The 56,256-nt window shown below is 61.1% G+C and carries 54 protein-coding genes, 1 pseudogene and 1 riboswitch (1 of these 56 only partly in view); of the genes and pseudogenes, 34 read left to right on the top strand and 21 right to left on the bottom strand.

Annotation, left to right across the window (positions count from 1 at the left end):
- The 3 genes from RQH62_RS19915 to RQH62_RS19905 form a co-directional block, all read right to left on the bottom strand.
- Window positions 1-999: the 5' portion of a DNA glycosylase AlkZ-like family protein gene (locus tag RQH62_RS19915; RefSeq protein ID WP_311270392.1), read on the bottom strand. 186 nt of this gene lie to the left of the window's left edge; only the first 999 of its 1,185 coding nucleotides appear in the window; its start codon is at window positions 997-999; the stop codon falls past the left edge of the window.
- 49 nt (window positions 1,000-1,048) lie between these two features.
- Window positions 1,049-1,276, bottom strand: coding sequence for a hypothetical protein (locus tag RQH62_RS19910; protein ID WP_311270391.1), 228 nt, complete (start codon window positions 1,274-1,276; stop codon window positions 1,049-1,051).
- Between the two features lie 140 nt (window positions 1,277-1,416).
- Window positions 1,417-1,578, bottom strand: coding sequence for a hypothetical protein (locus tag RQH62_RS19905; RefSeq protein ID WP_311270390.1), 162 nt, complete (start codon window positions 1,576-1,578; stop codon window positions 1,417-1,419).
- 142 nt (window positions 1,579-1,720) lie between these two features.
- Between RQH62_RS19905 and RQH62_RS19900 the strand changes: the two genes are divergently transcribed.
- From RQH62_RS19900 to RQH62_RS19885, 4 genes are all read left to right on the top strand, one after another.
- On the top strand, window positions 1,721-2,143 hold the full coding sequence (locus tag RQH62_RS19900) for a DUF2231 domain-containing protein (RefSeq protein WP_311270427.1): 423 nt from the start codon (window positions 1,721-1,723) through the stop codon (window positions 2,141-2,143).
- Window positions 2,140-3,471 (top strand): sorbosone dehydrogenase family protein, encoded by a 1,332-nt coding sequence (locus tag RQH62_RS19895; protein ID WP_311270389.1) that lies wholly within the window; start codon window positions 2,140-2,142, stop codon window positions 3,469-3,471. The genes RQH62_RS19900 and RQH62_RS19895 overlap by 4 nt, the downstream gene beginning before the upstream one ends.
- The gene (locus tag RQH62_RS19890) at window positions 3,468-4,106 is read left to right on the top strand and encodes a TIGR02281 family clan AA aspartic protease (RefSeq protein ID WP_311270388.1); all 639 of its coding nucleotides are present in this window, start codon (window positions 3,468-3,470) and stop codon (window positions 4,104-4,106) included. Before RQH62_RS19895 ends, RQH62_RS19890 begins: the two co-directional genes overlap by 4 nt.
- 64 nt (window positions 4,107-4,170) lie before the next feature.
- Window positions 4,171-5,595 carry a L,D-transpeptidase family protein gene (locus RQH62_RS19885; protein ID WP_405053573.1) on the top strand — a complete coding sequence of 475 codons (1,425 nt, stop codon included), beginning with the start codon at window positions 4,171-4,173 and terminating at the stop codon, window positions 5,593-5,595.
- Window positions 5,596-5,603: 8 nt separating this feature from the next.
- Here RQH62_RS19885 and RQH62_RS19880 read toward each other — a convergent pair whose 3' ends face one another.
- Window positions 5,604-6,146, bottom strand: coding sequence for a DUF882 domain-containing protein (locus RQH62_RS19880; RefSeq protein ID WP_311270387.1), 543 nt, complete (start codon window positions 6,144-6,146; stop codon window positions 5,604-5,606).
- Window positions 6,147-6,409: 263 nt separating this feature from the next.
- Between RQH62_RS19880 and RQH62_RS19875 the strand changes: the two are divergent.
- A pseudogene (locus tag RQH62_RS19875) lies at window positions 6,410-6,517 on the top strand (peptidoglycan-binding domain-containing protein); the annotation flags it as partial.
- Window positions 6,518-6,553: 36 nt separating this feature from the next.
- Window positions 6,554-7,270: a L,D-transpeptidase gene (locus tag RQH62_RS19870; protein WP_311270425.1), complete on the top strand. Its 717-nt coding sequence runs from the start codon at window positions 6,554-6,556 to the stop codon at window positions 7,268-7,270.
- A 7-nt stretch (window positions 7,271-7,277) separates the two neighbouring features.
- On the opposite strand, the gene RQH62_RS19865 is transcribed toward RQH62_RS19870, so the two are convergent.
- Window positions 7,278-8,123, bottom strand: coding sequence for a formate/nitrite transporter family protein (locus RQH62_RS19865; protein WP_311270386.1), 846 nt, complete (start codon window positions 8,121-8,123; stop codon window positions 7,278-7,280).
- A gap of 93 nt (window positions 8,124-8,216) precedes the next feature.
- Window positions 8,217-8,873, bottom strand: coding sequence for a sigma-70 family RNA polymerase sigma factor (locus RQH62_RS19860; RefSeq protein ID WP_311270385.1), 657 nt, complete (start codon window positions 8,871-8,873; stop codon window positions 8,217-8,219).
- Window positions 8,874-9,055: 182 nt separating this feature from the next.
- Between RQH62_RS19860 and RQH62_RS19855 the strand changes: the two genes are divergently transcribed.
- From RQH62_RS19855 to RQH62_RS19820, 8 genes are all read left to right on the top strand, one after another.
- On the top strand, window positions 9,056-10,027 hold the full coding sequence (locus RQH62_RS19855; RefSeq protein WP_311270384.1) for a c-type cytochrome: 972 nt from the start codon (window positions 9,056-9,058) through the stop codon (window positions 10,025-10,027).
- Window positions 10,024-12,546: a cytochrome c oxidase subunit I gene (ctaD, locus tag RQH62_RS19850; protein ID WP_311270383.1), complete on the top strand. Its 2,523-nt coding sequence runs from the start codon at window positions 10,024-10,026 to the stop codon at window positions 12,544-12,546. Before RQH62_RS19855 ends, ctaD begins: the two co-directional genes overlap by 4 nt.
- Entirely contained in the window at window positions 12,543-12,923 is a 381-nt protein-coding gene (locus RQH62_RS19845) for a hypothetical protein (protein ID WP_311270382.1), read from the top strand. The genes ctaD and RQH62_RS19845 overlap by 4 nt, the downstream gene beginning before the upstream one ends.
- Window positions 12,920-13,510: a cytochrome c oxidase assembly protein gene (locus RQH62_RS19840; RefSeq protein ID WP_311270381.1), complete on the top strand. Its 591-nt coding sequence runs from the start codon at window positions 12,920-12,922 to the stop codon at window positions 13,508-13,510. Before RQH62_RS19845 ends, RQH62_RS19840 begins: the two co-directional genes overlap by 4 nt.
- Window positions 13,507-14,541, top strand: coding sequence for a c-type cytochrome (locus RQH62_RS19835; RefSeq protein ID WP_311270380.1), 1,035 nt, complete (start codon window positions 13,507-13,509; stop codon window positions 14,539-14,541). Before RQH62_RS19840 ends, RQH62_RS19835 begins: the two co-directional genes overlap by 4 nt.
- A 26-nt stretch (window positions 14,542-14,567) precedes the next feature.
- Window positions 14,568-15,935 (top strand): amidohydrolase family protein, encoded by a 1,368-nt coding sequence (locus RQH62_RS19830; RefSeq protein WP_311270379.1) that lies wholly within the window; start codon window positions 14,568-14,570, stop codon window positions 15,933-15,935.
- A gap of 120 nt (window positions 15,936-16,055) precedes the next feature.
- Window positions 16,056-16,502, top strand: a complete 447-nt coding sequence (locus tag RQH62_RS19825) for a hypothetical protein (protein WP_311270378.1) — start codon at window positions 16,056-16,058, stop codon at window positions 16,500-16,502.
- Window positions 16,499-17,434 (top strand): cation transporter, encoded by a 936-nt coding sequence (locus RQH62_RS19820; RefSeq protein WP_311270377.1) that lies wholly within the window; start codon window positions 16,499-16,501, stop codon window positions 17,432-17,434. Before RQH62_RS19825 ends, RQH62_RS19820 begins: the two co-directional genes overlap by 4 nt.
- On the opposite strand, the gene RQH62_RS19815 is transcribed toward RQH62_RS19820, so the two are convergent.
- Window positions 17,431-18,378: a cation diffusion facilitator family transporter gene (locus RQH62_RS19815; protein WP_311270376.1), complete on the bottom strand. Its 948-nt coding sequence runs from the start codon at window positions 18,376-18,378 to the stop codon at window positions 17,431-17,433. The genes RQH62_RS19820 and RQH62_RS19815 overlap by 4 nt on opposite strands.
- Before the next feature lie 5 nt (window positions 18,379-18,383).
- On the bottom strand, window positions 18,384-18,992 hold the full coding sequence (locus RQH62_RS19810) for an NAD(P)H-dependent oxidoreductase (protein WP_311270375.1): 609 nt from the start codon (window positions 18,990-18,992) through the stop codon (window positions 18,384-18,386).
- A gap of 107 nt (window positions 18,993-19,099) precedes the next feature.
- Here RQH62_RS19810 and RQH62_RS19805 point away from each other — a divergent pair, with 107 nt between their 5' ends.
- Entirely contained in the window at window positions 19,100-19,951 is an 852-nt protein-coding gene (locus RQH62_RS19805; RefSeq protein ID WP_311270374.1) for an SDR family oxidoreductase, read from the top strand.
- 5 nt (window positions 19,952-19,956) lie between these two features.
- Here RQH62_RS19805 and RQH62_RS19800 read toward each other — a convergent pair whose 3' ends face one another.
- A complete protein-coding gene (locus RQH62_RS19800; protein ID WP_405053572.1) occupies window positions 19,957-20,166 on the bottom strand; it encodes a hypothetical protein in 210 nt (69 codons plus the stop codon).
- A 149-nt stretch (window positions 20,167-20,315) separates the two neighbouring features.
- Window positions 20,316-22,397: a catalase gene (locus RQH62_RS19795; RefSeq protein ID WP_311270373.1), complete on the bottom strand. Its 2,082-nt coding sequence runs from the start codon at window positions 22,395-22,397 to the stop codon at window positions 20,316-20,318.
- A 334-nt stretch (window positions 22,398-22,731) separates the two neighbouring features.
- Between RQH62_RS19795 and RQH62_RS19790 the strand changes: the two genes are divergently transcribed.
- Window positions 22,732-24,663: an AsmA family protein gene (locus RQH62_RS19790; RefSeq protein WP_311270372.1), complete on the top strand. Its 1,932-nt coding sequence runs from the start codon at window positions 22,732-22,734 to the stop codon at window positions 24,661-24,663.
- A gap of 12 nt (window positions 24,664-24,675) precedes the next feature.
- On the opposite strand, the gene amyA is transcribed toward RQH62_RS19790, so the two are convergent.
- Window positions 24,676-26,166: an alpha-amylase gene (gene amyA / locus RQH62_RS19785; RefSeq protein WP_311270371.1), complete on the bottom strand. Its 1,491-nt coding sequence runs from the start codon at window positions 26,164-26,166 to the stop codon at window positions 24,676-24,678.
- Between the two features lie 230 nt (window positions 26,167-26,396).
- Between amyA and RQH62_RS19780 the strand changes: the two genes are divergently transcribed.
- From RQH62_RS19780 to RQH62_RS19760, 5 genes are all read left to right on the top strand, one after another.
- Window positions 26,397-26,690 (top strand): hypothetical protein, encoded by a 294-nt coding sequence (locus RQH62_RS19780; RefSeq protein ID WP_311270370.1) that lies wholly within the window; start codon window positions 26,397-26,399, stop codon window positions 26,688-26,690.
- Between the two features lie 143 nt (window positions 26,691-26,833).
- Window positions 26,834-27,547, top strand: a complete 714-nt coding sequence (locus tag RQH62_RS19775) for a Crp/Fnr family transcriptional regulator (protein WP_311270369.1) — start codon at window positions 26,834-26,836, stop codon at window positions 27,545-27,547.
- Window positions 27,548-27,600: 53 nt separating this feature from the next.
- Window positions 27,601-27,780, top strand: a complete 180-nt coding sequence (locus tag RQH62_RS19770; protein WP_311270368.1) for a hypothetical protein — start codon at window positions 27,601-27,603, stop codon at window positions 27,778-27,780.
- A 488-nt stretch (window positions 27,781-28,268) separates the two neighbouring features.
- Window positions 28,269-28,817, top strand: a complete 549-nt coding sequence (locus RQH62_RS19765; protein ID WP_311270367.1) for a hypothetical protein — start codon at window positions 28,269-28,271, stop codon at window positions 28,815-28,817.
- Complete coding sequence (locus RQH62_RS19760) at window positions 28,814-29,968, top strand: hypothetical protein (RefSeq protein ID WP_311270366.1); 1,155 nt, start codon at window positions 28,814-28,816, stop codon at window positions 29,966-29,968. Before RQH62_RS19765 ends, RQH62_RS19760 begins: the two co-directional genes overlap by 4 nt.
- Window positions 29,969-29,971: 3 nt before the next feature.
- Here RQH62_RS19760 and RQH62_RS19755 read toward each other — a convergent pair whose 3' ends face one another.
- Window positions 29,972-30,997: a metal-dependent hydrolase gene (locus tag RQH62_RS19755; protein WP_311270365.1), complete on the bottom strand. Its 1,026-nt coding sequence runs from the start codon at window positions 30,995-30,997 to the stop codon at window positions 29,972-29,974.
- A gap of 244 nt (window positions 30,998-31,241) precedes the next feature.
- Window positions 31,242-32,639, bottom strand: a complete 1,398-nt coding sequence (locus RQH62_RS19750) for a voltage-gated chloride channel family protein (RefSeq protein ID WP_311270364.1) — start codon at window positions 32,637-32,639, stop codon at window positions 31,242-31,244.
- A 23-nt stretch (window positions 32,640-32,662) separates the two neighbouring features.
- A riboswitch (Fluoride riboswitch) is annotated at window positions 32,663-32,742 on the bottom strand.
- Window positions 32,743-32,892: 150 nt separating this feature from the next.
- Here RQH62_RS19750 and RQH62_RS19745 point away from each other — a divergent pair.
- From RQH62_RS19745 to RQH62_RS19725, 5 genes are all read left to right on the top strand, one after another.
- The gene (locus RQH62_RS19745; protein ID WP_311270363.1) at window positions 32,893-33,693 is read left to right on the top strand and encodes a S1/P1 nuclease; all 801 of its coding nucleotides are present in this window, start codon (window positions 32,893-32,895) and stop codon (window positions 33,691-33,693) included.
- 1 nt (window position 33,694) lies between these two features.
- Window positions 33,695-33,895: a DUF5818 domain-containing protein gene (locus RQH62_RS19740; RefSeq protein ID WP_311270362.1), complete on the top strand. Its 201-nt coding sequence runs from the start codon at window positions 33,695-33,697 to the stop codon at window positions 33,893-33,895.
- A 378-nt stretch (window positions 33,896-34,273) separates the two neighbouring features.
- A complete protein-coding gene (locus RQH62_RS19735) occupies window positions 34,274-34,930 on the top strand; it encodes a DsbA family oxidoreductase (protein WP_311270361.1) in 657 nt (218 codons plus the stop codon).
- Window positions 34,931-35,107: 177 nt separating this feature from the next.
- Entirely contained in the window at window positions 35,108-36,721 is a 1,614-nt protein-coding gene (locus RQH62_RS19730) for an FAD-dependent oxidoreductase (RefSeq protein ID WP_311270360.1), read from the top strand.
- Between the two features lie 17 nt (window positions 36,722-36,738).
- Window positions 36,739-37,014: a hypothetical protein gene (locus RQH62_RS19725; protein ID WP_311270359.1), complete on the top strand. Its 276-nt coding sequence runs from the start codon at window positions 36,739-36,741 to the stop codon at window positions 37,012-37,014.
- Between the two features lie 124 nt (window positions 37,015-37,138).
- Here the strand turns inward: RQH62_RS19725 and RQH62_RS19720 are convergent, their stop codons facing one another.
- The 5 genes from RQH62_RS19720 to RQH62_RS19700 all read right to left on the bottom strand — a co-directional run bounded on the left by RQH62_RS19720 (window position 37,139) and on the right by RQH62_RS19700 (window position 43,546).
- Window positions 37,139-38,113: a hypothetical protein gene (locus RQH62_RS19720; RefSeq protein WP_311270358.1), complete on the bottom strand. Its 975-nt coding sequence runs from the start codon at window positions 38,111-38,113 to the stop codon at window positions 37,139-37,141.
- 48 nt (window positions 38,114-38,161) lie between these two features.
- Window positions 38,162-38,677, bottom strand: coding sequence for a hypothetical protein (locus RQH62_RS19715; protein WP_311270357.1), 516 nt, complete (start codon window positions 38,675-38,677; stop codon window positions 38,162-38,164).
- Between the two features lie 572 nt (window positions 38,678-39,249).
- The gene (locus RQH62_RS19710) at window positions 39,250-39,948 is read right to left on the bottom strand and encodes a helix-turn-helix domain-containing protein (RefSeq protein WP_311270424.1); all 699 of its coding nucleotides are present in this window, start codon (window positions 39,946-39,948) and stop codon (window positions 39,250-39,252) included.
- Between the two features lie 86 nt (window positions 39,949-40,034).
- A complete protein-coding gene (locus tag RQH62_RS19705; RefSeq protein WP_311270356.1) occupies window positions 40,035-40,709 on the bottom strand; it encodes an RraA family protein in 675 nt (224 codons plus the stop codon).
- Between the two features lie 17 nt (window positions 40,710-40,726).
- Window positions 40,727-43,546, bottom strand: a complete 2,820-nt coding sequence (locus tag RQH62_RS19700; protein WP_311270355.1) for a TonB-dependent receptor domain-containing protein — start codon at window positions 43,544-43,546, stop codon at window positions 40,727-40,729.
- Between the two features lie 186 nt (window positions 43,547-43,732).
- Between RQH62_RS19700 and RQH62_RS19695 the strand changes: the two genes are divergently transcribed.
- Window positions 43,733-43,972: a hypothetical protein gene (locus RQH62_RS19695; protein ID WP_311270354.1), complete on the top strand. Its 240-nt coding sequence runs from the start codon at window positions 43,733-43,735 to the stop codon at window positions 43,970-43,972.
- A 46-nt stretch (window positions 43,973-44,018) separates the two neighbouring features.
- Window positions 44,019-45,080, top strand: coding sequence for an MBL fold metallo-hydrolase (locus tag RQH62_RS19690; RefSeq protein ID WP_311270353.1), 1,062 nt, complete (start codon window positions 44,019-44,021; stop codon window positions 45,078-45,080).
- 69 nt (window positions 45,081-45,149) lie between these two features.
- Here RQH62_RS19690 and RQH62_RS19685 read toward each other — a convergent pair whose 3' ends face one another.
- From RQH62_RS19685 to RQH62_RS19675, 3 genes are all read right to left on the bottom strand, one after another.
- Window positions 45,150-46,454 carry an MFS transporter gene (locus RQH62_RS19685; RefSeq protein ID WP_311270352.1) on the bottom strand — a complete coding sequence of 435 codons (1,305 nt, stop codon included), beginning with the start codon at window positions 46,452-46,454 and terminating at the stop codon, window positions 45,150-45,152.
- Window positions 46,455-46,552: 98 nt separating this feature from the next.
- Window positions 46,553-47,536 carry a hydroxyacid dehydrogenase gene (locus RQH62_RS19680; protein ID WP_311270351.1) on the bottom strand — a complete coding sequence of 328 codons (984 nt, stop codon included), beginning with the start codon at window positions 47,534-47,536 and terminating at the stop codon, window positions 46,553-46,555.
- A 300-nt stretch (window positions 47,537-47,836) separates the two neighbouring features.
- On the bottom strand, window positions 47,837-48,748 hold the full coding sequence (locus RQH62_RS19675) for a LysR family transcriptional regulator (RefSeq protein ID WP_311270350.1): 912 nt from the start codon (window positions 48,746-48,748) through the stop codon (window positions 47,837-47,839).
- Between the two features lie 207 nt (window positions 48,749-48,955).
- Between RQH62_RS19675 and RQH62_RS19670 the strand changes: the two genes are divergently transcribed.
- The 6 genes from RQH62_RS19670 (at window position 48,956) to RQH62_RS19645 (ending at window position 56,093) form a co-directional block, all read left to right on the top strand.
- On the top strand, window positions 48,956-50,317 hold the full coding sequence (locus RQH62_RS19670) for an aldehyde dehydrogenase family protein (protein ID WP_311270349.1): 1,362 nt from the start codon (window positions 48,956-48,958) through the stop codon (window positions 50,315-50,317).
- Complete coding sequence (locus RQH62_RS19665) at window positions 50,314-51,855, top strand: ABC transporter substrate-binding protein (RefSeq protein WP_311270348.1); 1,542 nt, start codon at window positions 50,314-50,316, stop codon at window positions 51,853-51,855. The genes RQH62_RS19670 and RQH62_RS19665 overlap by 4 nt, the downstream gene beginning before the upstream one ends.
- 198 nt (window positions 51,856-52,053) lie before the next feature.
- Window positions 52,054-53,136, top strand: coding sequence for an alanine racemase (locus RQH62_RS19660; RefSeq protein WP_311270423.1), 1,083 nt, complete (start codon window positions 52,054-52,056; stop codon window positions 53,134-53,136).
- Window positions 53,136-53,528, top strand: a complete 393-nt coding sequence (locus RQH62_RS19655) for a RidA family protein (RefSeq protein ID WP_311270347.1) — start codon at window positions 53,136-53,138, stop codon at window positions 53,526-53,528. Before RQH62_RS19660 ends, RQH62_RS19655 begins: the two co-directional genes overlap by 1 nt.
- 28 nt (window positions 53,529-53,556) lie before the next feature.
- Window positions 53,557-54,738: a heparan-alpha-glucosaminide N-acetyltransferase domain-containing protein gene (locus RQH62_RS19650; protein WP_311270346.1), complete on the top strand. Its 1,182-nt coding sequence runs from the start codon at window positions 53,557-53,559 to the stop codon at window positions 54,736-54,738.
- 35 nt (window positions 54,739-54,773) lie between these two features.
- Window positions 54,774-56,093, top strand: a complete 1,320-nt coding sequence (locus tag RQH62_RS19645; RefSeq protein ID WP_311270345.1) for an FAD-binding oxidoreductase — start codon at window positions 54,774-54,776, stop codon at window positions 56,091-56,093.
- Window positions 56,094-56,256: the final 163 nt, after the last annotated feature.

Below are 56,256 nucleotides of genomic sequence, written 5' to 3'. Positions count from 1 at the left end.
GCTGTCGCCTAGCAGGAAGGGCAGGACATAATAGCCATATCCCCGCTTTTCGGCAGGGACATAGATTTCGATGCGATAGCGAAACCCGAACAGTCGCTCCGTGCGATCGCGCTCCCAGATCAGCGGGTCGAAAGGCACGAGAAGCGCCTGTGCGTCAATGCGGCGGGGACGCCGCGCATCCCTATGCAGCCAGGCATGACGCCAGCCGGGCACATGGACGGGCACTAATATCCCTTCTTCGGCAAGCGAATGGATCGCGGGCATGGCATCGCGCGGTGACTGGCGGAAATAGTCCCGCAGCTCGCCGCTGGTCGCGATGCCATGCGCCTGCGCTGCACATTGGATCAAGGCGCGATGCGCATCAAAGTCCGATGGTGTCGGCTGGTTCAGAATGGCCGCAGGGATCACCCGCTCTGTCAGGTCATAGACTCGCTCGAAATTGCCGCGCCGGCTGGCCGTAGTGATGTGCCCGGCCCAGAACAGCCATTCGAGCGCACGCTTGGTATCGCTCCACTCCCACCATCCCGTCTGGCCCTTGTGCGATTCGAAATCCGATACCGCCATAGGTCCGTCGATCCTAATTCGATCGAGGAGCGCCATCGCCTCACCACGCCGCTCGGTCGCGTAGACCCGCATGCCTGTCCAGCCGGTCTCCCCGCGATCGGCCTGCGCCATGCGCCAGCGAAGCAGCAGTTGAAATTCGACCGGCAGAAGCGATGCCTCATGCGCCCAATATTCGAAAAGTTTGCGTTCCCGCGGCTTGCCCCAGGCAAGGGCGTCCAATGCCGTGCGATCATAACATCCCAGCCGCGAAAAGGCGGGGAGATAATGGGCCCGGCTGAGAACATTGACGCTATCGATCTGGTGAAGATGAAGCCTGCCCAATAAATGCCGCAGATGATGGCGCCCGGCCGCACTAGAACGCTTCTGCCCAAACCCTTGAGCGCCCAAGGCGATGCGCCGCGCCTGTGGCTGTCCGATATGTTCGATCGCTGTCACGGCTCAAGGGTTAGATACGCACTCGGGTCAACGCAATTGCATGGTCGCTTCAATTAACAGAGCCGGCGGCGGTATTGTCAGCATTGATCGTGTCAGCGCCCGTCTGGCCTGTCTCAAAGAACCCGAAGCCGACGGCAATGAACAACAGGATCGCCACCAGGATCAGGCTGATCATCAATATGTTTCGCGTCATTCGGGTTGGCGAACCGCTGCGCGCTTCTGTCGTAGACATGTGCGTTACAACTTCACCATCTTCCTTTTCCTTATGCATCATCATTCTCCTCTTTAGTCAGAACTGCCGTCAGGATGCTCTGTTCCGCGCAGGAAAAGCGTGCTGATCTGCATCAAACAATGGGAACACAGGCCCGCGCGCATGGTTCTGCCGTACAAGCCGCGACAGCGCCGGCATCAGGAGGATCACACATGTCCGGACATGAAACCGATCAGCGAAACATCAAGACATGGGGCGATCAGGATCTGGTCGAGGCTTTCCTGCTGATAGCTGACACCGATCAGAACGCATCCCTCGATCAGGCCGTTCTTGGCGAGATGAACCGCCGGGCTTCGGGCGGGCACCATGATGCTGCGACCTCGACGGAGCGACCCCGCCTATGGGATTATGGCCGGGACCGCTAGACGCGGCGTCATTGCCGCAACCATTTGAGTAGCCGGCGCATTCTTTCCTTATTCCCATTCGAGCAGGAGACCATCCTTGCCCAATATGCCTATGGGCTTCAGGCCCTTTCTGCATCCCTTGCATGGCCTGCTCCTCGCTTTTCCCGTGGCGCTGTTCACGCTCGCGCTGGTGACCGACATCACCTATCTTCAGACCGCAGAAATCCAGTGGACCAATTTCTCCTCCTGGTTGATCGTGGGCGCCCTGCTGGGTGGCGGTTTGGTGCTGATCTGGAGCATCATTCTCGCGGTTGTCTCCCGGCGTCGGGCGCATCGGCGGCCATCGTTGATCTACGCGGGGTTGATCGCCATCATGTGGATTGCGGGTCTGGTGAACGCGTTCCAGCATAGTCAGGACGCCTGGAGTTCGGTTGGCGTCACCGGTCTCATCCTGTCGATCATCAGCGCGGCCCTTGCCCTGACGGCCAGTTGGGTCGCTCACCGCACCGTTCGGGAGATGGCACGATGAGCATCACTCCTATGCGCAGCCTTTATGCAGCCCTTATCACGCTCGCGCTGGCCGGATGCGGCAGCAGCCAGCCTGGGCTTGACCAGACCGGCGCCAATCCCGACCTTCCGGGAAAGCGTCAAACGCTTGTGCCGCCGATCAGGATCGCGACGCCCGAGGGCTGGGATGGCGAAAGCCCGACCGCGCCACAGGGCTTCACCGTGACCGCACTGGCAACCGGCCTCAAGGTGCCACGCCAGACGCTTGTCTTGCCCAATGGCGACATCCTGGTGGCAGAAGGGTCAGGCGGCAGCGCCCCGCTCATGCGCCCCAAGGATGTGATCGCGGGCTATATCAAGAGCTTAGGCAAGACGCCGGTAAAGGGCGGCAATCGCATCACGCTGCTGCGCGATGCCGATGGCGATGGCAAGGCGGAGGTGCGCACCACCTTCATTGACGGCCTCAATGCGCCCTATGGCCTCGCATTCGTGAACGGCAGCCTCTACGTCGCCAATCAGGATGCCCTGCTGCGTTTCCCCTATCGAGATGGCATAACACGGATCGCCACCCCCGGTCAGGAAGTCACCAAGCTGCCGTCCCGCCTCAACCATCACTGGACCAAGGCGCTGACGGCCAGCGCCGACGGCACGAAACTCTATGTCGGCATTGGCTCGAACAGCAATGTGGGCGAGCGCGGGATGGCGGTCGAAGAGGATCGCGCCGTCATCTGGGAAATCGACCGCGCGACCAGCGCGCATCGCACCTATGCCAGCGGCATCCGCAATCCCACGGCGCTTGCCATCAATCCGCAGTCGCAGGCGCTCTGGTCGGTCGTGAACGAGCGGGATGAGCTGGGGCCGCAGCTTGTGCCGGACTATCTGACATCCGTGCGCCCCGGCGCCTTCTACGGCTGGCCCTACAGCTATTGGGGCAACAATATCGATCCGCGCGTCCATCCCCAAAACCCAAAGATGGTCGAAAAGGCGATCCGCCCAGACTATGCTCTGGGCTCGCATGTTGCTGCGCTCGGCCTCAGCTTCGTAACCGGGACCGGCCTTGGCCCGTCCTTCACGCAGGGCGCTTTCGTCGGGCAACATGGCAGCTGGAACCGACAGGATCTGTCCGGCTATAAGGTCGTATGGGTGCCGTTCGCCAATGGTCTGCCGGCAGGCAAGCCAGTAGATTTCCTGACCGGCTTCATCAAGGACGGGCACGCACGCGGCCGCCCGGTCGGCGTGACCTATGATCCGTCGCGCGGGAGCCTGATCGTCGCCGACGACCTGTCGAACACGGTCTGGCGGGTCGCGCCCGCCCGTCCCGTCCAAGCCCGTTTCGCGCCCGCGCAATGATCGCAGCCCTGCGCTGGCGCGGACCAGTCGAGATCAGCGCCAACCCTGAATGGCAACAACTGGCGATCTACGCCGTGGCCGCTGCTGTCGTCCTCATCATCCTGTTCAACATCCCGTTCGTCGGCCGCATCTTGCGCACGCTGTTCTCGGTCGGGTTGCTGGCGCTCTGCCTCTTCTTTCTGTTTCAGCAGGCGCCGTTCGATCCGACCCTCTCTCGGATCAGGGCACAGCTCGGCCTCGACGACCAGCGCGTGACCGGCAAAGATGTGCGCATCGCCATGAGCCCCGATGGCCATTTCTGGGCACGGGTGTCGATCAATGGGGTCCAGCGCCGCATGCTGATCGACAGCGGCGCGACCATCTCGGCCATATCCGAGGAGACCGCGGCCCAAGCGAATGTGGTCAAGGGGACCAGCTTGATGCCGGTCGTTCTTCAGACCGCCAATGGCGCAGTGCGGGCTGAAACTGGTTCGATCGACCGCCTCACCGTCGGCTCCATACAGGCGCGCAACCTCAAGACCGTCATTTCTCATGCGCTTGGCCCGATCGACATATTGGGCATGAACTTCTTGTCGCAACTCGCCTCCTGGCGGGTCGAAGGCAGAACCTTGATCCTGGTCCCCGCATCCCCCTGATAGCGACGCCAAGCCGGAGCGCAAAGCGCCGTGGCGCGTTGATCCTGTCTGGTGTGAAGGGAATATGATGCTACGCCGATTTCTGATTGCTGGTTCGATCCTTGCCCTGTCCCTGCCACTCGTCGCCTGCGACATCGTCACGACCCAGAACAGAACGGCATCGGCTGGGCAGGCAGAGTGGACGGACGGCAATCTGCGCCAGCTGCGCGAAGCGATCGACCGCCGTAACCAGCATGGCCTCGACCATTTCAAGTTCGAGGCCAAGGGCGACGGACCGGAGGCGCAGACGGAGCTTGCGCTGCGTTATGCCGCTGCTCTGGCCCACGGCGTGAGCGACCCCACGACACTCTATGACGTCTACACGGTCCCGCGCTCGAACCCTGATCTGCGCGCGGGCCTTGCCAGAGCGATGGCGGACGGCAAGCTGTCCGACTGGCTGGAAAGCCTTGCGCCGCAGAGTGAGGAATATCGTGCGCTCTCCAAAGCCTATGTGGCGCTGAGCCGGCAGGCGGACGCGCCCGCTACGGCTATCCCTGCCACGAGCAAAGCCATCGAGCCGGGACAGAGCGATGGCCGCATTCCCGCCATCGCGCGACAACTGGTCGCGTCCGACTATCTCGACAAGGGGCAGGCGGGCGGCGAGCGCTACAGCGAGCCGATGGTGCAGGCGATCAAGCGGATGCAGCAGGATTTCGGTATCAAGCCCGATGGTTCGATCGGCAGTCAGGCATTGGAAATCCTGAACCTGTCCGATGCGGATCGCGCGCGCGCCATCGCCGTCGCCATGGAACGCACACGCTGGCTCGATCGCAATCCGCCCGCCACGCGGATCGACGTAAACCTCGCCGCCGCGCGCCTGAGTTACTGGCGCGAGGGCAAGCTCGCCAATGTCCGCAAGGTCGTGGTCGGTGAGCCCGACACCGAAACCCCGCAGCTAGGATCACCCATTTATCGGCTGGTGGCGAACCCGACCTGGACGGTGCCCCGCTCGATCGAGCGCAAGGAGATCGCCGGAAAAGGCGCGGCCTATATGCGACGCAACAATATGGTCCGCAAGGATGGGTGGATCGTCCAGCAGCCAGGGCCCAAAAACTCCCTTGGCCTCGTCAAGTTCGACATGAAGAACGAGCATCAGATTTATCTGCACGATACCCCAGCGAAGCAGTTGTTTGCAGAAGTACAGCGCCAGCGCAGCCATGGCTGCGTCCGGGTCGAAGATGCAGAGGGCTTTGCCGCAATGCTGGCGCAGGACGCGGGCATTACGGATCAATGGAACAAGGCCCGTGCTACGGGCAAGGAGAGCTTCGTCCCCCTGCCCCGCGAGATACCGGTTCGCCTACTCTACCAGACCGTGCTGTTCGATGATCAGGGCGAACCGGTGGTGCGCGCCGATCCTTATGGCTGGAACGACAGGGTTTCGGTCGCGCTCGGCTTCAAGGCCGGCAGCGGCGCGCGCCTGCGTGGCTCAGGGAGCGATATCGGCCCCTGAGCCGCGAGCTAGCCGTTCCAGCGGCGCACTGCCCCGGTATCGACATGGACGAACCCGTCATCGGGATAATAGCCGACGCCTCCAGCCTTCAGGGACAGTGCCGCTTTCTGAAGGTTGGCAAGGCGGACATTGCGAAGCTGGATGTCCACTGCCTTGCCCCGCATATGCTGGCTCTTCGACGCAACGCCATGGCTGCCGCGATGCAGCCGGGCGTTGGTTTTCGGTGAGCGATAGCCGGAGATCAGCGTGAAATAGGCTCGCTTGTCCGCACCTGTCGCCGCATGCAGTTGCACCAGCGTATCGAACAGATCGGTATCCATGCGGGTCACTTCCCCGGTGCGCCAGTCGCGCAGGAAATGATTGAGTTCCGCAATCCCCGAAGCCCGCAGTCGTCCGCCCGAAAAATAGCAGACGTCTACCTTCTCTCCATTGTGCGCATTGCGAAACAACAGGCGCCGCTCCGGCAGAGCAGCCCATGTGGTGGCAGGAAAAAGCTGCGCTGCACCACAAGCAGCGGCGCCCAGCAGCACCGCCCGTCTATCCATCAACATGGTAGTCGTTCGTCCCGAAATCGTGTCAGGGAGATAAAGCCGCACCCGCGCGTTACTTATCTCACTGAGATATAGGGTGCATTTTCCGAATGAAAAGGTGGGTTCCATGGCACTGTCTGATTTTGGCCACCGCTGGCCTTATGCAGATGACGGCTGGCGCAGAGGTGCCGACCCCGCCACAAGCCCCCTCCTCCGCCTTCCGGGCGACCAACATTGATCCGTCTATATTTCGCGTTCAGGTCCAGTAGGACCGGGCGGGCTTTGGCCCAGGGGTCATCGACGGGCGTAAGGGACGTTTCTTCACAGCGGCGGTGACGGGCTATCAGGCTGCGCAAGGCCTGACACAAACCGGTGAGCTTGATGATGCGACACGGGCCGCTCTCGACAAGGACGATGCCCCTGCCCTCATGACCATGGTGCTGAAGGATGATGCCCTCGCAGCCGATTTCACGCCCGACATTCCTGCAAAGATCGTCGACAAGGCCACTCTGCCCAATCTGGGGTATCGCGATATCGTGGAACGGCTTGCCGAGCGCTTCCATACGACGCCGCAAATTTTGCTCGCGCTCAATCCGGCACTCAAGGCGCCGCAGGCCGGTATGGAACTGCGACTGCCAAGCCTGATCCCGGCCGATAGGGCCTATGACAACAGCCTGTCGCCGCAATGGCGCGACACGCTCGCGACGCTCAACATCAGCGCGCGACAGCCCCAGGCCGCGAAGATCGTCGTCGACAAGTCCGAAAGCCTGCTCAAGGTTTTTGACGCTCAGAACCGCGTTGTTGCGCAATTTCCCGCGACGACCGGAAGCGACCATGATCCCCTGCCGATCGGCCAATGGGCCATTGAGGCGATCGCCTTCCTGCCGACCTTTCATTATAATCCGGACCTGTTCTGGGATGCCGCCGAAAGTGACGGTAAAGCCGTGTTGCAACCCGGCCCCAACAACCCCGTCGGCGTAGTCTGGATCGACCTCGACAAGCCCCATTATGGGATTCATGGCACGCCCGAACCGGCCCGGATCGGACGCTCGCAAAGCCATGGCTGCGTTCGCCTGAGCAACTGGGATGCGGCCCGTCTGGCCCAGATGACCAGCACTTCAACGCAGGTCATTTTTCAGGAATGAGAACTCGTTAGTTTTTCTCGTCCGCTGCCTCGCTATCACCCCGCATCTGGCCATGCGCCCACACTGCGAAGAGACCGGTGCCTCCAATGATGTTCCCGGCAAGCGCTGGGAGAAGAAAGTCGAGCAGCATGTCCGCAACCGTCATGGAACCGTTCAGCCAGAGAAAGGCAGTCTGCGAAAAGCCGGTCACGACATGACTGAAGCCGCCAAGCGCGATGACATAGGTCAATAAAGAGATGACCCAGAATTCACTGCCTTTTGCATTGGGCAGGAGCCAGGCGATGGATGCCATCAAGAAGCCCGCCGGGATACCCAGAGTCAGCGTTTTGAAGCCCTCCTGCGCGGGTACCTTTTGCAGGATATCGATCGCCACGAGCCGCTGCTCATGCGTGATGATGACCTCACCCGCCATCAGCGCGACCACGATCAGCACGCCGATGAGGTTCGCGGTCAATACGACAGACCACAGCCTTGCAAGCCGCGCCAGCCCGGCAATGCTGGGCCGTGCCGCCACGGGGAGCACAGCAGTCACAGTGCTCTCGGTAAAAAGCTGTAGCCGCCCCATGATGACGATCACATAGCCGACGGGATAGCCCAACAGATAGACAAGTTCGGCCCAGCGCTCATCGGGCAGACGCATACGCAAATAGAGTTCCGCGAGCAGCGACATGGTGATGGCCAAACCAGCTGCGAGACCCGAAAGCAGCAGAGCAACGACGGGCCGCGCCAGTTCCTCCTCACCCTGGAGCCGCACGGCCTCATGCACGACCATATGCGAACTGGCCTGCCGCCTTCGCACATCCCGCGCCTCATCGGGCGAAAGGGCATCGTCAGGCTCGCCGGGATCGTCCATCGGCGACTGATCCGGATCGGATGTCATCGACTACAGCCCAGACGAAGCCAGGAAGCGGGGCCGGATTGAACCTTGCTCCGCTTCATCATCCGCTCAGGCGGCCAGTGCCAACAGCCTTGACACACCAGGTCGAGCCGACTGACGGGTCTGAATGCGGTCAAGATAGGCGAAAATGCTGACAACGGCATCTTCTTCATTATCAAATTCGCTGCGCGCCGTTTCCAGCACACCACCATCCATTAGGGCCTCGAGCGCCATCCGTGCCCGCGCGACCCGGCTCTTGACCGTACCCACAGCGACGCCCGTGATCTCGGCTGTTTCCTCGTAGGAAATGCCGCCGGCACCGACGAGGATCAACGCTTCGCGCTGCGGCTCGGGCAATTGCAAAAGCGCGCGCATGAGGTCACGCAGTTCAATACTGGTATCCTGCGAAGCGGGCGCGGCCAGAACACGTTCTGCCACCAGGTCATCCCAGTCGCCGGTGAAGCGGCGGCGACGTGTCAGGCTGAAATAGTGATTGCGCAGGATCGTGAAGGTCCATGCACGGAAATTCGTGCCAGCGACATAGCGTTGCCGAGCGGCCCAAGTCTTCATCATCGTTTCCTGGACAAGATCGTCCGCCAGATCATGGCTGCCGCAGAGGCTGCGGGCGAAAGCGCGCAACTGCGGGACGACCCTGGTCAAATCTGCTTTGAAGGCGGCATCGGAAAGACGGACAGGCTCAGCCTGCGATGCGATGGTGTCCGACATATAATTCCCTTCAAAACTATTCTAGAAGATGAACATTTCGATAGGGTATCGGTTCCGGCACCCATGTCGCCCCCATTTTCGATTGCCCGTTTGTTGCGCCGCAGAAATGTTTGAACCTCCCGACAATTGACGGGTTGGGAGAGAATATAACGCAGGGAAGCGACAGGGGATTATCACATCAAATGGCGCGGATGCTGCTTCTGACCATGCTGGTCGCTGCTCTGACCGGCTGTAATGCACAGCAATCGACGCTGGCAGTATTTGGTGCCGATGCGCGCGCAATCCGGCACATCGCGATCATTCTGACGTCAGGCGCGATCCTCATCCTGGCAATCACCGCCGCCCTCTATGTTCGGGCCGTCCGTGCGTCCGAGCATAGTCTCAGCCATGAACAGGGCATGCGCATGATCCTCTGGGTCGGGGCGATCGGGCCGACGCTCATTCTGACTGCGCTCCTGCTTTACGCTTTGCCTGCCATGCGTCCCCGCCCGGCCGATCCGGGCGATCTGATAATCCGGGTGGAAGGCGAGCAATTCTGGTGGCGGGCTGTCTATCGGCCGTCCGATAATGCACCACCATTGTCTTCGGCCAACGAAATTCGCGTACCCGTCGGCCGGACGGTCGTATTCGAACTGATGGCCAAAGACGTGATCCACAGTTTCTGGATCCCTGGTCTTGCCGGCAAGATGGACATGATCCCTGGCCGCACCAACCGGCTAGTGGTGAAGGCGGAGAAGCCGGGACGCTATCGTGGCGTCTGCGCGGAATTTTGCGGCCTCAGTCATGCGCTGATGGCGTTCGACGTGATCGCGATGGAACCGGCCGCCTTCGATACATGGCTGGCCGATGCCCGCGCCGTCGTCCCGCTGCCTGCCATCGCTACGCCTGGCCGCGTTCTGTTCGACGCGCAGGGATGCGGCGCTTGCCACACGATCCGTGGAACGCCCCATGTCGGCACCATCGGTCCCGACCTCAGCCGCTTTGGCGAGCGGCTGACGCTGGGCGCTGGTATATTGCCGCCAACCATCGACAATATAGCCGCCTTCATCCGCACGCCGCAGCAGGCCAAGCCCGGCGTGCGCATGCCCGCCTATCCGCAGCTCAGCCAAGAGGATGCCAGCGCTATCGCTCATTATCTCAAGGGAATGAAATGAGCCTGCACGATCAGGACGATCCCGCGCTCCGCGCCGCACAGGAAGACCGGCTCCGCGCGGTATGGAAGCCGCCCAGCGGCCTGTTCCTGCGCTGGACCGACTGCAACAACAACCGGGTCGGCGTTTGGTATGTGCTAACGGCCTTCGCCTTCATGCTGTTCGCTGGCGTGCTGGCGCTCATCATGCGCACGCAACTGGCCGTGCCCGACAATGATCTGGTGAGCGCAGGGACGTTCAACCAGCTCTTCACGCTGCACGGCTCGATGATGATGTTCCTCTTCGCCGTGCCGATGTTCGAGGCCGTGTCGATCATCCTCTTGCCGCAGCTGCTGGGCGCGCGCGACCTGCCCTTTCCGCGCCTCTCGGCCTTTGGCTACTGGTCCTTTCTGCTCGGTGGGGTGTTCGTCGGCGGCTCCATCTTCTTCAACGCCGCGCCTGATGGCGGATGGTTCATGTACCCGCCGCTCACCACGCGAACGGACCTGAGTGGCCTTGGCGCAGACATCTGGATGCTGGGCCTGTCCTTCATCGAAGTCTCGTCGGTGGCAGCGGCCGTCGAGCTGATCGTGGGCGTGCTCAAATGCCGGCCGCCGGGCATGCAGCTCAATCTCATGCCGCTCTATGCCTGGTACATCCTGGTCGTGGCAGTGATGATCCTGTTCGCCTTCCCGCCATTGATCGCGGGCGACATATTGTTCGAGATGGAAAGGCTGCTGAACTGGCCCTTCTTCGACGCGAACCGGGGTGGCGATCCTTTGCTGTGGCAGCATCTGTTCTGGATATTCGGCCACCCGGAAGTCTATATCGTCTTCCTGCCATCCATCGCGCTGTTCGCGATGCTGGTGCCGACCTTCTCCAACCGCCATCTGCTGGGCTATCCCTGGATCGTGCTGGCGGCGGTGGGTACGGCCTTCCTGTCCTTTGGCCTGTGGGTCCACCACATGTTCACGACCGGCTTGCCCAAGATCAGCCTCGCCTTCTTTTCCGCTGCATCCGAAGCCGTGGCGATCCCGACGGCGGTGCAGATATTCGCGTTCATCGCGACGCTTTGGGCGGGCCGCGTCACCTGGTCCACGCCTCTGCTCTATGCGACGGGCAGCCTCGCCATCTTCGTCATCGGCGGCCTGACCGGCGTGATGGTCGCCGTCGCGCCCTTCGACTGGCAGGCGCATGACACCTATTTCATCGTCGCCCATCTTCACTACGTGCTGATCGGCGGCACACTGCTGCCTCTGTTCGCGGGGCTCTATTATTACTGGCCGTTGATTACAGGCAAGAAGCTCTCTGACCGGCTCGGCCGCATCGCCTTCTGGATGCTGTTCGTCGGCGCGAACCTCACTTTCTTCCCGATGCATTTTTCGGGGCTCATGGGTATGCCGCGCCGGGTCTTCACCTATCCGGCTGAACTGGGGCTTGACGGGCTCAACATGGCCTCGACTCTTGGAGCGTGGCTGTTCGCGTCGGGCGTGGCGGTGATCTGCGTGGACCTGTGCCTCTCGCCCCGCCGGGCGAAGGCGCAGCGCAATCCCTGGGGCGCCGGAACGCTCGAATGGCTGGCGCATCCTGATGACGAAGATTGGGGCATCCGATCCATTCCACTTATCGAAAGCCGCTACCCGATCTGGGATCAGAAGGATTTCGTGCAGAAGGTCGACGAGGGCCGCTTTTTCCTGCCCGACGCGGAGGAAGGCCGTCGCGAAACGATCGTGACGACCGTGCTCGACGCCCGACCGCTCGCGGTCATCCGCCTCGGCACGCCCAGCGTCACCCCGATCCTGACCGCCCTGTCGCTTGGCGGCGTCTTCATCCTGACCACCTATCATCTCTATTGGGCGGCGCTGGTCTGCGCGGTTGCGACATTGGCCTGCGCCATATGGTGGCTGTGGACCGGCACGGCCGAAATCCCGGAAAAGCCGTGCAAGCCGATCGGCCATGGGATCGAACTGCCGCTCTATATCTCCGGCCCCGCCGCGCCGGGATGGTGGGCGATGTTCATCACCATGATGGCGGATGCGACCGCCTTTTCGGGCCTGGTCTTCGGCTATTATTTCTTCTGGACCCGGCATGCCGATTTCCCACCGATGGCCATGGCGGACGGGCCGGGCATGTACTGGCCGATGGTGGCGCTGGTGCTCGGCGTGACAAGCTGGCTCGCCACCATCGCCGCGCGTGAAGTCCATGCGCGCGGCGACGTCGGGATCGCGCGCCTGTTGCTGATGCTGGGCATAGCGACCAGCCTCGCCGGGATCGCCGCAGGGCTTGCCGGGCCATGGACCCACGGCATGGACCCGGAAAGCCATAGCTACCCGGCGATCGTGTGGACGCTCACCGTCTGGACGGTCGCCCATGCGGGCATCGCCGCGATCATGCAGAGTTATGCGCTGGCCCGCAGCATCGCCCGCCGGATGGACCCGCAGCATGATGCCGACATCCGAAACGTCACCGTCTACATGCATTTTTTCGCCCTTACCGCCATCGTCGCCTATGCGACCATCGGCCTGTTCCCGAGCCTGTCATGACGGATCGCCGCCCCCATTGGTCCGAACGACTGAAGGTCACGCTGTGGACGCTGATCGTGCCGCCGACCATCTGGGCGGGGCATTTCCTCTTCTCCTATCTTTGGGCGGCCATATCCTGCGCGAAGGCGGGCGCCTTTGCGACCTTCCCTACCCTGTTCGTCGTCGGCACCGTCCTTGCCCTGACCCTGATCGCTTTGTCCGGCTGGATCGCCTGGAATCAGGGCCGCATACCCGGCGCCAGCCCGCCGCATGAGGATTCTACCGATATCGACCGGCTGCGCTTCCTTGCGAAATCGACGCTGTTGCTCGCGTGCCTCAGCTTCGTAGGCGTGCTCTTCACGTCCCTGCCCGTCATCTTTCTGCGAGATTGCCTGTGAGGCGGGCGTGTCTCTTCACCGGCCTCGCGCTCTTGCCATTGGGCCTCATCGCCAGCGACATGGGCATGACCGGGCATATGGTTGCCCACATGACCGCCGTGGCTGTCGCCGCGCCGCTGATCGCCTTTGGCATATCTGACACGCGCGCCGACCCGGCGATGCGTTTGCCGCACATCGTGGCTCCCATGGCGATGATGCTGGTCGAACTCGCCACCGTCTGGCTCTGGCACCTGCCCGCCCTGCGCGCCGCCGCTCATGAATCGTGGATGGTCATGGCGATCGAACAGGCCTGCTTCCTCGTAGCTGGCCTGCTGCTCTGGTCATCCGTCCTGCATGCGCCACAGCGGATCGCCGGCATCGGCGCCTTGCTGTTGACCTCCATGCACATGACCCTGCTGGGCGTCCTGATCGGCCTCGCGCCGCGCCCGCTTTACGCGCATCACGGCACCTATTTCGGCCTCGATACGCTGGCCGACCAGCAATTGGGCGGCGTGATCATGCTAGTCATCGGCGGCGCCAGCTACATGATCGGCGGCCTCGTCCTGCTCGCCGGATTGCTCACGGCAAGGGAGGATGCGCCGGCATGACCATCCGCATCACCTGGAAACGCGTGATCCTGACGATCGCCATCCTGTTCGCGGCGGGCATGGTCTTTGCCTGGTCGGGCACGATGCAGATATCGGCGTCCTCGGGCCACTGGAAAGTCACCGACTGGTTCCTGCATTGGGTCATGCGCAATTCGGTGCGGACCTATTCGGCGTTCCAGACCCCCGAAGGCCAGGCGCCCGATCGCGACCTGATCAGCGCCGCCGGCCATTTCCGTCAGGCCTGCCAGGTCTGCCACGGTGCGCCCGGCATGAAGCCATCCCCCGTCATGCAGGCGTCGACGCCCCCTGCCCCGGATCTGTCCGTCACCGCGCAGGAATGGACCGATCGCGAACTGTTCTGGATCATCCGGCACGGCGTCAAATTCACCGCCATGCCGCCCTGGCCCGCCGCGGAGCGCGATGACGAGGTCTGGCGGATGGTCGGTTTCGTGCGCCGCCTGCCCGGCATGACGCCGAAACAATATCGCACGCTGATTCAGGAAACCCTGCCCGTCGATCTGCCGGGCACACGCCCCGGCACGCTGGCCGCCTGCACCTCTTGCCATGGCAGCGACGGGCGCGGTCGTGGCCAGGCCGATATTCCCGTGCTGGGCGGCCAGAAACCGGCCTCTCTTCTTGCGGCTCTGCGCAATTATGCGTCTGGCACTCGCAAGAGCGCGCCGATGCAGGTGGCCGCTGCGACACTGACCGAGGGAGAGATGGAGCGGCTGGCAGCGCATTTCGCCGCCATGCCGGGGCTTGCACAGCGGCCAATCCCGACCTTGCCTATCATAGCGAAAGGCGATCCGGCGCGGCAGCTTCCCGCCTGCGGCAATTGCCATGCGCCCGGCAAGGACGCGCCTGCGCTGTCCGGCCAAAAGCGAACCTATCTCGCTGCCCGTCTGCGCCAATGGCAGGGCGATCCGACCGTGATCGACGCACGCAAGCCCGCAGATGGCATGGCCGTCATCGCGCGCCGGATTCCGCCGGATCAGATCGATGCGATCGCTGCCGCTTTCGCTGAACCATGAGCTTGCCAGACCGGAAAGGATTGCCATTGTCGACCATCATCAACCGCCGGCAGGCAAGCGCCATGCTGGCGACCGCTGCGTGGGGGATGACCGTGCCGGCGCGAGCAGCGCCCCCTCGCCGCCTGTTGCTGCGTGGTGCGGATCATCTGCTGACGATGACCGACACGCCGCGCCCGAAAACGGACCTGCTGATCCACCAAGGGCGGATCGAGGCGATCGGTCCCGGCCTGCCTGCGGGCGATGCGGACGTGATCGACCTGTCCGGCCATGTCCTGATGCCCGGTTTCGTCGATACCCACTGGCATATGTGGAACACGGCGGCGCGGGGGCTGTGGCGCAGCGCGAAGGGCGGCTTCATGCCGACCCTGGCCGCGATATCGCCCCATTTTACGCCTGCCGACGTCGCGATCGGCGTGGATCTGGCGCTCGCCGAGGCGGTGAACAGCGGCATCACCACCGTGCACAACTGGGCGCATAATGTGCGCAGCCCCGCCCATGCGGATGCGGAGATCGCCGCCATGATCCGATCCGGCGTTCGCGGTCGCTTCGCCTATGGCTACGCCCAAGATGTCAGCAAGGACCAGTCGATGAACCTTGACCATCTGTCCACGATCGCGCGCAGGCCGCCATCGAATCTCGTCTCCATCGGAATCTGCGCGCGTGGCCCGGATCGTTCGGCCCCGCCTGTCTGGCAGGCGGAATGGGACGTTGCGCGCCGGCTGGAGCTGCCGATCTCCACACATATGGCGTCCGATCCGAAATCGGCCGCAAGTGGCGGCATTGCGGCACTGGCGGCGCGCGAAGGCCTGGGGGCCGAGGTGCAATTGGTCCATCTGACCGCCGCATCGCGCGCCGACATGGATCGCGTCGCACAGGCAGGATCGCCCGTGTCGATCAGCCCTTGGACCGAATTGGAGGTCGGCTATGGCGTGCCGCCCATAGCGGACATGATTGCCGCAGGTCTGCTGCTTGGCCTGTCCGTCGACAATATGGTGCTGGCGGGACAGGCAGACATGTTCTCGGTGATGCGCCTGTCGACGGATCTTGCACGCGGGCTCTCTCGCAATCAGTTGTTGATGGAGGACATGGCCGCGCTGCGCTGGGCCACGATAGATGGCGCCCGAAGCGTGGGTCTGGGGCAGCAGGTGGGTGCGCTGGCGCCGGGCATGCGCGCCGATATCATTGCGGTCCGGGTGGATGCGCTGAACACCGCACCCGCTGCCGATCTGCCATCGCTGCTGACCCATGCCGCCCGCCCCGACAATGTGTCGCTCGTCCTGATCGACGGCATTGTGCACAAGCGCGACGGCCAGTTGGTGCGGGTAGATCTGCCGGCGATCCGTGCCAGAGCAAGCGCATCCATCGCAAAAATTCGATCGGCCGCTGCCATCTAGAGCTTCTGCTGTGCATGCCATGTGGCCCTTTCGTCGTTTCGCGCGTTGTTCGGTAGCAACGATCCAGAAAGAAACCATGTCTCACTTCGATCGAAGCCCCGCGCACAAGGAAGCTGACGAATGATGCGAGGAGCCGCCTTCGCGCTACTTTTGCTCGGCGCCTGCGACGCGTTGCCGCGCGACCCGGCCGGCACATCGACACAGATCGAGCGTAGCCGCATCTTCACCGTAGCACTGGCCGATCCCGCCCTTCGCTCCGCGCCGCAGGTCGGTAGGCTTGTCGAAGAGATTGAGCGGCGCACCAAAGCGCGCGCGCAATGGCGCAGCGGTTCGGGAGAGCCTCTGTTCCAGCAACTGGACGAAGGCAGGATCGACCTCGTCATCGGCCGCTTCACGGCGGACAGCCCATGGGCGACGGACGTCGCCTTCGCGCCTGCCCTTTCGACCAGCGGCACCAAAGACGTGCCGATCGAGCTGAAAGCCGCGATGCGTAACGGCGAAAATCGCTGGATCATGACGGTCGAGCGCGCCAGCCGCGCGATATCGCAGGAGGCACGCGACCAATGAGCCAGACCAGCCTGCCGCAGGAATTGCGCGAGCCGATGGCCAGGGCGATCCGCCTTGAATATTGGAACATCTTCTGGACGCTCACCATCATCGTCACGATGGGGCTGGTGCTCGGGCAGAGCGAGACGATGAAGACCGCCTGGATCGAAGATACGCTGGGCCTCGTCCCGCCGGTCATGTTCCTGATCGCCGCACATATGGAGCGCCACAGCCATCGCTCCCGCCGCTACCCTTTCGGCTTCGAGCGGGTCAACGGGCTTGGGTTTTTCGTGGCGGCGGTCGCACTGACGGCGGTCGGTGGGCTGTTGCTCTATAATGCGCTGATGGCGCTCGGCACGCAGGAGCATGCGACCGTCGGCTCGATCGTCATTCTGGGGCACGATCTATGGCTCGGCTGGCTGATGCTCGCCGCGCAAATCTATTCGCTGATCCCCCCCCTGTTCATCGGCCGCAAGGAATTGCCGCTGGCAAAGCAGCTCAATGACAAGCTGCTTCATACCGACGCGCTGATGAACAAGGCCAACTGGCTGACGGGCGCGGCGGGACTGGCCGGCATCATCGGCCTCGGCCTTGGCTGGTGGTGGGCGGATTCGCTCGCGGCGGCGATCATTTCGGTCGATGTGCTCAATGACGGGATCAAGGCCCTGCGCTCCTCCACCGCCGAACTGGTCGACGGCGCGCCTCGCGCCCTGTCCAGCACGGACCTGTCGCAGGACGCGCAGAAGGTGCGCGATCGGTTGCAGGCGGAATTTCCTGATGCCACCGTCCGGCTGCGCGAAACCGGACGGCTGATCCGGGCCGAAGTGCATGATACCCACCCACCGTCGGAATGCCGCCATCCCCGACATTATTGGCCCGACGATGAGGATAGAGCCTGGCGACTGGCGCAGGTCAGCTTCATCCCGCCAATGGAGGCGGACGAGAAAAGCTAGATCGGCGGCGGTTGACGGATCGCATCGGCCTGTTTCTCCGGCCGTATATAGATGGAAGTCAGCTCCGGCACGCGTGCTTTCATCTCGCGCTCGATATCCTCGATCAGGCTTTCCGCTTCACCCATCGGCAAATCGTCGACGAAATCGGCGCTGATCGCCACGAATACGGCGTCGGGCGCCGTGTGAATGGTCCGGACATGGTTGACCGCGCTGATCTGCGGCCGCTTGTCGAGGATCGCCCATACAACAGCGACGATGGCGGGGTCCGCGCTCTCGCCGATCAACAGCCCCTTGGCCTCGCGCGCGAGCAGGACGGCGACACCGGCCAGGATCAGGCCGATCGCGATCGACGCCACACCGTCGATGCGGGGATCGGCATAATGATGGCTGGCCCAGACGCCGACACCGGCGATACCAAGCCCGATCAGGGCCGCGCTGTCCTCGAACAGAACGATGAACCCTGCCGGATCCTTGGACCGGCGAATCGACTGCCACCAGCTGCTCGCACCGCGTTTCCCGTTGAATTCGCGCACCGCGATGGCCCAACTCGTCCCTTCCAGAAGCACGGCGACGCCCAGTACCACATAGTTGATCGTCGGATCGCGCAGCGGCTCCGGCTGGGCGATATGCACCCAGCCTTCATAGATCGAGACACCAGCCCCCACCGCGAAGATCAGGATCGCGACGACGAACGCCCAGAAATAGAGTTCGCGCCCATAGCCGAACGGACGGGTGGCATCGGCGGGACGCTTTGCCTTGGCCTGGCCGTAGAGCAGCAAGACCTGGTTGCCGCTGTCCACAAGGGAATGCACACCCTCGGTCAGCATGGATGAAGAGCCGCTGATCGCCGCCGCCACGAATTTGGCGATGGCGATCCCGACATTGGCGAACAGGGCGCCGTAGAGCACGATATTTTCGCGAAACCTGTCCGATATACCGGCCATGCGGCTCAACCCGGATAGGGGCTGGATTGCAGCAAACCAGTCAGATGCGCGGCATTGCTCGCGACCATCTTCGCGGTCTTTGTCACCATATCCGGCGTCTCCTTCAGATCCTTGAAGTCGGTCGATCCCATCGCTTCGCCGACCCAATAGCAGGCAGCGACCGCCGGTATTGTCCAGCCGACATCGTTCAGCGCCTGAAAGAGCTGGGCAGACGAGAAATGCGCGCCGTCCTCATTGCCCACGATCGCCGCGACCGCGACCTTGCCATAGCTGGGCATCCGACCCTGATCATCGGTCTCGGACAGAAAAGCGTCCATCCGCTCCAGCACGCGCTTGGCGACGCTGCTGATCTGACCCATCCAGATCGGGCCGCCAAAGATGAGAATATCATGGGCGAGTATCTTCTTCCGCAACGCCGGCGAGGCGTCACCATCGCCTTCGTCGGAGGTTACTCCGGGCTTGATATCGAGCGCCGCGATCCGCACGGTTTCGCTCAACGTCACACCCTTCTCACCAAATGCCTTCGCCAGAACGGCGATCATGGCGTCGGTCGAACTGTCCTCGCCAGCATCCGCCTTAAGGGTGCAATTGAGCGCCAAAGCCGTGAGCGGCATCGATCATGTCCTTTCAGGTCTTGTCGACCGCGGGGTGCGACCGTCCGTTCATCGCAGAAAGAACTCTTGAGCCATCGATGGGTTCTTCATGACGAAGGAGATAATTGATGAGCGACACCGCACAGATGATCCATGAGGACGCGCTGCCCGGCCATGAGAGCAAACTCTCGGCCAAGCCCGAATGGCAGCCACGCTATATCGGATCCGATCGCCTTGCCGGGAAAGTCGCGATCATAACCGGTGCCGATAGTGGAATCGGCCGGGCGGTCGCCGCACTCTATGCGCGAGAAGGCGCCGATATCGCGATCGTCTACCTACTGGAAGATGATGATGCCGCAGAAACCAGGCGTATCGTCGAGGCGGAAGGACGCAAAGCGATCACCCTGCCCGGTGACCTTGGCGACAAAGCCTTTTGCGACGATGTTGTGGCCCAAACGCTGAAAGCATTCGGCAAGATTGACATCATCGTCAACAATGCCGGGGAGCAACATCCGGACAAAGACATCACCGACATCAGCGAGGACCAGCTTCGCCGAACATTCCAGACCAATATTTTCAGCATGTTCTTTCTAGTGCAGGCCGCCCGCCCGTACCTCAAGGCCGGCGCTGCCATCGTCAATTGTACCAGCGTGACGATGTACCAAGGCAGCTCCGAATTGCTGGACTATAGCGCGACCAAGGGCGCCATCACCGCCTTCACCCGGTCGCTTTCGGAAAATCTTGTCGGCGATGGCATCCGCGTAAATGCTGTGGCGCCAGGCCCTATCTGGACGCCGCTCAACCCCTGTGGGGGCGCCAGTCCCGAAAAGCTGGAGCATTTCGGTGAAAGTACGCCCATGGGTCGCCCCGGGCAGCCCAATGAAGTCGCACCATCATTCCTTTTCCTGGCGTGTGATGACTCCAGCTATATGTCCGGACAGGTCCTGCATCCCAACGGCGGTACTATCGTCAACGGGTAGCTGATTTATGGCGTGATGTCGCGGATGCGCTGCGCCAATATATCCATTGCGAAAGGCTTGGTTAAAAGCGCCATGTTCGGCGCGAGCTGTGCATTCCCGATAACGGCATTTTCGGCATAGCCGGTGATGAACAGGACATGCAGATCAGCTATCAGGCTGAGCGCCGCATCTGCCTGCAGAAGGCGCATCGCGCTGGGGCCGTCAAAGGCTTCCAATATCGTAAGTCCATCAGCCACCCATCGGATGCCGACGCCTTTGGTTTGGCATGCTTTCTATTCCTGAAAACATAGCGCTCGGCGGCTCAAGCCTGCGTTCGCGATTTACCTGAACGCCGGGCGCTTGGAAAATGGATCATCACATCCTCTCAGGCGAGGATACGTAGCGACGCCTCACGGTCATAAAAGCGCAGAGCCGCCGCCTTGACGAAAGCGCCATCAAGTGCCGTAACGCCCACGTCGTGCACCACGCCCGCCTTGTCGAGCAGCGGCTGCGCTGCGGCACTTGCGCCTATGGCCTTGAGATGGCCGTAGGCGTTCATCACGAATTCGACAGCGGCGGCCTCGTTGACGAGCACCGCACAGCCCTCTTTCGACAATATGATCGCCACCGCGTCGAAAATCTGACTGGGCGATCCGGCAAGCTGACCATCAGCCTTCTGCTGCTTGCCATCGGAGAGTTTCGCGCCGCCAACCTTTGGTGCGACGATCACCGCCTTGCCTTTAGCTTTCTTCACTGCTGCCACAACTGCAGCCAACTCGCCTGCATCACTTCCATCTGCGATCAGAACACCGACCTTCCGTCCCTCAAGCGTGGCCTGCATATTCTTGTGGATCGAAAGCGCGTCCGACGGCGGCATATCGATCGGCTCCTTTGCGGCGGCCGACTTCTTCGGCAGATCGATGCCAAGGCCGTCGGCAACCCGCCTGGCGAGATCGTCGTCGACGTTACGCAGATTGGCGACCATCCGACCCGGAACCTGATCGAGCTGTTCGACCTTCGAAAGTTCGAACACGAAGGACGAAGCGATGTGCGCCTGCTCACTGGCCGTCTGTGAGCGGTAAAAAAGTCGGGCCTGGCTGTAATGATCGGCGAAAGTCTCCGACCGTATGCGCAGCTTGTCACCACTCTCGTCAGGGCCGGTGGCGGCATTCACCGTGGCAAAGCCGGTATCTTGGCTCTCACGCGGGCCGCCCTCCTCGCCATGCGCTGCCAGACTGTTGGGCTCATAATTGGCGCGCCCCTTGGGCACCATCGTCTGCATCTTACCATCGCGCTGGAAATTACCGAACGGACAGCGCGGCGCGTTTACCGGGATCCGATGGAAGTTGGTGGTGCCGAGCCGCGAGTGCTGGGTATCGAGATAGGAAAAGAGCCGCCCCTGAAGCAGCGGATCGTTCGAAAAATCGATGCCCGGCGGGATGTTCGAGGGCAGGAATGCGACCTGTTCTGTTTCCGCGAAGAAATTATCGACATTGCGATTAAGCGTCAGCGTACCGATAAGGCGCACCGGCACATCCTCTTCCGGAATCAGCTTGGTCGCATCGAGTACGTCATAAGGCTGCGCATTGGCAAAGGCCTCATCGAAGATCTGAATGCCCAGATCCCATTGCGGGAAATCGCCTGCATCGATCGCCTCGAACAGGTCACGGCGTTGATAGTCATTGTCGGCCGCCTGAAGCTTCAATGCCTCGTCCCAGATGGTCGACTGAAGCCCAAGCCGCGGTTTCCAGTGGAATTTGACGAAATGCGTTTCCCCCTTGGCATTGACCAGCTTGAAGGTGTGGACGCCAAAGCCTTCCATCGTGCGAAATGAGCGTGGTAGGGTCCGGTCGGACATCGCCCACATCAGCATATGCGTGGTTTCGGGCATCAGCGAAGCCCAGTCCCAGAAAGTGTCGTGCGCGCTTCCGGCCTGCGGATAGCCGCGATCGGCCTCCATCTTGACTGCATGGACGAGGTCGGGAAATTTGAGCGCGTCCTGAATGAAAAAGACCGGGATGTTGTTGCCCACCAAATCCCAATTGCCCTCGCGCGTGTAGAATTTGACGGCAAAGCCGCGCACGTCGCGCGGCGTGTCGACCGACCCCGCGCCACCCGCCACAGTCGAAAAGCGGACGAACACCTCGGTCTTCTCGCCCTTGGTAAAGACCGCTGCCCTGGACAGATCGGAAATGTCGTCAGTCGCCTCGAATACGCCATGGGCGCCTGATCCGCGCGCGTGGACGATACGCTCGGGGATGCGCTCATGATCGAAGTGAAAGATCTTCTCGCGAAGGACGAAATCCTCCAGCAGCGTGGGTCCGCGCGATCCGCTCTTCAACGAATTTTGATTGTCGGAAATCGGTACGCCATGATTGGTCGTGAGGACGGCCGTATCCAGGTTCCCGGCAGTCTGATGGGTTTCGCCGCCGCTTGTCTTGCCGCTGGATTTCGGAGTCTTTGCCATTGGAAGATCGCCTTTCTGCATGTCGTTCGATCGCAACGGGGCGGACCATATTTTGTTGTCGCGATGCGTCTGTCGCACGCATGTCGAAGGTCCGTCCCTGCTGTTCGAGGCATTGGCCGACGAAATCGGCCTGAGCCTTCACAACGCGCCAGACGCAGTTTGTTCACCGCTGGATCGCGCCGCGGACCGATTTTCCCCCAACGGCTTAACCTGGGTTTACCGCGCTCGTTATCGCCAGCCATCAGCGCGGCTATTCACGCGATTTCGACCCATAAAATTCCACACAGTATCCCGCCAGCATGGACCCGCCGAATGGTCCAGGCGTTAGCGCGCAATGATAAGGATGGAGAGAGGGCGCCGCCTGCGGTGGATCGGCTGGCTATTGGTTGGCCTCGCCATATTGGCTTCAGCCTGCCTCATCGCCCTAGCCGCTTTTCCCGTTGGCCTTTTCAAGGACAGGATCGCTCGTCACATCGGCGCAAGGTTCGCAACGAATGTGTCCATCGGCTCGATCGGACGGCGCGAGGTTTTCTCCTTCACGCCGACGATCCTGATACGGGATCTCGCGATCCGGCAGCCGCGATGGGCCGGCACTGGCAATATGGTTCAGGCCCAGTCGGTGGAAGTCCGAATTTCGATCCTCTCGCTCATGACAGGCGGCGGTGCCCGGCCAGACGATGCGGTGGTGCGCGGACTATCCCTCGCGCTGGTTCGCGACGCGTCAGGGCGGGCGAACTGGGAAAGACCAAAGGATGGACATGGCAGCGACGCTCAAGGCACCGGTCTGGGGCGATTGCTCGTGCCCGATGGCCGCCTCTCCCTGAAGGATGCCAGGCGCGCCCTTTCGCTTTCCGGCACCTTTGCTTCTGATGGGAAGGGCTTGCGCATCGATACAGCCGGTCGCTTCCACAACGCACCTGCAAGCCTGGCGATCAGGGGCGCGTCAATCTCTGGCCAAAGGCCCGATGCGACTTATCCGATCGCATTGAAACTCCAGTCGCCCTTGCTGCATCTTGACGCTTCGGGGCAGACACGCGGGCCGCTCAACCTGCGATCCATGTCGCTCGATATCCGCGCGACATCACCGAACCTCAAATATCTCGATGATGTGATCGAAGCCGGCCTGTTCGGCACCCAGCCCATCGATCTCCACGCCAAGATCCGCCATGCCGGGCGGGACTGGTTCGTCGAGCATATGACAGGTCGTATAGGGCGATCCCCGCTGGTCGCGAAAGCCGACATCCTGAAGCGCGACGAGCGCACGAAGATCGATGCCGATGTACATTTCAGCGCCTTCGATTTCGACGATCTTTCCGACGCGCAAGGCAAAGCCAGAGCCAGGGCGATCGAAGCCCGGATCGGACCGCGCGTCCTGCCCGGTACCCGCATCAACCTTGCAAAGGTGGGGCCGACCGATGGCGTCATCCGGTTCCGGGCGGATCGGCTGTTGCTGACGGATTCGATGTTCCAGTCGCTGGCTGGCACGATACGGCTCACCGGCAAATTGCTCGAACTCGATGATATTCATGCAAACATGTCGAGCGGACGGATGAACGGCACCGTCAGGATCGATCAGCGCGGCGGCGCCACAAAACCATATTTTGCTATGGACCTGCTCTTCACCGACGGGCGCCTCGAAAAATTGATCGGGACGCAGGGCGCAACCGGCGCTCTGCGCGGCCGGGTTAAGCTGTCGGGTACGGGCGATACCATTCGCGAAGCGCTTGGCAGGGCCGACGGACATGCCGGGTTGGTGGTGCGCGACGGGCAGGTAAAACGCACGCTCGCCGCCGTGCTGGGGCAGGATCTGGGCAAGGCGATCGGGACTGCATTGCGCAACAAGGACGCGGAAATACCCTTGCGTTGCCTTGCCATCGACTTTGCCGCCAAAGGTGGCATCCTTACCCCGTCTCCATTTCTGGTCGATACACCCATATCCTCTGGCACAGGCCAGGGAACAATGTCGCTTGCGACCGAGCGCATAGCACTCACGATCAGGGGGAGATCGCGCGATCCGAGCGGCCTGCGCCTTGTCGATCCGATCAGGATGGGTGGCAGCTTTTCGGCACCGACCCTAAGCGCCGCTGGCGATCCCCACGGCAGCAAGGTGGGCGCGGGCTCCATCATCAAAGCGGTTGGCAAATCGATTGGCGGCGCGCTCGGCCTAACGAAGAAGCGCGATATGGATGATGACGCTACGCCCATGGCGGTGGATTGCGGATCGATGGAACGACGAATATTGGCTGCTCGACCGCCTCGATCCTGACGCCTCGCCGACTTAGCCCTTACTGTCCGTCCGCACCCACAGACTGACGGAGCCGCCATTGACGCGAAGCGCCGCCTTTCCGGCATCATCGGCGGCTATCTCTTCTTCGCAATGACCCAAAAAGTCACGAAAGCTTACCCCGGCATGGTCTGGCCCAAGCTCGACGATCTTGGTCGTCTCTGCGCCATTGTTGACAAGGAGAATGCAACCGGCCTGCCCCGCTGTACCGTGCCGGATAACGCCAAGGCAATCCGGATCATCGAACAGGTCGGTCTGCGGCCCGTTGGCAAAAAGCTGCCGGGCCTCGATCAGCTTTGTCAGGCAGGGAACCGGCATGATCTCTATCTCATGGGTTTCGCCATCCCCGCCCGCATCACTATATTTCGCGCCATAGAGATCGGGGTAGAAGATGCACGGCACGCCCTGTTCGCGGATCAGGATCAATGCATAGGCCAGCGGCTTGAACCAGTCCTCGACTGGGGCTTCGAGAGCCTGAAGGGGTTGCGTGTCATGATTGCCCACGATCGTCACGGCATGGTCGGGCGATGCCGCAACCAGCGCACCATCGAATAGGGTGCGCAAATCGAAATCGCCACCGGCCCGCGCCGCTTCATGAAAGCGGTGCAGCAAGCCGACGTCGAACAGCATTAGTTGCTGATCTACTAGGTCAAGATAGGGCTGAAGCGCCTCCATGTCGGGATGCCAATATTCGGCGACGACGAAAAGCTCGCTATTCACGCTTTCGCGCATATGGCCGACCCAGTCACGGAAGAACCAGGCGGGGATATGCTTGGCTGCATCCAGGCGAAACCCGTCGCACGGCAGTTGTTCCGCCAGCCAGCGCCCCCAATATTTTAGTTCCTCGTAAACAGCGTTGTTTCGAAACTCGACGTCCGATCCCATCAGATAATCGAAATTGCCCTTCTCGCTATCGACCTCGCTATTCCACTCGCCATCGCCATATTCGTTGACCAGCCGGAATACGCCATCTTCGGTTGGCTCCTCGATATGATCGACGCCGGTAAAGCATTTTGCGTCCCAGATAAATTCCGAGTAACGCCCCTGTCGGCCGGGGAAAGTGAACCGGGTCCAGGCGCGAGCTTCGAATGCCTCTTCTTCTACTTCGTCGCGGTTGTCGGGATTGGCCCGGCGCACAGAGACTTGCTCGGCCTCGTCTGCGCCCATCTTGTGGTTCAATACCACATCATGAATGACATGAACGCCCGCCTCCCGCAGTGCGCCTGTCGCCTGCTCCAGAGCAGCGCGACCGCCATATTTGGTGGCCACCGAGCCTTTCTGGTCGAACTCGCCCAGATCAAACAGATCATAGCTGTCATAGCCCACCGAATAGCCGCCCGCGGCGCCCTTGTAAGCAGGCGGGAGCCAGACGTCGGTCACACCCATATCCCGGAGACTTGCAGCCTTCTGCGCGACTTCGCTCCACAGCCCTCCACCGTCGGGATAGTACCAGTGGAAGAATTGAAGCAGCGTCCGTCCGGCCATGAAAGCTCCTGTCGCAGCAAGTGCAGCGGCGGCTAAACGGCCCTGTGCGCAAGAGGTTGCAGACGCTCAAAGTCAGCCCAGCCCCGTTTTAGGCGTTAATTGAGAAACATGGATCAAGAACGCAGAAATCTCTGGAACCTCACGGCAAAACGCGCGTCTCACTCGCTGCGACCCGGGACAACCCGGTGATACAGACGTGGAGCCACTGCGCGATGTCAGACCGCCGACTCATGGATTTCATCTCGTCTAATTGCGAGAGCCTGCGCATCCAACATAATGCCCATCGCGAAACGCATACGACAGTCGCGCGCCATTTGCTTCACCGCGAACGGCTCGGGGATGTCATCAGTTTTGCCAGCACGGCTTCGCGGGTACGGTGCATGGAAAGCGAGACTCTGTGGGAGGTAAGCATCCGTCATTATGATGGTGCTCAGACCCACATTGCTGGAGAAAGCCTTGACGAGTGCATGGACTTGGCGGGCACGATGATGAAGATATCCAGCCTCAATGCGATCGCCGCCTGAAGCAGTCTTTTTAACGCATTCGGAGTTGCAAAGTAGCAAGCGTATCAGTCTGTTCGCTTTGGACACCGTCCGATATCATTCGACTGCGCATAGCCCGTCCGTTACTCCATAAGCACAGGCTCATGCGCTAAGGAGGATGGCTTATGGCGATTTTCAACAATTTCCTCCGCAATCGCCGTCGGAATGAACTGTCGGCAGAAGATCTTCAGGCGCTGGAGGCAAGCATTCACGCGGTACAAAATGTGCCTGCGCGCCATAACCTTGCTATTTCCAGGCAACCGATCGGCAATAGTACCTATCTGATCGAAGGATTCATATGCCGTTACATGGATGACCGGGAAGGTGTCCGCCAACTGGTGGCGGTGCATGTAGCAGGCGATTTTGTCGACCTTCATGGATATCCGCTCAAACGCCTGGATCATGATGTAGCAACCCTTGGCCCGTGCAGGATCGCACTTGTCCGCCATGAAACGCTGGACAAGCTTGTGAGCGACCGGCCTGATCTGACGAAGCTCCTGTGGTTCAGCACCCTGCTCGATGCGGCCATGCACCGCGAATGGATATTCCGTCTGGGCCGTCTGGATGCAGTGGCCCGCGTCGGACATTTTTTCTGCGAAATCGAAGCTAAGCTGCGCGCTGTCGACCTGAGTGATGGCAGACAATTTTCCTGCCCTTTGACCCAGGCTGACTTAAGCGAGGCGTGCGGCATGACTCCGGTCCATATCAACCGGATGCTCAAGGAACTGCGGGAGCGCAGACTGATGCATATGCAGCGTGGCCGGGTCACCATATTGGATTTACCAGCACTTCGGCGTCTGAGTGAGTTTGATCCGTCCTATCTGTTCATCAACGAATGATGGAACCGTCTGGTATTGGAAGCGTCCATTGCGAGTGAAGTTATGGAGAAGCTATGTCCCAAGCTTATGTCTACGAGGAAGGCGGAAAAGCCTTTGCTGAAGAAGGCCAGGTGATGCTTGATGGACCGGATGGGGTAGCGGTCAGCATGACTCCCGAGGCGGCAGAAAATACGGCTAAGGAACTCTTCCGGGCGGCCCGCGAGGCGCGAAATCAGATTTCAGCCCAAGATTGAGTTATTTGCTTTTGATGCAGGTTCTTCATTCAAGCACCACCCATTTTGAACATGCGACCGCTTAACCCTCGATCGATTTCATATGTCGACTTCCGAACGGTCGAAGCTGCGGTGCAATTCTTTGACGAGCGGGGCGGCGAGTCGTCCCGCTCACCATGCTCCTGTTTAAAGCCTGTAGGCCAAGCCCGGATTTCACAACTGCATCTGACAGCGATTGTCATTCTTGCAGCGCTAATACGGTTATGGCGTTGCGATCCATTCGCGTAGGAAGGCAGTGCGACCCGAATGGCTCTTCTTACCAGAGACATTTATTCCTGACCCCTGCTCAGAAATGAGCGGGGGTTATTTTGCATCGCAGCTTTGGCAGGGCCGCATTTACGATTAGCGAGGAGCTGCCCGTCAGATATAAACCTCCTAACAGGCCGAGCCATCGGCAAAAGCAAACTATCCTTGCAGAAGACCTAAGCCACCGCAAGTAAGGTACGGTTATGTCACGCGAGCGCGCTCTGTTGATCCTGCCACTGGCCCTGATCCTGACAGGATGCTGGACTGGTCCGGCACTCTTTACCGCCGCAGATGCTGCCAGATCACTCGAAGACGGAAACTATCGCCTGGCGGAGCCCGGATCGAGTGTATCAAGCGGCGATATTTTGACCATCAGCACCCAACGCGATGGTAGCTTTCTGGTAACGGGCCCGGAACATCCATGGCGCGTACTGGCCGTGCCGTTGGCCAAAGCGGAACCAGACAGGTTCATCCTCCAACTACAGCAAACCGATCCCAAGAGACCCGAACGTTCCATGAAGGCGACCTATATGCTGCTCGACATGGCCAAGCAGCATCCTGTCATCACCATCCTTGCCTGCGATGCGGAAATCGCGGCGGCCGTCGAAGCCAGCGGCGGCTTTATCGCGCGCGATCCGCAATCGGCCTCGAGTTGTGGCTTCACTGACACTGCTATCCTCAAACAGCGCATCGCTGCCGCCGGGCAAGACCTCTTGGAACCGGACATTGAACTGATAAGGGTCGCTGAATGAAGCATATCCTTCTGATCGTCACCGCCGCGCTCCTGCTGACGGCAGCGACAAACCCTCAGCCTGACCACATTGCGGCAACCGAGGCGACCGGTCCCAGCTTTTCCTGTACATCGGCGCGCACGGTTGTCGAGAAAGCCGTCTGCGCAGACTCCGCGCTGGCATCGGCAGACCGCGAGATGGCGATGCTCTTCGCCCTCGCCCGCGCGAGTGCTTTTGGCAGCGGCCCTTCCAACGAACTGACGTCGCAGCACCAGATCCTCAAGGAGATGCGGTCGTGCGAAGGGCTGCCCGGCTCGCTCCCTGTTGGGAAATGCCTTGCCCCCCTCTACGCGCGCCGCAATTTTGAGCTTGCGACGGCGGTGCTGACACGGAAGCCGGACAACGCGCTTCCTATCCTGCGCCGTATCGGACCGGGCTTTGCCCCGGTGCTTGAAGCCGTTGCGCTCTGGGCTGCCGAACCGGTCGACGCATCATGGTCGGCACCTGAGCGGGCGACAAGCCGCAAGCGTATCGCGGCCTTGCTATCGCCCTATCTGACCGCCCTGCAGACGGACGAGGGCCAGTCGTTCGGCTGGTCGATCCTGTCACGTCCCGGCGGCGACTTCCCGATCGTTACTCATGTCGACGACATATTCCGGTCCGACCGCCATCTTGCGGCCTTCCTCAATGTCCTTGGTCCCTATCTGCCAGAAGAGACGGCGTCCGGCGTCATGCTGCGGGACCTGCCCTGTTCCGCGATCGTCAGGCACCCCGATCTGCTGAATGCAACCGGCGCCGTTTTTGGCTCCACCATGGACAATTTCGGCTTTCGCACGGATTGCGCGCGCACCCTGCCGCCAACCCCAGCCCTTTTCCAACTCGACAGAAAGATCCTCGACAGCTGGCCGGCCTGCGATGGCACGATCCGTTTCGCCGCCTATCGCGCCTACGGCGTCGCCCTAGATGCCGCGCGCCTGGGGCAATCACTTGGAATGCCGGCCGAAGAATTCGATCGGCCGCGCGGGGTCGCCGTCGCAGAGATCGACGGAGCCCAGGCCGAACTGACAGGCTACTATGTCAAATATCTCGCCAAGGCACCTTTAGAAGCCAAAAGGATGGCCGATAGCGCCATCGGCGCCCTGCTCTCGGCGGCGCATAGTTGCGGCACCTGAAGTTCAGGGGCAGCCACGACCCTCGATAGACAACATAACCGGCGGATGGCCAAATGGCCGGGCCCTGGGTGCGACGCTCCGATCGCCGATTGCGGGCATGAAGCGAGCGTCCATCAACTCCACCTGCGCCTCGCATTGCCCTCTGCGGACGAAGGCCATCGGCATGGTCGACCAGTTGAGAAAAGGCTTGAGGCCAGGGGCGGCCGCAATGGCCCGGCCGACCAGCGGATCGCGCATTCCGTCAGGGATCATCGGCTGGATGTCGGTGACATGCGTGAGGCTATGAAGAGGATCATATTGCGCCTGTCCCACTCTATCGCCCTGACGCCAGACAAGGTTCCGCGTCCAGAACAGCACCGGTTCTTCGCCGGCGTAGATGACCTGCGGCGTCCACCCAAGCTCGGACGCCAGCGCGTGGCGTGCCATGAGCGTGATGCCGCCGTTGAGCAGGATATAGGCACAAGCAACGACCAGGCCCGCGATGGCAGGCCGCCGCCATGGGAGCCCCAGTCGCTCGCGCCGCCGCGAAAGCCAGATCGCCAGCGGCAGCACCGTCCAGAGCATCGCGTCTATGATGAATAGCGTGTCGGTGTGGAACCATCGCGTACTGAATGGCGACAACAGCTGGACCGCATAGCTGGTCTGAAGATCGAGAAGCGGGTGCGTCAACGCCCCCAGATAAGAGAGTAGAAGCAGCCACGCGCCGTTCATCGGCAGGCCGCTTGCGAACTTTTCGCCTCGGGAGCATTGCCAACGATCAAGAAGCCAGAGCAGCGCCGCGAGCATGGCCGGCATGATGACAATCCCGCCCAGCAGACCATGGGTGAACCCCCGATGCGTCGCCAGTGGCAGCCAGGGCACCCAGCCAAAGAACACGTCTATATCGGGCAGATTGGCGCCGAGGATCAGCGCTGCGAGAGCTTTGCGGGACTTTGTCTTAAGGCCGGTCTGGCCCAGTGCCCATCCGGCAAGGCTGTGGGTAAAATTGTCCATGCTCAGGCCATGGCCCGCGCTACAGACAATCGTCAACTTCGCCATTCAGCCCGGCCTGTTTATGCGTCGAAACCGGATCAGCCATTTTTCAGATAGACCGTCCTTGCCAAGCCGGGCTGATCAGGCTCATCTGAACATGCAGCAGGCCCACGAGCTGCGCAGCCGGCGTTGGCTATCGCGAGGTAGCGCGACGTCTGACGCTGATCTCGATCCAGTTGCGCCTTATCCGCAAGGCATTGAGTCGGTCTTCGTCGATCACGCTTGAGGCAGATCGGTCATGTCACTTCTCGTCGTTTGCGGTCGATAGGGTTGCTGCGGTTCGAGGCTGCAGCCGTGGAGATCGCGCATCCCGGAGCGTGCCGCCGACATCTGGCCGGCCAGACCGCGCTTTAGAGACTGCGATGCGCTGGGACAGATAAATCCCGCTGTGTCCCGAGCAGAGATAGGCGGTGAAACAGGCAACAGCGATCGGTACGATATGCGTGGCACCGAAGAGCTCTACGCCCATGATCGCGCAGGCCAAGGGCGTGTTTGCAGCACCGGCGAAGACGGCAACGAAGCCCAGCCCTGCGAACAGATCGATGGGGGCCCCGAGCAATCCACCGAAGGCGTTACCAAGGGCTGCGCCAATGAAGAACAGCGGCGTCACTTCGCCACCCTTGAAGCCGGCGCTGAGCGTCACGACCGTGAAGAGAATCTTCAGCAGCCAGCTCCAGCTATCGACTGGCGGCTCGAAGAATTTCGCAATCGTGGGCGCCGACGGATCGGCAGACCATACGCCCAGGCCAAGATAGTCCTGCGTCCCCAGGGCATAGACGAGCGCGATCACCAGCAGGCCACCCACCAGTGGGCGAAACGGGCCGTAAGGGATATGACGCTTGAACAAGCTGCTCAGCCCCTGATTGGCTTCAGCAAAGAGCCGGCCAGCCAGGCCGAAGATGACGCCCGCGGCAGCAGCCTGAAGCAGCAGCAGCGGTTCGACCGTCAAGGCCGCGCCGGAGGCCACATAGTCGATATGGTAATTGCCGTGGTGTATGCCCCACATCTGGCACGTCCAGTCGCCGACGATCGCGGCGACCAGACATGGGACCAGAGCCGAGTATTCGAGCCGGCCAATCGCCAGCACCTCAAGAGCAAAGACCGCGCCCGCGAGCGGAGTACCGAACACAGCGCCGAAGCCCGCCGCGATCCCGGCAGTGAGGACGATCCGTACGCCGGATTCATCGAGCCTGGCGATCCGTGCCACCGAGCTTGCAAGACTCCCGCCCAGTTGGACCGCCGTGCCTTCACGCCCCGCTGAACCGCCGAACAGGTGCGTGATGACCGTGCCAACAAGGATGAGCGGCGCCATCCGCAGCGGCACACCATCGACCGGCTGGTGAATCTGCTCGACGATGAGATTGTTGCCGCCTTCGACACTGCGGCCGACCCAATGGTAGATGAGGCCGACGCCGAAGCCGGCGACAGGCAGCAGGAACAACAACCATGGGTGCGCGAAGCGCGTCCGGGTTGCGACGTCCAGGCTCCAAAGGAAGGCTGCACAAAGACTGCCGATCGCGACCGCCATGGGCACGAGAATCAAGACCCAGCGGATGACCGAGATGAGGTGTTCACGCCGCGTCTGGGCGAAGTCTTCAAAATTGAGATTGCGGACGAACTGACTAATAATTGCGCGCACGATTCCCCCTTGTTGCCTGACGGCGAAAGGTAGGAATCATCAGCCAAAATGGCGGTTCGTCCCTCGAGGGAAGGACAGGCAGAAATCCATTGCCTGGCGCCGATATGCCCTTCGCGGCGATTTTGGTCAATGCTGCGATGCACAAGCGCCGACGATATTCGCAAACTCGCACTATATCGCAGCCCGACCCTGCTCCCAGATTGGCGCGGACCTTGTCTTCCCTTCGACCCAAAACATTGCCAAACATGAAGTTATGCGCTTTTCATATCTGCTGGCCCTCCCGCTTCTCTTTGCCGCCCCTGCCCATGCATGGGGGCCCATTGGCCACCGGATCACCGGTGCGATTGCTGATGAAAATCTCAGCGGCGTTGCCCGGGCTAATGTGCAACTGCTGCTCGGCGCCACCGATCTTGCCGAGGCGGCGACCTGGCCCGATGACATGAAATCCGATCCGGCTGAGTTCTGGCAGAAAAAGGCAAGCCCCTGGCATTATGTCACTGTGCGTGAGAGCAACGCCTACAAGGCCTCGGATGCCCCTGCCGAGGGCGATGCGATGACGGCGCTCGTCCGCTTTACGGCAACACTGCGCAATCCGCACGCCTCCTTGGACGACAAGCGCCTGGCGCTTCGCTTCATCGTCCACATTATCGGCGATCTCCATCAGCCTCTTCACGCCGGCGGCGGCGGCGATCGTGGCGGCAATGATTTCAAGATAAGCTGGTTTGGCCGACCGACCAATCTTCATGCGGTCTGGGACAGCGCCATGATCGAGCAGCGATCCCTTTCCTATTCCGAACTTGCCGGATGGCTGACCCGTTCGATCACGCCACAACAGGTCATTGAATGGAATGATCGCAACCCCTCCGACTGGATAGCCGAGAGTATCGCGTTGCGCAGAACCATCTATCCTGCCGATCCCGCCATCTCCTGGGAATATGCCTATCAGCATCGTGTGGAGCTGGATGATCGGCTCAAACGCGCCGGTATCCGCATCGCAGCCTATCTCAATGGGATATTCGAGCAGTCCGCCAACGCTGAGACGAGCCGCAAATAGCGTGCCCCGGGGATCGTGCCATGATCTGACCGGCATACTGCTCGATGACGGGCTGTATCCGATCCTGCATGTTTCTGATGGCGGGAAATGGCGGCTCGACATCAGCGGAAGCTTTCGCCACCTCCTGGGGCACAAGGTGCGGGTGCAGGGCACGCGCTCGGAATTCGATATGCTGGACGTAGATCGGATCGAACGTAGCTGACAGAGTTCAGCCTCGAGAGGAATATTGGATTGATTCCTACATCCCGCATGACGGTTGATCAGCGGCGCTGGTAGCCGATCTGGATCAAGCCGGCGCTGGACTCCGCGACGACCAAGGGCCCATGCCTGTTTGTCGGTTCAGGAAGCAGTCCGGCCGGCTCTGTCGGCAGACATGACTATTGCGACCAGAATCTGCACTGTCTACATTGCTGCGCATACCCCCCACCACAGCGAGTGTCATATCAGGGCGCCATGGGCGACCATTGCAAGATGCTGCCCCGCGCGCGACAGCGATGTTGCCTCTCCTTTTTACGCTCCTGTATTCCTATCTTCAAAGGCAGGCAGCGGCGGCCCCGTCGCGCATGAAAGGAAGACTGGCATGGCGGACCATCTGAAGATCGATTTCGTATCGGACGTTGCCTGTCCCTGGTGCATCATCGGGCTCAAGGGGTTGCAGGCCGCGTTGGAAAGGCTTGATGGCGAGGTTATCGCTGACATCCGGTTCCAGCCCTTCGAACTTAATCCGGAGATGGGCACGGAAGGGCAGAATCTGGGCGAACATATCGCCCAGAAATATGGATCCACGCCTGAACAATCAGCCGCCAGCCGCGCGATGATAATGGACCGCGCTGCGGCGCTCGGCTTTACCATCACAATGAGTCCCGATAGCCGCATCTATAACACGTTCAACGCTCACAGGCTTTTATACTGGGCAGGAGAAGAAGGTCGGCAGACCGATCTCAAACTTGCTCTGTTCCGGGCCTATTTCACCGACGGGCGCAATGTCGCGGACCATGCGGTGTTGCTGGATGCAGTCGAGGAGGCTGGGCTGGATAGGAAACGGGCTCTTACAATCCTGGAGAGCGACATGTTTGCTGCGGCTGTGCGCGACGAGGAGGCCTTATGGCGATCACGTGGGATCAACAGCGTACCAGCAATCATCGTGAATGAGAAATATCTTATCAGCGGCGGACAGTCTGCCGAGGCGTTCGAGCAGGCGTTGCGCCAGATCGCGAAGGAAGGTCAGATGGCCTGATCTTGCTGTGAAGCGCATATCGACAACGAACTGCTATCGTCATTTGCCTGTTGCAGGGGCAAAGGCCGTGATCGATAGTCTGCGTCATTAATGGTCGTTTCTCAGGAGAGCTGCGCTGAATAGCAAATCGAGCCCACCGTCACGGCAGGTTGCCGCGCCAGCTGTAGCATCAGCCTGATGGAAACCATTGGCCGCGATCTTGGCGAGATGCAGCGGGTTCCGCTCGCGACAGCCCATGTCGAAGCTTTACGCGCGGCTGGCACGCCAGCGACCTATGCGGCAGGCACCTATATCGTGCAGCCAGGCGATCCGGTCGATTGCTTTGTCTATGTCGATGAAGGCGAGATCGAAGTTGTCGATGCTTTTAGCGGAAGGCGCTATGGCTCCTCGACCCTTGGCCCAACCCAATTCATGGCAGAGATATCTTTTCTGAGTGGCGGTGTCTGGACAATGCCGATGCGCGCCGCGCTTGACACGCAGGTGGTCAAAGTGCCGCGGCATGCCATGTTGCGGTTGATGGCCGACATGCCGGAAATGTCGGATATCATCATCACCGTATTATCAGCACGGCGTCGGCGGCAGCTCGACAATCGGGATGGGACGCTTGTGCTGATCGGCGAGGATGACGATCGCGACATACGCTGTATCGCGGAATTTGCGAGCCGCAATCGCCTGCCATTTGCGTCTCATTCGGTCGGCAGCCCCGAGGCGATCCGGGTCGCCACCAGTTGTGTCATTCCCATCGATAAGCCTGCGGTTATCTTCGGTCGTGATCGGGTCATCGCTGAACCCACGCCGCATAAGATTGCCGAACTGCTCGGCCTCAATCTTGATGTTGCCCGATGCGAAGCATTTGACGTGCTGATCGTTGGCGGCGGCCCCGCCGGCGTGGCGGCCGGCGTTTATGCGGGCGCTGAAGGGCTCAATGCCCTTGTTGTCGAGGATATCGCGATCGGCGGCCAGGCGGGTACATCGAGCCGGATCGAGAATTATATGGGTTTCCCGACGGGGATATCGGGCGCGGACCTTGTCTGGCGCGGTGAGATCCAGGCCATGAAATTTGGTACGCGGTTCATCATGCCGCGCCGTGTCGAACGATTGGAACGGTTGGAGAATGGCCAGTTTTGCGCGACGTTCGACAATGGACAACAGGTCCGGACAGGCGCCGTCATCGTCGCGACCGGCGTGCAATATCGGCGCCTGCCGATTCCCCGGTTTGCGGAGTTTGAAGGTGCAGGCATCTATTATGCGGCGACCGAGAATGAAGCGCGTTATTGCCAAGGCACCGAGGCGATCGTGATAGGAGGTGGCAATTCAGCGGGACAGGCGGCCATGTATCTGAGCCGATCTGCCGGCCATGTCCGTCTTCTGGTGCGAGGCACTTCACTGGCGACGTCCATGTCTCATTATCTGTCGAGCCGCTTGGAAGCCGACCCTAGGATCAGCATAGAATATGGCGCGCAGGTGACGGCGCTGCACGGCACCGACAAGCTCGACGCCGTCACGATCCAGAAGGATGGTGAAGAGGAACAGACGATTCAGGTCTGCGCGATGTTCGTGATGGTGGGCGCGGCACCCAATTCGGACTGGCTGACTGGTCTTGTAGCCCTGGATGACCAGGGGTTTGTAATGACGGGCGACCCCGTAGATGGCGGCTCGCCCTATGCGACCTCCTGCCCCGGCATATTTGCGGTCGGCGATGTCCGTTCGGGTTCGGTCAAACGCGTGGCCTCTTCAGTCGGGGAAGGATCGGTCGTCATTTCCAAAGTCTGGGAATATCTCAACGGTTGAAGAGCGCAGGCCAAGTGATGCGTCAGCCGAGCATCGCTATACCAAGTTTAACGGCGGCTATGTCCCGCTTAATCAGCAGGATCTTGCAGCTGAGCGAAACCAGCTCGAAGAATTATGAAAGTCCAACAAATATCGACTTACCCGCAACGCTCCTCGACAAGAGTCAGAAAGGCGAGCAATCCGATACAAAGGCCTGGATAGGGACGAATGCTCGTCAAATCATTTGCATCGGCCTGCCCTCGACGACTGTCGGCTTTCCTCAGTTCATGATGCTAAAGCCGACTTTTGGTTAAGCCCCAACTGTGGCCTGCCGCTGTAACCCCTTTCCGGCCAATCAACAGCAAAAGCGCGACCTTCAGGAGAGGAAGGGCCGCTGATCAAGCATCAATCCTCAAGCTGACCGACGACTGGCCAGCATCAATGTGACTTACAGGCTGGGTTCTCAGCCTTTGGCATGGCAAGAAAGCTAATAGTGCGCGGCGCAAAACTAGCAACGGGCGATCGCTCAGAGAAGCCAGTGAGGACAGGCAGTCTGTCGTTTGCACCGAGGCGCAACAGCTGCCCATTCAGCTTCACGCCCATCGACGGCGCGTCTGGCGCTGAAAGAGTATAGCGCAAGCGCTTGCCGGGCAGAGTGATCGATGCAGTACGGGCCGCGTCATTGTTGATGACGAGTAATGCGACGCCACCTGCCCGGTCGGGCTGGCAATGGGCATAAACATGGAGACCAGGCTGGCGCGGCATTCCCGCGTCGAGAACGGTCGCCCCCATTAGCCTGTGCCATAGAAGAGCGGCCCAATAATTGGCTTTGGGTCTGAAATCCTCAGGATCCAGCAGGCTGTAGCTGCCGGCGGCGAGCGTGTTGTGGATGGAGACCTGAACGCCCTGTTTTGCCAGTCGGCCGAGCTGGTCGAGATAGCGGAAGCTGTAGATAAAGGTGCCACCCCATGGATTGCCTCCGCACGCCGCATCGGCGCCCTCTGTCATCCAGATCGGTTTGCCCGGCGCGTAGCGGTCACGCAGCGCCGCATAATAGGCGTGCGTTACGCTGGTACGAGCCAGCCATTCTTCGGACAGCGCGTCGTCCAGCCGAGTTTGCGGCATGCGCGACGCTTCGCAACGGACAGATGCAGCGCCATAGTGATGATAGGAAAAGGCATCGACGTCCGATCCTCCGCTCGCGAGCAATTCAGCGGTGGAAATCGATCCGGGAATGTCAGACGGCATGCCCCATGGCTCGGGTGTCTCGGTAGCTAAGCCCGGGCCAAGGATGAGCATGCCCGGCGCTTCTCTCTTTGCGAAGGCGCGGAAGGCTTGGAAATCTCGGCCATAAGCGGCGGCATCATATCCCTTGGGTGCGCCGCTGATACCGGCGATCGATGGCTCGTTCATGAACTCGGCGGCGGTGATCGTGCCCCCGACCGCGCGGGTGTAGGCAAGTCAGTGCCGGGCCATGTCCTGAGTCCAGGCGCCACTGCGATTTCGCACGCCGGGACTGATGGCGAAGGACGTCATGATCTTCGCATCGGTCGCCCTGGCGAATGCGATTACGCCGCGCCATTGCTGGCGGGTGAGAACGCCCCTGAAGCCATCAGGTGCCTTTGCGGGCGGTGTGTCGCTGTCGGCAAAATAGACGCTGTTCGCCCAGGTACCGGCAACGCGAATGTAGGCGGGGCCGAGCGCTCGGGCGAGGAGACGGAGACGGGCATTGGCAAGATCGATCGGCGGGCGGTATTCGAACTGGCTGACATTGATGCCCAGTTGGGCGTCGTGAGAGGCGGGCGATGCGCTGATGGTCGAACCATAGGGCTTCCAGAAGGCACCGCCCATCACCTCGATCATCTCGACATTGTAGGATTGAAAGCGGGGATCGATCGTGCCGACGCGGCGCAACCGTGCCGAATCGACGGCAGTGCGAAGTCCACTCGCCGGTTGTTGGGCAAGTGCAGGCGGCATGAAAAGGGATGAGAATGACAGCGCGGCAAAGCAAAAACGACGAACGCACCGCCGACGGGCGCGTAAGGTGTAACCGGCGTGCATCAATCCATCTCCCAGTCGGCCGCCTTGGTCGCATCCTCTTCAATCTGAGGTCAAATAACGAATTTTACCCGCACCATAGGTGTGGCCTATGGCGCGACGCTTGCCGGCGGATTTAAGTCGGGCGGCCGGTTATCGAGCCATCGTTGGGTAGAAGCCTATCTGCGAATGACGACCCATTGTTGCCGTTCAGCCGCAAATTTCTCCGCTCCAAGAGCGGACCGTCAGCTAACCTGACAACGCCCTGCAGAACTGGCGGATAGGCAACCTTCAAGCTCGGGGCAGAGAAGCTGAAATAGTGGCCCTATACTTGCCCGCCAACTGAGGTCGTTATGGGCCAGACGAAAATGGCCGCCGCGCTACCAAGTCAATTGTCAGTTCTATGCAGAAGTGACCAAGGTCGGTGCGTTACTGTCGGGCTCACCAGTGGCTTCGACCGACCGATCACGATAATGGCAGAGCCTTACCAATGTTTGATCTTTCATTCTCGGTTAGGTCGCGAGGGCGATGGGCACACGATAGATCGCTTCCGCATCGCCGCCGAGCGATCGGCAAAGGGCTAACCCCGCTTGCAGCAACGGCAGCGCAAGCTGCGAACGCCCTTCACTCAAGCGCACTTCCGGGCCGGCAAGGCTGAGGGCGCCGATCAGGCGATCGCCATGGCCGATTACGGGAACCGACATGGACGCCACATGCGGCGTCGTGACGCCTGAAGTATAGATGGGTAGTGGCGGAAGATCCGGCTTCGCATCCGGCCATTGTTCGAACAACTGGAGCAATTGCGCCGAGGCGGAACCGTCGAGCGGTCGCTGTGTGCCTGGCTGTACGTCGAGACGCAGGTTGCTCGGCGAGTTTACCCGGAACAGACAGAGGCGCACGTCGCCCTGTCGCACATAGAAAGTTGCCGTTTCCTCCGTTTCGACCGCCAGCTTGGCCAGGATCGGCTGGATATGGCGTTCCAAGTCATTGCTTTCGCGAAAGACCGAGTTCAGTCGCGCGACTTCGCTGCCCAACTGATATTGGCCATCGGGCATGCGCACGATCAGATTATAGCGTTCCAGCGATACGGCCAGCCGCAGGATCGTGCTTTTGACGAGGCCGGTGCGCTCGGCCAGTTCGGCAAGTCCCACCACCCCGTCACCCTGTTTGAAACAGGTAAGAAGCAGCAGCCCTCTTTCGAGCGCTGCCACACCTTCCAATGCCGGTCTGTCTTTTACGTCCGTCGCCATAGCAATCCTCAATAATCAGACTGCTGTAGCGAACAGATCAACCGCTATCAAACGCCTTCGCAACCCAGGCGCTTGAGCGTCTCTACCACCCAGGCGCGCGGGTTTTCACCACGCCGGATCTTTTCCATCTGCGCGGTTTCGGCCGCATGCTTGGCGCTGGCCTTTTCATAAATGGCCTGCGCCTCATCGATGCCAACCGACAGCAGTCCGTCATCGTCGCCAACGATGAGGTCGCCGGGATGGATAACCATGCCGTCGATCGCGATCGGCACATTCACTTCGCCCGGACCGTCCTTGTAGGGGCCACGATGCGTGACCCCGGCTGCGAAGACTGGGAAAGTGCCGGCGCGGATCGCCGCCACGTCGCGGATGGCACCGAAAATGACGATGCCCGCCAAACCCCGACTTTCCGCATGGGCGACCATCAACTCGCCGATAAGCGCGTTGGTAAGGTCGCCGCCAGCGTCGACCACCACAACATCACCCGGCTGGGCGATGTCGAGGGCGCGGTGCAGCATCAGATTGTCGCCGGGCCGCGCTTTCACCGTCACGGCAGGACCGGCAAGGATGCCGCCCCCGTGCATCGGGCGAAGCGCAGCGCCACCGGCAAACATGCGGTTCATCGCATCGCTGACATTCGCCACCGGCAGGTCACGATATTGGCTGACCAGTTCGGCGGATACCCGGCGCTCGACGGGCAGGACGCGAAAACCAATGCTCATTCTTCACTCCAGTCAGATTAGAAGTTGAAACGGAAGCCGACCCGGAAGACGCGGCCGAATGTGTCGTAGAGCTGCGTATTGGTGGCGACCGCGATCGAGCCGTCGCCGGGGGCGTAAGGCGGATCCTGATTGAGGACGTTCTGCACGTTCAGATACATTTCAGCGCCCTTGCCCAAGTCCTGGAACTTGTAGGCGAAGCGCATGTCCCAATAGGCTTGCGGCTTGATGTCCTGGAGCTCGACCGCCGCCGGTCCCTTGGTATTGTCATAGCGACCGCCGCCAATGAAGCGGACCTGATTGAACCAGTTGAAATTGCCGCGCGTGAAGTCGGCCTGGGCGTTAAAACGCCAGTGCGGGTTGGAATTGATGCCGACTTCCCCGGCCCGGTCAATCGAGGGTGAACCCGGCGTGGTCGTCGCCAGCTTGCCGACATAGGATATGACCGAACGCAGCGACAGCGATGTGGTATCGTCGGCGAAGGGCACGCGGTAGCTGAGCTCCACATCGACACCGTTGGTTTCGAGTGTCGACAGGTTGATGGGATAGGCCGTCAAGGCCGCGATGTTGCCGGCCGCATCGCGGGTGATGAAGCCGCAAGCCAACTGGTTGCCCGCGAAGCACTGGTCCACGCCCTGCTGCGCCGACAGCGATCCGATCGCGTCGTTGATCTTGATGTCATAATAGTCGGCCGAGATGCTAAAGCCGGGCACGAAAGACGGCTGATAGACCGCGCCCAAAGTCAGTGTGTCGGCCTTTTCCGGTTGCAGATTGGCATTGCCGGTCGTGGTGATGAAGATGCCCGATGTGCGGACATTGCCCATGAACGGATCGACCACGGTGGCCGACTGGGTACGACCGCTGGTAAAGAGTTCGGACAGGTTGGGCGCTCGGATATCCCGCGAGCGGGTGCCGCGCAGACGTAGGGAATCGAATGGCGTCCAGCTAAGCCCTGCCTTCCAGGTCGTAACGCCACCGCTGGTCGAATAATCGGTGTAGCGGATGGCGCCGTTGAACTCGACATCCTTCGCGAAGGGCAGGTCCTTCAGCAGCGGGATGACCGTTTCGACATAGCCTTCCTTGACATTGTAATTGCCCGACCAGGGCTGCGGGTTGGCGAAGAGGAAGCCGCCAGCATGGGAAATATCATCGACGCTGAGCTGCGCCTGCTCCTTGCGATATTCGCCACCTGTCGCGAAGGAGATGGGACCGGCCCAGCCTTCGAACAGCGTACCCGAAATGTTGATCGCGGCGACATCTTCCTTGAACGTCGAGTCCGTCCGGCTGGTGCCACGAGTATAAGCGAGTGCGGCGTCGGATGGTGATCCCTCGCCGAAGACGTTGAAGGGCGCGCAACCATCATTGGGGTTCGTCAATGTGGAGCGGCAGACGATCTGGCCATTCGCCGGATTGACCACGGCATCGACCGCGCGGGTGAAGTTCGCAGTGATCTCGTTGTTGATGACATCGGTGCGCTGCTTGGTGCGGCCGTGCTGATAATAGCCGTTGATCTTGAGACCGCCCAGCTCGCCCTTGAAGCCCGCGACATAACGGTCCGTGTCGGTGTCGACCGCCACGTCAGCCAGCCCGCCCTCGACCGACCAGCGCAGCATGGTAAGCGAGGTGACATTCGGGTTCGCTGCCAGCATCGCCTGCACGGAATCAGGCAGGAAAGCATTGTCGCGGCGAATGGTGATAGGGTTGGTCGCCAGATGGCGATTGGTCGAGGTCGAATAGCGGGTCGAGGTCGTGCCGTAGGAGGCCTCACCGAAGATCGACCAGCTATCGGTCAGATCATATTCGGCGCGACCGAAGAAGGCAGCGCGCTCCAGCGGGCGGTTGATTTCCTGAAGCAGTTCGGTGTTTACGCCATCGCCGCCAATCTGCTGCGTCGCTGTGGTGTAGGAGCCGTAATCATAAGGGCGAACCACGCCGCCCGGATCGAATTGCAGACCCCGGAACAGGGCATTCTGGGCCGCCGTGCCACCGTTGCCAGTGGTGATCATGCCACCATAGCTACCGATTGCACGGACATCCTCCGCTGCGATCAGTGCGGGGCCGCCAGCCGGGCCGTTAATCAGGTTGGAGCCACGCCGTGCCCAGTCGCGCTCGCCTTCCAATATGCCCTTGTTGCGATAATATTCCGCACTGGCGAGCAGATGCAGGCGATTGTCGGCCAGCGAAATGCCGCCGGTCAGCGTGCCGCGCAGTTCCTGATTGTCGCCCTCATTGGAAATGCCTGAGGAAACTTCGCCCTTCAGACCCTCATATTTGGTGTCGAGGATGAAGTTGACGACGCCTGCGACAGCATCCGAGCCATAGGCGGCCGAAGCGCCGCCAGTCACGACATCGACGCGTTGAATCAGGCCCGAAGGCAGCAGGTTAACGTCCACCGTGCCGAACTGGCTGGCTGCAACGAAGCGGCGACCGTCCAACAGTGTCAGGGTGCGGGTAGCGCCCAGATTGCGCAGGTTGAGGAAGCTCTGACCGCCCCCCTGTGTGCCGCTTGCGCGTTGGGGACCGCTGGTCGCGGTCAGTGCCGGCAGGGTGCGCAGCGAGTCCGCAATGGTCGATGGCGCCGCCTTGGTCAGCTGGTCAGCGTTGAGCACGGTCACCGGGGTCGGAGTCGTAAAGCCGCTGCGGCCGATCCGCGATCCGGTTACGACGATATCGGCCGTCTGGCTCTGCTGAGGCGCGACTAACTGATCGGCAGCTTCGTCGGTTCCCTGCGCCTGGTCGATGGAACCCTGTGGGGCATCAGCTGCCGTCGATTGCGCATAAGCGGTTGGTACCGCCACGAAACCTATCGCGACGCCGGCAAGCAAGGAAACCCGCATCATGCGCGTGTGCGACCGAACCATTCCCATCAGATCCTCTCCCGATATTTGTCCATATATGGATGTGAGGGCAGCTTCTATCGTCTTCGAATTTCATTGCAACACAATTCTGAAACGTCGTTGCATTTTTATATGACCCCGTTATTCTCGGGGCCGGATCGCAAAAAAAGGATCGACAAGAGAGGAGCCGTGACCAAGAAAATGATCGACATGCATGGCATTGCCGCGCCCAAGGGCCAGACCTTCCTTGACCCCGAAGTCGTCGAGATGATGAAGAGGCTTGCTACCGGCCAGACCGATGAGGCGCTGAACGACCGGTTTGGAATCAGCTATAATACATGGCGTAAGCTGGTCGCTGGACGAGCGGTGCGTCATTCGCTGGCACAGCGGCTCACCGAGCGCGTCGCCGTGATTGCGGCGTCATGCTGACAGCCGCGTACCCCCTTCTATAAAACCAAGACATTAAGGAGAGACTATGCGAACTCGATCATGGCTCCTCGCCTCGCTGACAGCGCAGATCGCGCTGGTGCCGGCATGGACGCAGGCACGGGAAGGCGCGCCGGCCAGCCCCAATGGCGGCCGCCCGGAAATCCATAATGTCGAAGAGATGCGCAAGGTCGGCGGCTATAGCGCGTCGGGCGCGCGCGCCTATGCCGACATGGCGGCTGAGGCCGGCGGTCCGCTCTGGCCCGTCACCCTTTATTATCGCTGTCAGGCGGTTCGCGAGCGCCGACCGCTCAAGGCCCCTGCCCCCAGACCGATCGAGGTGTTCGACAAAGTCTATTCGATCGGCACGGCAGAAAATAATATCTGGGCGATCGATACCAAGGATGGCATCATCCTGCTCGACGCGCTGACCACAGAGGCGGATGCCAGGGATGTGATCGTCGCGAACATGAAGGCTTTGGGCCTCGATCCCAAGCGCATCCGCATCATCCTCATCACCCATAATCATCTCGACCATTTTGGCGGTGCGTCCTATCTCAAGGCGCTGTCAGGCGCACGGATTGGGATGAGCCGGGAGGATTGGGAAGGCGATCCCAAATGGGGTAAATTGCCGGTAAAGTCCGGAAACGATTTCTTCCTGACCGACGGGCAGCAAATAGGTCTGGGCGAGCGAACGCTGACGGTACTGATGACGCCGGGCCATACCCCCGGCACCGTGTCGCTGCTGTTTCCCGTGACGGATAAAGGCGTTCCGCATATGGCGTCGTTGTTTGGCGGGCAGGGATCGCCGCGCGACCTGGCGTCATTGCTGGAATTTCGACGGTCGCTCAATCATTTCGCGGATTATACCGACCTGATGCAGGCCGATGTCGTGCTGTCCAACCATACGGTCGGCGATGATGGACTGACACGGGTAACGGCACTCGCCAATCGCAAGGCGGGCGACCCCAATCCCTATGTCGTCGATCGCGAAGGCGTGGTGCGATATGATGCGGAATGGCGCATGTGCCTGAGCGCCGACATTGATGAGGCGGTATCGAGGGCCGCGCCGGGTGCGTTGCTGCCGACGCTTCAATCCGCAAAGCCATGATGATCGACTAAGCCGAGGGTCGCACCTTTCGGCGAGGGGAGGCGCTGATTGCGCCTCCCCTCTTTCATGTCAGGCGCGGATGGCCCCTGCCACCCTGTCGGACTTTGTCGCGCGCCCGACAATCACAACTGCCGTGGCACTGGCCAGCGTCAGCAGTGCCAGCGGAACAAGCGCAAGCACATAGCTGCCCGTTGCGTCATGGATGAAGCCATAGACATTCACCATCAGGCCGCCGCCAATAAGATTGGAAGTGGCATTGATCGCCGCGATACCGGCGGCAGCGGTGCTGCCCGACAGCCATGTCGACGCCATGCTCCAGAATGGCCCTTTAAAACAATATGCACCGACCAGTACGAACGTAAGCAGCAGCAGCGTCGGCGCCAGTCCGCTCAGCACGAAAGTGCCCACGGCCCCTACGGCGATGAGGATGAGTGGCAGGGCGGTATGCCAGCGCCGTTCATTGGTGCGATCGGAATGCCGACCCCAAAACACCATGGCGATCGACGCGACCCCATAAGGTATCGAGTTGACCAGTCCGGTCTGAAGATCGGTCAGTCCGAAGGATTTGAGCAGTTGCGGCTGCCAGATGCTGAGCACGCTGCCCGCCGCCGACGCGCCCGAACAGGCGATGACCATTGCCCAGAAGGCCGGCGTGACGGCCAGACGCCAGGCCGAACCGCTCACCAGCGGCTTTTGCGGCGCGGTGGCGATCAGTTCGCGTTGCAGCCAGTTCCTCTCTTCTTCTGTCAGCCATGTCGCCTGCGCCGGACGATCGGTCAGGACCTTCAGGCACGCGATGCCGAGCAGGACGGTCGGCACCCCCTCCAGGATGAAAAGCCATTGCCAGCCGCGCAGTCCGCCAAGGCCATTCATCGAAAGCAGAAGGCCGGACAATGGCGAACCGATGAAACTGGATACGGGGATCGCTATCGCGAACAAGGCCAGGAAGCGACCACGATAACGGGGCGGCAACCAGTAGGTGAGGTACAGGATGATGCCAGGGAAGAAGCCGGCCTCCGCAGCGCCCAGCAGGAAGCGCATCACATAGAAGGACTGGGCATTCCACACCAGCGCCATGGTCATGGAGACCAGCCCCCAGGTAATCATGATCCGGGCAATCCAGAAACGGGCACCGACCTTCTGCAACATCAGGTTGCTGGGCACCTCCATCAGGAAATAGGCGATGAAGAAAAGGCTAGCGCCAAAGCCGAACACCTTGCTGCTCAGCCCCACATCCGCATTCATCTGGAGCGAGGCCATGCCAACATTGGTACGATCGATGAACGCCATCAGGTAGCAGAGCATCAGAAACGGCAACAAGCGCCAGGTCACTTTACGCATCGTCTGCGCTTCAAGGGCGCGATCGGAACTCATGGCTTCACTCTCCTCAGCCTCAAGAGCAGGCGCTTGGTGCACCTCTTCTTGTCTTGCCGCAGGCCGGTGTCACAGCCGCCTGCGGATGCTCGGTACTTTCAGGCCGCAGCCTTGACGGCACGGTTCACATGATTGCGCGCGTCGATCTCGCCATGAGCAAGATAGGTCACGATCTGGTCGACGCAGGACATGCCGACGCGATCACGCGCCTCTACCGTGTTGGCGCCTACATGAGGACTCCCCACGATATTGGGCAAAGTCCATAGAGGGTTGTCCGCCGATGTCGGCTCCTTTGCGAACGTATCCAGGCCTGCGCCACGGATTATACCGTCACGCAGCGCGATGAAGAGCGCATCCTGATCGACCAGAGCACCCCGCGCAGTGTTGATCAGAATGGCGTCTGGGTTCATCGTGGCCAGTGCGGTTGCATCGATCAGATTGCGGTTCTGCTCCGTCAGCGGGCAATGAAGGCTGACGATATCGCTGACAGTAAGAAGCGCGTCGACTGTCTCCACACGCTCGGCCCCAACCGGAATTTGATCGTCAGCCAGATAGGGATCATAGATACGAACGGTCATGTTGAATGGCTTAAGCAGATCCAGAAAGGTACGGCCAATCACCCCCAGGCCGATCAGGCCGATGGAGCGGCCGGTTATTTCCACGCCGGTATAAGTCGACTTGTCCCATTCGCCTGCACGCAGGCGGCGGTCCAGCCAGGCCGTGGAGCGCGCGACGCTCAGCAACAATGCCAGCGCCTGCTCCGCCACGGACAGTGCGTTGGCGCCACCGGCAACCAGAACGATCACGCCCTGATCGGCAGCGGCGGCAATGTCGATTGTGTCATAACCGACGCCATGTTTGGCGATCACCTTGAGCGTCGGAATCCGTTCTATTGCGCCACGGCTGATCGTACCCATACGCAGAATCAACGCCTGCGCCCTGATGGCGTTGGCAGCCTCGACCAATTCATCCTCGCTGGGGTAGCTTTTGCAGGAGGTCAGCGCCAATCCGCGCTCGTTCGCCAATGCGCTTGCCTTCGGCGCGATTTCACCGCCGACGATCAGCGCAGCATGGTTTGACATGTTCATCCTCGATCCAAAATCGAGGGGCATCGGCCCCTTCACAAGGTGCACAATATCGTCAAAAAGTTATTTTGCAACGTCGTTTCAAAACTGCATTGCGATACATAAATTTGCGCGGCGTGCGGGGCGCTCCTTGTGTCCGGTGGGGGTGGTGATATCTGACCCTTTGTTGCCGCTCAGCGGCCCAAAATCGTCCCCCAGGAGCGGACCGTTCGCTCAGACCTCACCGGCAGATGCTCGAGCATCGAAATCAGCCTGTTGCTCCCAAGAACAGGATCAGTGAGCGGCACCTCGGAAATGCTATGCTTCGCAACGCCATGGAGCCGGCGATAGCCTATTTCTCAGTGACTGTAGGAAGACATTCGTCCGACCACTTCGCCCCGTTCGAGCGTGAAGTAGAGCTACGACGTCAGCGGCAGGCAGCGACCAATTCGGTAGGATTTCTGTCAGTCGGCCAGCGGCGAGGTCTTCGGCCACATCCCATTCGCTCCGTACAATTACTCCAAGTCCGGCCAGCGCCCAATCACGAATGATTTCGCCGTCATTACTTGAAAGGTTAGGCTTGATCCGGACCGTCACCTTGCCATGTCTGACGTGGCTGAAGCGCCACAGCGTGACATCCTCATTATTCTCCCGGAGCGCGAGGCAACGATGCGCGGCAAGATCCATCGGATTTTCGATCGGGTCGACGTTCGCCAGATAGGTCGGAGCCGCGCAGAGGATACGCCGATTGGGGGCAAGCGTCGTGACCAACCGGTCGCTTTCCGGCAGGGCGCCAATATGGACGATGATGTCCCAGCTTTCCGACATCTGCCGGATCGGGCTGTCGGACAGTTCCAGCGTGGCCGAAGCTGTGGGATGGTCCTCGGTAAATTTCTGAACGATCGGCGCGATGTGGCGTCGGCCGAAACCATAAGGCGCAGCAATGCGCAAATGGCCGCGTACCTGGCTGGTCCGACTGGCCAATTGCTCGGAGAGATCATCGATTGCTCCGATGATCGTCGCCCCTTCCGAGGCGACGAGTTCGCCTTCATCCGTGAGGCTGAGGCCACGCGAGGTGCGGTCGATGAGCTTGACGCCAACCTTTGCCTCCAGCGCGCGCAGGCGCTGGGTGACGGCGGGCGGCGTCACATTGAGCCTGCGTGCGGCCTCGGCAAGCGAAGGGGAGCCTGCGATCATGTGGAAGAAGGTCAGATCGTCGGTCGAGATCATTAGGTCGTGCCTTAATTCAACATAAAGTTTAGATTAATTGCAGCATTCACGATTTGGCATATCCTGCGCATCGGAACAACGGGTCATGACCGCAAAAGCGCCGCCCGCCTGACCCTGAAAGGTTCGATAATGACCGTGCCGCATTGCGATCAGATCTATATCGACGGCTGCTGGCAGGAACCGACAGGATGCTTGCCGTCCATCACCATGACCAGCCCGGTAACCGAGGAGATCATCGGATCGGTCGCGGCCGGGAGCGCGGCGGATGTCGATAGGGCGGTCGCGGCGGCTCGCAAGGCATTCGCCTCCTTCTCGCTGACCTCACCCGCTGCTCGCATCGCCCTGCTTCACACCATCCTGACGCTGATGAAGGAACGATTCGAGCAATTGGCGCAGGCGATCACACTCGAAATGGGCAGTGCCATCACCTTTTCGCGCGCATCGCAGGTGCCGTTCGGCATTGCGCATGTGCGCGCCGCGATCGCGGTGCTGGACGATTATGCCTTCATCCACCAGCAGGGAACGACGGCCATCGCAAAGGAAGCGATCGGCGTCTGCGGCCTCATAACCCCGTGGAACTGGCCGCTCTACCAGATCACGGCCAAGGTCGCGCCAGCCATCGCAGCGGGCTGTACCATTGTCCTCAAGCCCAGCGAATTTTCGCCCTTCAGCGCCCATCTGTTCGCCCAGATCATGCATGATGCGGGGACGCCGACGGGCGTCTTCAACATGGTGAGCGGCTCCGGCGCGGAGGTTGGCGCAGCCATCGCGGCGCACCCCGATATCGACATGATCTCCATCACCGGATCTACGCGAGCAGGTGTGCTGGTGGCGCAAGCGGCCGCGCCGACCGTGAAAAGGGTAACGCAGGAACTGGGCGGCAAATCGCCCAATATGCTGCTGGACGATGCCGATTTCGCACGGGTCGTGCCGATCGGGGTGGCGGCGGCGTTCCGCAATGTCGGGCAATCCTGCAGCGCGCCGACGCGGATGCTCGTGCCTGCCGGGCGACTGGCGGCAGCCGAAGCACTGGCCGTTGCCGCTGCGGCATCGATGACGGTGGGCGATCCGCAGTCGGAGGACACGATTCTCGGCCCCCTCGCCAATCGCAGCCAGTTCGACAAGGTGCAGGCCATGATCGGCGTCGGCATCGCGGAAGGCGCGAAACTGCTGTGTGGTGGGCCGGGCCGACCCGAAGGCCTGTCGCGTGGCTATTTCGCCAGACCGACGATCTTCTCCGAAGTCCAGCCGGATATGCGGATCGCGCAGGAGGAAATATTCGGCCCGGTCCTTTGCCTGATCCCTTATCAGGATGAAGAGGACGCCATCCGCATCGCCAACGACACCATCTTTGGCCTTGGTTCCCATGTCCAATCGGGCGATCTTGACCGCGCGCGCCGCGTCGCCGCCCGGATCAGGGCCGGACAGGTGCATATCAACCATCCAGCCTGGGACGGCTTTGCCGCGTTCGGCGGTTATAAACAGTCCGGCAATGGCCGCGAATATGGCGTCTTCGGTCTTGAGGAATATCTCGAAACCAAGGCGGTATTGGGCTATTTTCCGGCATGAGCGATCCGCTTTTCAGCCGTCGCGACCTGATCGGGTCGGGCGTGGCGATGAGCACGGGCGGCATTATCCTGCCAGCCTCCGCCGCCAGTGCCAGTCGGCCACGCAAAGGCGGGCGCATCCGCGTCGCCAGCACATCTACCTCGACGGCGGATACGCTCGATCCCGCCAAGGGTGCGCTCAACACCGACTATGTCCGGCACTTCATGCTGTATAGCGGCCTCACGGAACTGGATCGGGCGCTCAATCCACGCCCGGCCCTGGCCGAAACCATGGTCAGCCGGGACCAGATGCTGTGGTATGTGCGGCTGCGCAAAGGCGTCACCTTTCACAATGGGAAAAGCCTGACATCGGCAGATGTGGTCTTTTCCCTGCTCCGCCATAAAGATCCGAGGGTCGGCTCGAAAATGGCGGACATCGCCCGGCAGTTTGCACAGATCAGGGCGACCGGGCCGCTGGAGTTGCAAATCAGGCTGGTCGGTCCCAACGCCGATCTGCCCGCGATCCTCGCCCAATCCCATTTCCTGATCGTCTCGGATGGGCAAAAGGATTTCCGCGCGGCAAACGGGACCGGTCCGTTCAGGCTGGCCCAGTTCCGCCCCGGCATCCGCACGCTGGTCCGGCGCAACCCCAATTTCTGGAAGCCCGGCAAACCCTATCTGGACGAGATCGAACTGATCGGCATCCCGGACGAGGTCAGCCGGGTCAACGCGCTGCTGTCTGGCGACGTACATCTCATCAACGCGGTCAATCCCCGATCGACCCGTCGCATCCTCGCGTCGCCCGCCCACGGCATCGTCGAAGCCAAATCCGGCCTCTATACCAATCTCATCATCCGGCAGGACCGGCTGCCGACATCCAGCCCGCATTTCAACGCGGCGATCAAATATCTGCTCGACCGGCCGATTATCAATCGGGCGCTGTTCCGCAACTATGCGACCATCGCCAATGATCATCCCATTCCGCCATCCCATCCCTATTATCGCGCCGATCTGCCCCAGACCCAACTCGATCTGGATCGCGCGAAATGGCATTTGCAAAGGTCCGGCGTCGCCGGCATGCGCCTGCCAATCTATGCCTCTCCGGCGGCCGAAGGGTCGGTCGACATGGCATCGGTCCTTCAGGAATATGGATCACGCATTGGTCTGAACCTGTCCGTCAACCGCGTGCCGGCCGACGGTTACTGGTCGACGCACTGGATGAAGCATCCGCTCGGCTTCGGGAACAGTAATCCTCGCCCCACCGCCGACATGATCTTCAGCCTGTTCTACAAGTCGGATGCGACCTGGAATGAATCGGGTTGGAAGAATCCCCGGTTCGATCGTCTGCTGCTGGAAGCGCGGGGAGAGTCGGATCAGACAAAGCGTAAACAGCTATATGGAGAGATGCAGGGTCTTGTGCGCCAATATTGCGGCAGTGCGATCCCGGTCTTCATCAGCTTGCTCGACGGCCATGACCGCCGAATAAAGGGCCTGTATCCCGTGCCTCTGGGCGGTTTCATGGGATATACTTTTGCCGAGCATGTCTGGTGGGATGGGTAGGAGTTAAGCTCCACCTTATCCAAACGTGCAACAGCCGTTAATTGCGTGATCGCTCAGTATCATGCAGCATCCCGTTCAAGATCAGCAAGGACAGCCACCGTGAACGCAGCAGAGACATTGGAAGCCATAGAAATCCCGGATGCTGGCAAGCGCCTCGGCGATCTGGAAACGCCGTGCCTTGTTCTGGACGCCGGCCGCATGGAGCGCAATATCGCCCGGCTACGGGAACGGCTCAAGCCTCTGAACGTGACCCTCCGGCCCCACCTCAAGACGGCGAAATCGGTGGAGGTCGCCCGGCGCGTCATGATTACGCCCCAAGGGCCGGCCACGGTATCGACGCTCAAGGAGGCGGAATTTTTTGCAGCGGGCGGCGTGCGCGATATCATCTACGCCGTCGGCATCGCGCCGTGGAAGCTGGCCAAGGTCATTGCGCTGCGCAGGCAAGGGGTCGATCTCGCCGTCGTCCTAGATACAGTCGAGCAGGCGCAGGCGGTTGCGGCGGCCTCGCGGGAAGCGGGCGATGCCATTCCCGCGCTGATCGAAATCGATTGCGACGGCCATCGCGCCGGTGTCCTGCCGGGAGACAGGGATCGCCTGATCGCCATCGGCAAGGCGCTGGTCGACGGTGGCGAGTTGCGCGGCGTGTTGACCCATGCCGGGGGAAGCTATGCCGCGCGCGGGGCGGAGGCGCTGCAACGCTGCGCCGAGGAAGAACGGCGCAGCGTCGTGGACGCGGCCACGATCCTGCGCGATGCGGGCCTGCCTTGCCCGGTGGTTAGCGTGGGGTCCACGCCGACCGCGCATCATGCCACCGACCTGACGGGTGTGACGGAAGTGCGCGCGGGAGTATTCGTCTTTTTCGATCTGGTCATGGCCGGAGTCGGCATCTGTAAGATCGAGGACATTGCGCTGTCCGTCCTGGCGACCGTTATCGGGCATCAGCGGGAAAAGGGGTGGATATTGATCGATGCGGGCTGGATGGCGATGTCGCAGGATCGCGGCACGGCAAAGCAGGCGGTCAATCAGGGCTATGGCGTCGTCTGTGACAGTAGCGGTCAGCCCTATGACGATCTGATCCTGGCGGACGCCAATCAGGAACATGGCATCATCATGGTGCGCCCCGAAACGGACGCTGCGCTGCCGGACCTCAAAATCGGCGACCGGGTCCGCATCCTCCCCAATCATGCCTGCGCCACCGGCGCACAGCATCGCAGCTATCATGTCGTCCACAGCGCCTCGGACATCGTCCATGGCGAGTGGCAGCGCTTTGGAGGATGGTAATGAACGACAAGCCACAACCTATCCTGACCGACGCCGCACCGGCGCCGGCAGGCCATTATTCCCAGGCCATGCGGTCGGGTGACGATCTCTATGTTTCGGGCCAGTTGCCCATCCGCGCCGACGAGGCCCCGCTGCCAGACATGGGCTTTGAAACGCAGGCACGGCAAGCGATCGCCAACATGCTGGCGATATTGACGGCGGCAGGCGGCCAGCCGGACGATCTGTGCCGGGTCACCGCCTATATTGTCGGTGTCGAAAATTGGCCGGAGTTCAACCGCATTTACAGCGACATGCTCGGCGGTGCCCGGCCCGCCCGCACGGTCGTTCCGGTTCCGCAGCTGCATTACGGCTTTCTGGTCGAGGTGGACGCAATCGCCCGCATTCCTGCCTAGATATTCCCCTCGTCAACCGGAGGCGCCCATGGCCACCCTCGCTTACCCGTCCGCTTCGACCGCACATAGTCCGGTCGCCAGCGGATCACGGCTGCAAAGCATCGACGCCCTGCGCGGGCTGGTCATGGTCATCATGCTGCTCGACCATGTGCGGGAAACCTGGTTCCTCTACATGCCCGTGGGCGACCCGGTGGATGCGCGGACGATCATGCCGGCATTGTTCTTCACCCGTATCACCAGCACGCTTTGCGCGCCGATCTTCGTCGCCCTGACCGGCCTTTCGGCTTATCTCTATGGCCAGCGTCACAGTCTGGCCGAAACCAGTCGCTTCCTGCTCAGCCGCGGCGCTTTCCTCGTGCTGCTGGAACTGACGCTGGTGAATTTTTCCTGGCGGGTCGAGCTGGTTCCGCACTTCGTCTTTTTGCAGGTGATCTGGGCCATAGGCCTTTGCATGATCATATTGGCGGCGCTCATCCATCTGCCAGCGCGCGCTCTCCTGCTACTGGGGATTGCGTTAGTCGCAGGACATAATCTGCTGGACGGCATCGTCTTTCCGCCCGACCATCCGCTGTTCATACCCTGGGCCATCATCCACGAACGCTCTCAGATCGAACTGGCAGGCACGGTCATCAAGTTCAACTATCCCGTCCTGCCCTGGATCGGCGTGATCTGCCTGGGATGGTCGGCGGGCGGCTGGTTTTCGAAGCTGACAGCCGAGAAACGCCGCCAGACCTTGCTGCTCACCGGGGCGGCCATGATTGTCGGCTTCCTGACCCTGCGCGCGCTCAACATCTATGGTGACGCGCTATGGTTCGTCGTGCCGGGCGAGCCACTCCGGACGGTGATGAGCTTCCTTGCACTCACCAAATATCCCCCGTCATTGCTGTTCCTGCTGCCGACGCTGGGCATCGGCCTCCTCCTGCTTGCAGCCTTTGAGCGGGCGAATGACACGCGACTGACGCACTGGCTGGCAGTGATGGGCGGCGCGCCGATGTTCTTCTACCTTTTCCATCTCTATCTGCTGCGTGTCCTTTATCTGACAGCGCGGGCGATCTGGGGCACGAACCATGGTGACATTTTCGGCGTAGACTCGCTCGGCTGGGTCTGGCTCTGGTATCTGGGTCTGATCGTGCCCCTCTATTTTCCGACGCGCTGGTTCTCGAACCTCAAAAAGCGGCGCAAGGACATCTGGTGGCTCAAATATCTGTAACGCGCCCGCCCTACCCATCGATAGAGGTTCCCCTAATGTATCCTGCCGTTCGTCCTGTCACGAGCAATGAGAGCCTGCCCGAGGCAGTGGACGTCGTCATCATCGGCGGCGGCATCGTCGGGGCGGCATCGGCCTATTATCTGGCGAAGCGGGGCTTGTCCGTAGCGCTGCTCGAAAAGGGCCATATCGCCTGCGAGCAATCCAGCCGTACATGGGGCTGGTGCCGCCTGCAAAACCGCGATCCTCGCGAGATGCCCCTGTCGCTTCTGTCCATGTCGCTGTGGGACAGTCTGGCCGGTGAAATCGGTCAGGATCTGGGATTTCGCCGCACCGGCCTTGTCTACACGACCCACGATGCTGCGATGCTCGCGGGCTGGGAAGCCTGGCGCACGACAGCCCGCGAGTTCGGCGTCGAAACCCATATGCTGAGCGCCGCGCAAGCTGCCACGCGCATTCCGGAAACCCGCCGCAAATGGGTCGGCGGAATTCACTCTGTCGCGGATGGCAAGGCCGAGCCAGCCCTCGCTGCGCCCATCCTTGCCGAAGGCGCCCGAGCGTTGGGCGCAACCCTTCATCAAAATTGCGCAGTGCGGAGCCTCGACATTACCAATGGGAGGGTCACAGGCGTCCATAGCGAAAAGGGGTTCATCAGGACCGATGCCGTGCTTTGCGCGGCAGGCGCCTGGGCTTCCGGTTTCCTGCGCCGTCATGGGGTGACGTTCCCGCAGGCGAGCGTGCGGCAGACCGCCATCCGCACCAAGCCGACAGTGGACGTCGGTGAGGTTCTCTACTGTCCCGATCTGGCTATGACCCGTCGTCTCGACGGCAGTTATACCTTGGCAATCAGCGGACGCGCCGCGCTGGAACTGACCCCGCAGGGTATTGCCTTTGCACGCGCATTCATGCCGCAATTCATCCAGCGGCTAAAGGCCGTTCGGATGCAGGTCGGCAGTTCCTTTATCAAAGGTCCGGAATCGCTGGCGGCCCTTTTCGGCAGCGACCGCATCTTTGAGCGCAACCGCATCCTTGATCCTGCCCCTAGCCGCAGGTTGGTCAACGCAATCCTGGACAATGTGCGCGGCACCTTTCCCCAGTTGCACGCGATCGAGATCGATCACGCCTGGGGCGCCTACGTCGATTGCACGCCCGATGCCGTACCGGTCATCTCCGCCACCGATACGGTGGACGGGCTGTATCTGGCGGCGGGCTGCTCGGGCCATGGTTTTGGACTGGGGCCTGGTATCGGTTATCTGGCAGCACAATTGGTCGCTCAGGACAAGCCGGCGGTAGATCCGTCCCACTTCCGGCTCAGCCGGCTGCTCGATGGCTCCAAGATAAAGGTAGGATCGCTCTAATCCTTACAATAGCTGAAAAATGACTGTGCGCCGTCACCGGTAGAGTCAGGAAGTGGCGCGGTGTCGTGCGGCGCGCCTGTGGGGCTTGCCAGACGGTCCGTTTCCACTCCCTGCTCATCGAACCGGACGTGCAGATCTCCCGCATCCGGCTCTCGGACAAGAT

The organism is Sphingobium sp. WCS2017Hpa-17 (assembly GCF_031843765.1).
In the GTDB taxonomy this organism is placed as follows: domain Bacteria; phylum Pseudomonadota; class Alphaproteobacteria; order Sphingomonadales; family Sphingomonadaceae; genus Sphingobium.
Note: the sequence above shows the minus strand (reverse complement) of the source record. Positions and strands in the feature narration are given on the sequence as shown.

What these genes read in the sequence shown, in the direction of transcription:
- RQH62_RS19910 (WP_311270391.1), bottom strand. Translation starts at nt 1,276, where the DNA reads ATGATGATGCATAAGGAAAAGGAAGATGGTGAAGTTGTAACGCACATG.
- RQH62_RS19905 (WP_311270390.1), bottom strand. Translation starts at nt 1,578, where the DNA reads ATGGTGCCCGCCCGAAGCCCGGCGGTTCATCTCGCCAAGAACGGCCTG.
- RQH62_RS19900 (WP_311270427.1), top strand. Translation starts at nt 1,721, where the DNA reads ATGCCTATGGGCTTCAGGCCCTTTCTGCATCCCTTGCATGGCCTGCTC.
- RQH62_RS19895 (WP_311270389.1), top strand. Translation starts at nt 2,140, where the DNA reads ATGAGCATCACTCCTATGCGCAGCCTTTATGCAGCCCTTATCACGCTC.
- RQH62_RS19890 (WP_311270388.1), top strand. Translation starts at nt 3,468, where the DNA reads ATGATCGCAGCCCTGCGCTGGCGCGGACCAGTCGAGATCAGCGCCAAC.
- RQH62_RS19885 (WP_405053573.1), top strand. Translation starts at nt 4,171, where the DNA reads ATGATGCTACGCCGATTTCTGATTGCTGGTTCGATCCTTGCCCTGTCC.
- RQH62_RS19880 (WP_311270387.1), bottom strand. Translation starts at nt 6,146, where the DNA reads ATGTTGATGGATAGACGGGCGGTGCTGCTGGGCGCCGCTGCTTGTGGT.
- RQH62_RS19870 (WP_311270425.1), top strand. Translation starts at nt 6,554, where the DNA reads ATGACCATGGTGCTGAAGGATGATGCCCTCGCAGCCGATTTCACGCCC.
- RQH62_RS19865 (WP_311270386.1), bottom strand. Translation starts at nt 8,123, where the DNA reads ATGGACGATCCCGGCGAGCCTGACGATGCCCTTTCGCCCGATGAGGCG.
- RQH62_RS19860 (WP_311270385.1), bottom strand. Translation starts at nt 8,873, where the DNA reads ATGTCGGACACCATCGCATCGCAGGCTGAGCCTGTCCGTCTTTCCGAT.
- RQH62_RS19855 (WP_311270384.1), top strand. Translation starts at nt 9,056, where the DNA reads ATGGCGCGGATGCTGCTTCTGACCATGCTGGTCGCTGCTCTGACCGGC.
- ctaD (WP_311270383.1), top strand. Translation starts at nt 10,024, where the DNA reads ATGAGCCTGCACGATCAGGACGATCCCGCGCTCCGCGCCGCACAGGAA.
- RQH62_RS19845 (WP_311270382.1), top strand. Translation starts at nt 12,543, where the DNA reads ATGACGGATCGCCGCCCCCATTGGTCCGAACGACTGAAGGTCACGCTG.
- RQH62_RS19835 (WP_311270380.1), top strand. Translation starts at nt 13,507, where the DNA reads ATGACCATCCGCATCACCTGGAAACGCGTGATCCTGACGATCGCCATC.
- RQH62_RS19825 (WP_311270378.1), top strand. Translation starts at nt 16,056, where the DNA reads ATGATGCGAGGAGCCGCCTTCGCGCTACTTTTGCTCGGCGCCTGCGAC.
- RQH62_RS19820 (WP_311270377.1), top strand. Translation starts at nt 16,499, where the DNA reads ATGAGCCAGACCAGCCTGCCGCAGGAATTGCGCGAGCCGATGGCCAGG.
- RQH62_RS19815 (WP_311270376.1), bottom strand. Translation starts at nt 18,378, where the DNA reads ATGGCCGGTATATCGGACAGGTTTCGCGAAAATATCGTGCTCTACGGC.
- RQH62_RS19810 (WP_311270375.1), bottom strand. Translation starts at nt 18,992, where the DNA reads ATGCCGCTCACGGCTTTGGCGCTCAATTGCACCCTTAAGGCGGATGCT.
- RQH62_RS19805 (WP_311270374.1), top strand. Translation starts at nt 19,100, where the DNA reads ATGAGCGACACCGCACAGATGATCCATGAGGACGCGCTGCCCGGCCAT.
- RQH62_RS19795 (WP_311270373.1), bottom strand. Translation starts at nt 22,397, where the DNA reads ATGGCAAAGACTCCGAAATCCAGCGGCAAGACAAGCGGCGGCGAAACC.
- RQH62_RS19790 (WP_311270372.1), top strand. Translation starts at nt 22,732, where the DNA reads ATGATAAGGATGGAGAGAGGGCGCCGCCTGCGGTGGATCGGCTGGCTA.
- amyA (WP_311270371.1), bottom strand. Translation starts at nt 26,166, where the DNA reads ATGGCCGGACGGACGCTGCTTCAATTCTTCCACTGGTACTATCCCGAC.
- RQH62_RS19780 (WP_311270370.1), top strand. Translation starts at nt 26,397, where the DNA reads ATGGATTTCATCTCGTCTAATTGCGAGAGCCTGCGCATCCAACATAAT.
- RQH62_RS19775 (WP_311270369.1), top strand. Translation starts at nt 26,834, where the DNA reads ATGGCGATTTTCAACAATTTCCTCCGCAATCGCCGTCGGAATGAACTG.
- RQH62_RS19770 (WP_311270368.1), top strand. Translation starts at nt 27,601, where the DNA reads ATGTCCCAAGCTTATGTCTACGAGGAAGGCGGAAAAGCCTTTGCTGAA.
- RQH62_RS19765 (WP_311270367.1), top strand. Translation starts at nt 28,269, where the DNA reads ATGTCACGCGAGCGCGCTCTGTTGATCCTGCCACTGGCCCTGATCCTG.
- RQH62_RS19760 (WP_311270366.1), top strand. Translation starts at nt 28,814, where the DNA reads ATGAAGCATATCCTTCTGATCGTCACCGCCGCGCTCCTGCTGACGGCA.
- RQH62_RS19745 (WP_311270363.1), top strand. Translation starts at nt 32,893, where the DNA reads ATGCGCTTTTCATATCTGCTGGCCCTCCCGCTTCTCTTTGCCGCCCCT.
- RQH62_RS19735 (WP_311270361.1), top strand. Translation starts at nt 34,274, where the DNA reads ATGGCGGACCATCTGAAGATCGATTTCGTATCGGACGTTGCCTGTCCC.
- RQH62_RS19730 (WP_311270360.1), top strand. Translation starts at nt 35,108, where the DNA reads ATGGAAACCATTGGCCGCGATCTTGGCGAGATGCAGCGGGTTCCGCTC.
- RQH62_RS19725 (WP_311270359.1), top strand. Translation starts at nt 36,739, where the DNA reads ATGCGTCAGCCGAGCATCGCTATACCAAGTTTAACGGCGGCTATGTCC.
- RQH62_RS19720 (WP_311270358.1), bottom strand. Translation starts at nt 38,113, where the DNA reads ATGAACGAGCCATCGATCGCCGGTATCAGCGGCGCACCCAAGGGATAT.
- RQH62_RS19715 (WP_311270357.1), bottom strand. Translation starts at nt 38,677, where the DNA reads ATGCCGCCTGCACTTGCCCAACAACCGGCGAGTGGACTTCGCACTGCC.
- RQH62_RS19705 (WP_311270356.1), bottom strand. Translation starts at nt 40,709, where the DNA reads ATGAGCATTGGTTTTCGCGTCCTGCCCGTCGAGCGCCGGGTATCCGCC.
- RQH62_RS19700 (WP_311270355.1), bottom strand. Translation starts at nt 43,546, where the DNA reads ATGATGCGGGTTTCCTTGCTTGCCGGCGTCGCGATAGGTTTCGTGGCG.
- RQH62_RS19690 (WP_311270353.1), top strand. Translation starts at nt 44,019, where the DNA reads ATGCGAACTCGATCATGGCTCCTCGCCTCGCTGACAGCGCAGATCGCG.
- RQH62_RS19685 (WP_311270352.1), bottom strand. Translation starts at nt 46,454, where the DNA reads ATGAGTTCCGATCGCGCCCTTGAAGCGCAGACGATGCGTAAAGTGACC.
- RQH62_RS19680 (WP_311270351.1), bottom strand. Translation starts at nt 47,536, where the DNA reads ATGTCAAACCATGCTGCGCTGATCGTCGGCGGTGAAATCGCGCCGAAG.
- RQH62_RS19675 (WP_311270350.1), bottom strand. Translation starts at nt 48,748, where the DNA reads ATGATCTCGACCGACGATCTGACCTTCTTCCACATGATCGCAGGCTCC.
- RQH62_RS19670 (WP_311270349.1), top strand. Translation starts at nt 48,956, where the DNA reads ATGACCAGCCCGGTAACCGAGGAGATCATCGGATCGGTCGCGGCCGGG.
- RQH62_RS19665 (WP_311270348.1), top strand. Translation starts at nt 50,314, where the DNA reads ATGAGCGATCCGCTTTTCAGCCGTCGCGACCTGATCGGGTCGGGCGTG.
- RQH62_RS19660 (WP_311270423.1), top strand. Translation starts at nt 52,054, where the DNA reads ATGGAGCGCAATATCGCCCGGCTACGGGAACGGCTCAAGCCTCTGAAC.
- RQH62_RS19655 (WP_311270347.1), top strand. Translation starts at nt 53,136, where the DNA reads ATGAACGACAAGCCACAACCTATCCTGACCGACGCCGCACCGGCGCCG.
- RQH62_RS19650 (WP_311270346.1), top strand. Translation starts at nt 53,557, where the DNA reads ATGGCCACCCTCGCTTACCCGTCCGCTTCGACCGCACATAGTCCGGTC.
- RQH62_RS19645 (WP_311270345.1), top strand. Translation starts at nt 54,774, where the DNA reads ATGTATCCTGCCGTTCGTCCTGTCACGAGCAATGAGAGCCTGCCCGAG.